Below are 57,541 nucleotides of genomic sequence, written 5' to 3'. Positions count from 1 at the left end.
ACCCGATTTCGTCGCCTGAACCGCCGCGGTGATTGCCGCTGAAGTGCCGCCGTAAATAATGACATCTGCATCAAATACGTCGTCCTTGCTACAGGAGAAAAATGGAAAAACAATAGTCAGTAAAAACAAAAGTGATTTTGGTGTTCGTATCATAACATCATTTTATATGGTGGCTTTATAAACTCATTCGTTGATTCCTATTTATCGATCTGAATCTCCAGTATCTGCCTATCTTTTAACAACGTGTTTCTCAATGCCGCGTAATCGACATCCTGCACGGCCACTCCTTCATCGATAGCCTGACAAGCTATGGTAGCCGCCGACTGTCCCAATACCATAAACACCGGTTCCATACGAATGGAGCCGAAAGCGATATGCGTAGCACTCACACAAACCGGAACAAGAAGATTTCCGCATTCTTTTTTCTTCGGAACGATTGACCGGTAGCTGATCGGGTAGGGACGATGACCGTGCGCTTCCACATTACCCTCGTTCTGCACGAATCCGTTCACATCCACGTATCTTTGTATGTGGTGCGAGTCCATCCCGTATGCTCCCATACCCACCGGGTCCTCAACGACATCTATTCGCTCACAATTTTTCTGCGTCATTACGTAATCGCTCATCATACGCCGTGCCTCGCGGATATAAAGCTGTTGCTGCCAGCCATCGCTTCCCAGCTCATACTCATCCTTACACGTACCCCACTTTGACACCGCGTCCCGCACTTTTTTAGGAATCCGGGGATGATAAGCCAGCGTCCACATCAACCCCTGTTGATAGTCCCTGTGCGCTTGAACAATTCGTTCCCGCTCTTCATACGACGCTTCGGGGTAGTCGTAATTCTGTCCGATGAAATCGGTGGAAAACCCCTTCTGGTTATTGGTATCGGTCTTCCGGTTGGGCATGGGTGAGTTGATCCAGGGCACCAACTTGTCGCCATAAGGATACATCTCTTCAATCGGTCCCGGTGCTGCTTCGTAGTTTCTGAACAGCAACTCGTAGTTCAACTCTTTATAATTTTCGGGCTTTTTGAAGGGAATCCGGTTATCCGGATGGTCGGTTAGTGTCATCCGGAAGCAGTAAGCCTGTATTTTACGGTCGCCGTCCCCATCCACGCCCGGGGGTTCTTCAGAGATATAGGGCAGCAGTCCACTTTCTGGATTTCCTTTAACGACGTACGGATCAACCCGGTCAATAAAATTGTGATTGTACGCGTTCCGGGAAACTGTCCAATTCAGTGTCCGGCCTATTCTGTTGGCTTGCACACCATTTAACGTTTCCCCATATTCGCGGTTAGACTCCCTTCCTACGGCGTAACTGACTCCGGCAGCGGCCATCAGGTCTCCCTCGTAGGTTGCGTCAATAAACATTTTCCCGGTATATCGTGAGCCGCTTTCCATTTCAATTGATGCAATTTGGCTGCCGTTTTTACGGACGCCGGTAGCCCTGTTCAATCGTTCGCCATAGATAACATCCACTTTCTCGTTTGAGAGCATTTGGTGATAGACCTTCAATGCAGCCGAAGGTTCGAATGTCCACATCGCATCCTCGCCCTTTTCAGTTCTCGTTTGTCCCTCATCCAGGTACTCACCCCGGTCTTGCCAACGCCAATTTTTCGGGTCGTCGTAATGTTTCCGGATATTTTGATAAAACTCGCGAGAAATTCCGCCAATCACAAATTTGTTTCCGATATCGGTTTGCCCTAATCCACCGGTTGTAAGTCCGCCAAGGCGATGAGTCGGTTCAATAATCACGACCGATTTCCCCATCCTCGATGCTTGGATGGCGGAAGCAATTCCGGCAGAAGTACCACCGTAGACAACCACATCATACTTTTTTTCCTTTCCGGATACCGTCGAATGATTCAGGATCAATAAGGCAACGCTTACACTAAATAACCAGATAATTCTTTTTGATCTCATAACTCCTATGTATTATTCCCAATTGGGGTTTTGTGTCAAACTCGGATTTGTTTTCCTTTCAATATACGGAATGGGCCAAAGATAATCCTTATTCGGATTGAAAACACGTTTATCAACCGTACGCATGGACGTATTGGGATCGTTCACATCGGAAGCGATCGGAATTCCGGCAGCCACGTAGTCGGGGGTACCCCACGCATCGATGACGGGTGCTTTGGTAGGATACGATTTCTGCATTCTGCCAAGCACAAAGCCGTTCATTACATCTTCCGCAATTTTCCAGCGACGGATATCCGAAAGCCGCTGGCCTTCGCCCGACAGTTCATGACGGCGTTCGCGGGCGATGGCATGAAACAATTCATCGGCATTCATCTCTTCAATTTTTGGCATTCCCACGCGGGCACGGACTTTGTTCAACGCGGCATACACGGAATCGTCGACTTCACCTGCTTTCACTTTAGCTTCTGCATAGATCAGCAGCACTTCTGCATAACGGATAACAATGATGTTATTATCGCAGTTATTGACGTCTCCATAATTTTTGTCATTCACATATTTACGCCAGTTGATCCCCGAGAAAGATGCATAGGCATTCAACGCATCCTGATTATCCACCCGGGAGGGGGTCGGCGTGTGATAGTTCCAGCATTTCACACTGTCTCGGTGCGTTTCGAATTGAAAGCCCTGGAAAATGCAGCCCGGTTCATTTTGCCAATCGGAATAACCCGAAGACGGCAGCGCCAATGTCCACGCCAAACGCGGATCCCGATTGTCCCAGGGTTTAGCCGGATTATACAAATCCGACTCGTCAATCGGAAGCCCATCTGTACATCCATACGAATCCACTAATTGATAGGAAGGAATTTTATTGGCATGGCCACCGCCGTTCCTGCCGCCAAAAAGCCTGAAAATCGGATGCACTTTAAAACCGAACAAATATTGGATCGAAAACAGAATTTCTTTGGAGTCTTGCCCTTCGTACGTAAACAGATTGGGAAAACTCGGATCGAGCATCACTTCGGACCCCTCCATTTTCATCACTTCCGAAGCGGCTGCAATGGCTACGTCCCACTTCTCGCTGTATAATGCAGTTCTCGCTTTCAGCGCCAAAGCGGCCTGCCGGGTGGGGCGTCCGGAAGTTGGCTTATTCGAAGTACCGAGCACTGCGGCAGCTTCGTCATAATCCTTGAATATCTGGTTCAGAACTTCTTCTTTGGGCGAACGGGGGATCTGCGCATTATCGAGTGTCAACGTTTCAAGAACCAGCGGCACATCGCCATATAAATCAACTAAATACGAATAATAGTACGCCCGTAAAAACTGAGCTTCGGCCTTTGCCTGAGACAATACGTCGGCACTTACCGTGCCTTCTACCTTAGCGAGGTTGTTGATCAGGTAATTGCATCGGCTGATTCCGCTATAACATTTTTCCCAAACCGATAAAACGAAAGAACTTTGGGCATCGTTGGCTCCCTGTGATAGCCGTTGTACGTCGTTCGTATTGCGGTCCCAGCCATTGTCCGACAATTCCTCGAAAGCCAGAAAGAAGGGCATTCCCTCCCAGTCGGTCCAAAGATCATTGTAACAGCCAACAACCGCCATCTCAATTTCCGTTTCGTTTGCCAGAAAGGTTTTATCCGATGGGGAATCCAAGGGGGTTTTATCCAAAAAGTCTCCGCATTGGGTAAATAACAATAGGCTTGCTATTGAATATATGAGCTTCTTCATAAAATCGATCGTTTAAAAGTTAAAACCGTACATCAAGTCCGACGGTCGTGGTGCGCATAAGGGGGTAAAAATTACTATACCCCGACAACACCGGTGCTTCGACATCAAAATACTTCCAGAAATCTGTGACGGTAAATACGTTATCAGTGCTCACATACACCCGTAAATTGGAAATACCGATTCTAGACGTGAGCGTTTGCGGAATGGTATATCCCAACTGAAGATTCTTCAGGCGCAGATAGGACGCATCCTTCACCCAGAAAGAGGAGTTTTGCTGGTTGTTACTATTGTTGAAAGCCAATCTTGGGAATTGGGCATTCCGGTTCTCAGGAGTCCAGTAGTCTTTGCCTATCTCAGGCATCGATCCGCCTTCAAAAAATGAGCCGATCGAGTGCCCCCACACATAGCCATCGGCCTTCCCCACACCCTGGAACAGGAGATTCAGGTCAAACCCTTTGTATTCGGCAAATAGATTCAGCCCAAACGTGTAGCGCGGGATGGTATTACCCATAATTACCCGGTCGGAGGTGTTGATTATGCCGTCGGCTGTGTCGAAGACCCCATCGCCGTCGGTATCAATTGTTAACTGATCTTTGTATTTAATATCGCCGGGACCGAAATTGCCGATCTGGGTTGCACCGTTATAGTTCCCGTCAGCATCATAATCTTCGGGAACAATATACCCCTCGGCCTCGTAACCGTAGAGTGAATACATAGGGTATCCTTCGCGGTTAACCGATAGACCGGTCTCGTTGATGCCCTTTAAATCAAGAATTTTATTCTTGACATCCGAAATGTTGAACATGGCGCTAAAATTGAAGTCACCAAAACGATCGTTATAGGTTGCGCCTACGTCCCAGCCCCTGTTTTCGAGTTTTCCTGCATTTTGGGCAGGAGGCAACTGTCCGATAATCCTCGGGATTTCGAGATCCAGAAGAATATCATCGGTTACTCGGTGATAGTAATCGGCTGTAAACTCCAGTTTTCTGAACAAACCGAATTCCAAGCCGATGTTGCTCATCGTGGTGGTTTCCCAGCTTATTATTGAATTCGCCATCGTGGTGAGGGCAGCTCCAGAAGTGATATTCTTGTCGAAGATATAATTGGTACTTAGATTGACGGTCGACTGAGCCGGATAGTATCCGTTCAGCGTGTTCTGATTCCCCAACTGCCCCCACGAACCTCTAATTTTCAGATTATTAGCCACCTCTCTTAGATTGTCCCAGAACGCTTCTTCGCTGACACGCCATCCTGCTGAAACCGAAGGGAAAAGTCCCCACCGGTAACCCGGCGCAAAGCGGGATGAACCGTCGTAACGCAAATTTGCTTCAAACAGGTATTTACCCTGGTAATCGTAATTAAGCCGCCCGAAAACCGCCTGCAAGGCATAATCCGACGCTGAGCCGTTTGATCGTTGGTTTTCCTGGCCGCCAGCACCCAAAACGGGATAATCGGGAAAGGGAAATACCTCCCGGTATCCTGAGTGCCATTTATTCCAAAACGTCTCCTGCTGATAACCGGCCATCAGCTTCAGGTTATGGCTATCTGCGAAAGTCTTGTTGTAAGTCGCTCGTCCCACCAACATGCTGCGCAGGCTGCGGTTTGTCGTTTCGGTAAGCATTGATTTCGCCTGAGTTTGCGGGTCGGGGGTACCATCGTTGAGGTATAGCTGAACACGTTTGTCCCAATTGGTGTTGTGCCCCTCCCAGTAGTTCAGTGCATATTGCCCCTGTATTTCGAGATCTTCTATCGGCGTGAACGTAGCGGTGAAATTCATGATGCCCGAAGGTGCTGTATTGGTAATAATTCCGCCGTCTTTGTAATAAGCGACGGGATTAACACCCTGCCATCCCGGGCCATAGCGCCCGTCTGCCAGATAAGCCGCCTGATTGGCGGGGATACGACCTACGAAGTTGTATCCGGTCCCTAGCTTAGAAGGTTCCTTGGCGTCGGAATAGACAAGCGCGACATCCGAGCGGAGCGCAAATTTAGGCGAGACCCTGTAGTCGGTATTCGACCGCAGTGTATAGCGCTTAAAATTCGTATTCTCGGTAATGCCGTTTTGTGACAGATAGCCTGCCTGGGTCAGGGACTTGAGCCGTTCCGTACCCAAACTTACCGTAACAAAGTGATTTTGCAGCAAGCCATTGTTTGTCGCCGTAGCTTCGAACCAATCTACATCGGGATAGTTCGGATCATTTCTGGCAATTCCTTCTTCATATTCTTTGATGAATTCCTCGGAATATTCAGGCGTCATGCCTACGGCGCGCTTTGCAATGGAGATGTACTTCATAAAATCAACCGCGCCCACATATTTGGGTACGTTCGTAGGGACGCCTTTGGAAACATAACTGTTGAATGACACATACGCCTTGCCATCTTCCGCCCGTTTTGTCGTAATCAGGATGACCCCGTTGGCTGCGCGATTACCATAAATGGCTGCCGAGGCCGCGTCTTTAAGTACCGAAATCGATTCAATACTTTTGGGATCAATGGAGTTGATATTCGCCTCAACCCCGTCAATCAGTACCAGCACGTCGTTGTTTCCGAGTGTGGTTTTACCGCGAACGCTGATTATGCCGGCATCCCCGCCAGGTTTTCCACTGCGTTGCGTTACGCTGATACCGGGTACCAATCCCTGCAGTGCCAATGATGTTTGTGCAACGGAACGCTTTTCCATCTGTGGCACGGAAACATTTGACACAGCTCCCGTAACATTCGCCCGCTTCTGCGTTCCATATCCAACTACCACGACTTCATCGATGCCACTCACGGAAATTTTCAGGACGGCGTTGACGACGCTTTGGCCTTCGACGGTCAATTCAAGCGTTTCATATCCCACGGCGGTGAATACCAATGCGTTTTGGCCTTCCTCAATATTTAGCCGATAATTGCCATTTTCATTGGTAGTGATGGCCGAGAAAGTTCCCTTGACGGTCACCGTAACCCCCGCCATTGGATTTCCCTCTTCATCCGTAACCCGGCCGGTGATCGTTCGCTGTTGCCTTTCTGACCGATGGATCAAATCTGAGGATTTGTTCGTATTCCCGTTTCGGAGCGCTGAAATAACAATCGTGTTTTCGGTAATATGATAGGTAAGTGCCAATGGCTTTAAAAGCGATTCCAACGCGTTGGTCAACGAAGTCTTTTCAACGTGTATGGAAACTTTCCGATCCGGATTTACGAAACGGTCGTTGTATACTACAGTCAGGTTTGTCTGCTTCTTTATGGTCCGAAGTACAAGGCTAAGTGGCTGGTTGCTGGCGTCCAGACTGACCGTCTGCGAACGTGTGGCGCCACTGAGATGCATGCAAAAAACAAGGAGCAGCAAAGAAGTCAACTTCATGATCCGAATGAATTGGCCGGTACCGCAAATCGGCACCTTTTTCCTCCCCAACGGGGAAAAATCATAATTTATCATTACGTTTGTACGTTTAGATAGTCTTAAAAACTGATTTAACTCTTGGTTATTTTGTACGGTCTGAACTTCGGGGAGAGTGTTCGCTGCACTTTCCCTGTTCATTTTTGACTTTAAGTTTTGGTTCTTTTCATAGTGATTCCTGTTACGTTAATAATTGGTTGGTTACTCCTCAAATATTCTGGTTAGTTACTCCTCAAATATTCCGTACGATCAATGTCCTTTCCTCCAACGTCACATTAATCGTAGAATGTTGCAAAATGTCAAGCAATCCGCGTAGTGAAACATCGCGCTTGATATCGCCGCTGAATGTCTCGTTAGGTATACCGCCTTCGTATACCACCTCTACATCATACCACCTCGCTGCCTGCCGCAAAATATCTTCAAGCGGTGTTTTCTTGAAATAGAAATACCCCGCCTTCCATGCCGTGTAAGGTTCCGTATCGACATTGACTTTGGTCAGGCTTTCGCGCTTAACGATTCCTTGTTCTCCGGAAACAAGCTCGATAAATTTGCCGTCTTGGAGAGCGGTCCCATTTAATTGCGTAGTTAATAAAAGACGAACCTTTCCTTCCACCAGCGTAGTTTTGTTTTCTGGGTCATCTGAGTAGGCCGAAACATTAAACTCCGTACCCAATACCTGGATTTCTTGCCCGGCATTGAAGACCTTAAATGGTCTTTTTTTGTCATTAGCGACCGAAAAGTAGGCTTCGCCGGTAAGTTCTACGATACGCTCGGCACCGGAAAAACGTGGTGGATACCTCAGCGTGGACGCCGCATTGAGCCACACCTTGGTGCCATCCGAAAGCGTGATTTGGTATGTGCCGCCATTGGGGGTACTCAATTCCAATAAAGCCGTCCCGTCCAGCCCTTTCTGGCTCCCTTCAGTTTCAGTAAGCGGATTCCCGTTATTGTAGGTAATCTCGCCGCTTTCGATGACGATGCCGTCCTGGGTTTCATCCAACGAGATCGTTCGGCCGTCAGCCAGCTTAAGCGTGGCACGATTTCCGCCGGCTGCGATATCGTGACGGTGCGACGATGCCTGCTCTGACAGTTGCCGCCCTTCGCGTATGGCGACATAGATTGTCACCGACACCGACAAAAAAAACACAACGCCTGCAACGGCGGTCATCCACAGCCGATAGCGAATGCGATTGTCTTTACCAATAGAGACGCGAAACCGCTGATAGCCTTCACTTGGGTCAAATTCGTCAAACTCCGCCAACCGTTCGTTAATGGACTGGCGCTTACAGATGGTCGTATAGATGTGCCGGTTGGTGCTGTCCTGTAGCCATTCGTCAAGCACCGCCTGTTCGGCCGGCGTAATGGTGTTGCTGATTGAGTGGGCAATGATCCGCCCAATGGTTATCGAAATATTCTCCCGGTTAAAATCCATCTATCGTATTCGTCGCTATATACTATACAACACCGAATCCGATTTGTACCAATGGGTCTTAAAAAAAATAACTACCGTTGAAAATAGTATATCATGAAGGCTCCCGCGACAAGCAGTTCGAAACTGTCTTTGTCAAGCCGACTGCGCAAAATTGCCAACGCCCGGCTTTTTTGATTGCGCAAGGTCTGCAGACTGATTCCCATTTCGGCCGCAACTTCCTGGTTGGATTTGCCTTCTAAATAGGTTTCGCGGATGATCCGTCCCGCTTTTTCAGGCAAATTTGAAATTGCTTCGTTCAGTTCATTGAACATCTCTATGCGTGTGATTTCCGCCAGGTAGAAAGTGTCTTCATCACCGAATTCAGCCTGATAGACAAAATCCCTTTTCATGGACCGGGTCACCGCTAGTTGATGGTTCAACGCCGTATGCTTAGTCACCAGGTAAAGGCTGGCCAGGACATGATCCATATGATGAAATTGCTTCGACGCCTTCCAGAATTTGATGAAAACTTCATTGACGATGTCCTTGCTTGCCTCCCTGTCATTTACATACCGGTCTGCAAAGACACATAGGCGGGTATAAAAACGCTCAAATACCGCTTTAAATGCCCCACTATCCCCTTCCTGCAATTGGGTTAGCAGACTGTTTCCGTCGATCTGAGAAAGTTGGGCCACGATGAGCAATTTAATTTCAGGTCTAATATCAAGAATTTTTCCGCTAAACCAAAAAACTGCGCAGCTCCAGAAGCAGGGAAAATATTCGTAAGCGTTTTCATTTTATTCCTATTTTCGGTGCGCACTTAACAATGTCGATTATGAACGTTCGCTACCTGCTCTTTTCGCTGGCTTTATTGGGCTTTTTTGTTTGCACAACGGTTATCGGCGCCGAAAAGCCCGTTTTTACGTTGTGGCAGCTGCCCGCACAATCGCATTCTCAGATGAACTCCTATGTGCTGCTTACCGACAATGGCAAGGTATGCGTAATGGACGGCGGTACCGCCGAAGATGCTTCCTATCTGCGCGGATTCCTGGCTGCGATCGGAAATGAGGTAGAAGCTTGGTTCATCACACATCCCCATAGCGACCACATCGGTGCATTGAATGAAATCCTGAAAGCACCGAGTGATCTGAAAATTCACGCCATTTATCATTCCGAATTATCGCCTTCGTTCGTGGGTCGGTACGAAAAGGAAAGCGAAGCGCTCACCAAACAGTTTTACGAAAACCTCCGAAAATTTGATGGGAAAGTCGTCAATATGACCGAACCGGGATTGCTTATCCAAATGGGCAATACGTTCTTCAAAATATTGGGCGTTAAAAATGAAGAAATCACCACCAATCCCTACAATAATCAAAGCGTGGTTATCAAAGTATGGGACACGAAGAAATCCGTATTATTTCTGGCTGATCTAGGCATTGAAAGTGGCGATAAATTGTGGAACGGACCGTATCGTGCAGACCTCACCTGCGACTATCTACAAATGGCGCACCATGGTCAGAACGGCGTAAGCAAAGATTTCTATCGCAACATCCGTTTTAGAGCCTGCTTGTGGCCAACTCCCCGTTGGCTGCACGACAACGATGCCGGAAAAGGATACAACACCCACAATTGGGAGACGATCGAAATCCGAAACCTGATGGATGAAATCGGAATCAAAGAACATTACTGGCAGTTTGAAGGTCTCCATAAAATCCATTGACGACAGACGCTGCGCGCATCCCTTTCGTAACCCATGGCATCCATTTATCAACACAACACCGACAAGGAACTGGTCGCCAAGCTACGGCAGGGCGACGAGGCCGCGCTATCCGAAATATATGAGCGGTACTGGGATAAACTGTTTGTGGTTGCTGCGAACCGCTTAGGCGATCAGCAGGAGGCCGAAGAATGCGTACAGGATGTCCTCTACAAGCTCTGGCGCCTCCGTGAAACGTTATTTATAGAAAATGTCAATCTATCCGCCTATCTTGCCGTCGGTGTCCGCAACCAGGTGTTTAATCGGCGACTGAAAAATCACCGGGAACGCCTTCGTGCCGCCAGATTTGAAATAACCGACACGGGGCACCCCTCTCCTGAACTGGAATTGATTGCCCGTGAACTGGAGGACCGCATTGACAGGGCCGTAAAAAACCTGCCCAGCCAATGCCGGATTGTATTCGAAATGAGCAGACACGAAGGTAAAACCATTAAACAAGTAGCCGAGCAATTGGCGATTTCTGAAAATACAGTAAAATATCACCTGAAAAAAGCCAACCGCGATATCCGAGGGAGCCTCGACGCGAGTATATGGTTGGTTTTAATTTATTACTTTTTTCAAAAGTGACCTACCCCCGCTTCTCTTTTTGGTGTCAATACTAGAAACCAACAATGGGAATGGAGCAGGATAACCCTATCGATCGTCTGATTGCCAAATTGAAAGCCGGGACACTCACTGATGAGGAGCTGGTGATCCTGACTGATTGGTATAACGGTTTTGATGATACCCTCGTGACGCTATCAACCGTCGATGGCGATCATGTGGACGCATTGAAGGCACGCATGCATCGGCGATTATTCGAAAAAATAAAGCCAGCCCGCAAAGTGAACCGGTCACTCCCCATTCGATGGTTACCTTATGCGGCAGCGATGTTGTTGGCCATACTAGGGGGTTGGTATGCCCTGCACACCGCACCCGACACCCCCGACACCGTGCCGTTCACGGCCGGACATGTGAATCCGGGCGGAAACCGGGCAAAGCTTACCCTGGCCGATGGCCAAACCATTTCATTGAGCGAAGCACAGTCCGGGATTCGTGTAGGGGATGGAATTATGTACTTCGATGGCTCTGCCGTATTGGGGAATGAAGAAGCGACAAACACGCCAAATTCTCAATTTTCATCCCATAACACCCTAACTACCCCAAAAGGAGGCACCTATCAAATAGCGCTCCCGGATGGCACCGTGGTATGGCTTAATTCGGCCTCTACACTAAAATATCCGAGCCGATTTGATGGCCCCGAGCGCGTGGTGGAACTGGAAGGTGAAGCATACTTTGATGTGCGTGAGCAACGGCTGGAACCGGGAGGTAATCACCGTTCGCAGCGAAAGAAACCCTTTAAAGTGATCAGCCGCGGTCAAGAGGTAGAAGTACTGGGTACGCAGTTCAATATCTCTGCTTATCCCGATGAACAAACGAAAACCACACTGGTAACAGGCCGCGTACAGGTCGCTCCTTCCGATGTATCGCCGATCGCCATAAGGCCCGGGCAGCAATCCATTGTAAATGGAAAGGACATTCGGATAACGGCCATAGACACGAGCCAATACATTGCATGGAAACACGGAATATTCCATTTCGAATCCACGCCGTTGGAAGAAATGCTGAAACAGATCGCGAGGTGGTACGATGTAAACGTCATTTATAAACAGGGGATTCCGACGGAAACGTTCACCGGAAAGTTTAGACGGGATGTTTCATTGAACGGCGTGGTCGATATTTTATGTCTTTCCCTGATCGATATCAGGCTGGAAGAGAGAACGCTGATTGTAAACTAAATTATCACCGATATATAACTTAAAAAACAACACTATGAGGTAAACATGTGACTTTATGCCATGAACAAAGGGAAGTGCTGCGAACACTCCCCTTGCCGTTCAGAAAAACCAGTAATAAGCGTATTAAAACCAGTTAGTTAACTTATCTAAACGAACAAACGTAATGATAAATTATGATTTTTCCCCAACAGGGAAGAAAAAGATACCTTGTGGTATCGGCCAATTACTCCGAATCATGAAATTGACCTCGCTATTGCTTTTGGCCGTTTGTCTTCATCTGAGTGCAGAAACGCGGTCGCAAACGGTTTCATTAAACATCAAAAAACAACCGATTGAAAAAGTGTTCCAGGCCATTGAAAAACAGACCGAACTGATGGTTATCTTCAACGACCGACTCGTAAATCGGTCTACTCCGGTTTCTATTCAGGTCAACGACATGCCTCTGACCCAGACTTTGGAGACTTTGCTAAGGCCAATATCCCTGACGTACCAAATTACTGAAAACACCATTGTGATTACCGGACCACCGGTACCCCCGAAAAATGAAGCCGGCCGCTCATTTACGGCAAAATTACAACAGCGGGTAATCAGCGGACGAATCACGGACAACCAGGGTAACTTGTTACAGGGGGTTACCGTGAGCGTCAACGGAACGACAACTGCCACGACCACTGACGAGGCCGGACAGTACCAACTCACGCTCCCCGAAACCGGGTCGACGTTGGTGTTCACCTTGGTGGGTTATCATCCTGTAGAGCACCTCATCATTGACGCAACAAATACGGTAAATATTTCGATGATTCCCGCAGTCAGCGATTTGGATGAAGTAGTGGTCGTGGCCTATGGAACACAGAAAAAAATGTCAGTGACCGGCGCGATCGCATCCATACAGACCAAAGAGATCAAACAAAGCCCAGCGGCGAATCTCGCCGTGACCTTGGCAGGAAGGTTACCCGGTCTAACGGCCCTGCAACGAAGTGGCGAGCCAGGCCGCGATCATACAGCCCTCTTTTTACGGGGCATGGGCACGCTGAACGCGACTGCACCCATAATTTTGGTCGACGGCGTAGAGCGTGAAATGACCTACATTGACCCAAATGAGGTAGAAAGCGTCTCCATATTGAAAGACGCATCTTCCACGGCTTTATTTGGAGTCCGGGGCGCAAATGGGGTTATCCTGGTAACCACCAAACGGGGAAATACGGGGCAGCCGTCTATCGGCCTGACCTACGAACAGGGTTTCCAAGGCTTTACCCGCGAGCCCTCGGTGTTAAGTTCCTATGATTGGGCGCGCCTGCGCAATCAGGCATGGGCCAATGACAACCCAAACGCCGACCCCAATGATCCGGTAAATCAACCCCCGTATTCGGAGTATGCGCTCGACAGGTTTCGGTATCAGGACTATCCCGAGGCTTATCCAAACACGAATTGGCAGGAACTGCTGTTTAACGACTGGGTAGGCCAGCAACGGTATAACCTCAACATCAGTGGAGGCGGTGACTATGTGCAATATTTTGTCAATGTGGGGTTTCTCGACCAAGGCGGGCAGTGGAAAATCAGTCCGGACGTTACCGAATACGATCCATCGGGTTTTCTGAAACGGTATAACTTCCGGTCCAATATCGATGCCAAGCTGAATAAATCGGGGACATTGAGCACCTTTTTAAATGCCGCGGGCTATTTCGAACAGGTGAACTCTCCGAATGCCAACACCGATGAGATTTTCAGGAGAACATACAGCTTCTTCCCGGTGGTACTGCCGGGACCGCTCAGTCCCGATGGCGAAGTACTCATCGGGCCGGGTAACTACAACGTGTCACCCTGGGCATTGATTAACCGGTCGGGATATCGCCGGGAAACACGGAACAACATAACCGCTTCTTGGGGACTGAAGCAGGATCTTGATCAGGTGACCGAAGGCCTTTCCACCAAATTTATGGCGTCTTTTGACACGCGGACCGTCTATTCGCTCACGGCGTCGAAGGAATACCAGCGGTGGATACAGGTGATTGATCCCAATACGTCAAACCATCTCGGTATGGACAGCATCGAATACCGGCGCATGTTTTTGGAACTGGAGAACACGCCGCTGAGTATCGGCAGTGGATCCAACTTCCAATCGTTTTTCAATTTTCAGCTATCCGCCGACTATCAGCGGACGTTTAACGACAAACACGCAGTCACGGGAATGTTGCTGGCGCAACAGGAAGTGAGGGTTATGCCCAATGACCGGTTGCCGTTTAACCTGAGAGGTATTTCGCTGCGTGCCATGTACGGGTATGACAACAAGTATTTTGCTGAGTTCAATGCGGGCTACAACGGATCCGAGCAGTTTGCCAAAGGGCGGCGGTATGGGTTTTTCCCGACCCTATCCGGAGGCTGGCTGATATCAAATGAAAACTTCCTGAAGGAAAACGCCTACATCACGATGCTTAAATTACGTGCTTCCTATGGCCGGGTGGGCAGTGACCGATTGGGAAGCAGGCGCTTCCTGTATCTTGACGACATCCAACGCCAAACGGGAGGCGGTTACAGCGGTTCGCTGGGCCGGGGAGGTAAGATCGGTGAAAACTACCTGGGCAACCCCTATATCCAATGGGAGGTGGCGGAAAAAACCAACGTGGGACTGGAGCTGGGGTTGTTGACCGACATCACCTTGATGGTTGATCTATTCAAGGAAAACCGGAACAATATCCTCATCAATAGGCAAACCATACCGATGGTATACGGCGTGGAGGCTTCCCGTATGAGCCCGGTGAATATGGGCGTCGTAGAGAACCACGGATATGAGATCGAACTCAACTATAACAAACGCATCAACAGCGACTGGTCCATCCTTTCCAAACTGAACTACAATTTTGCACGCAACAAGGTTGTGTTTTCCGACGAACTGCAATATCCCGCTGACTATGCCTATCGTTACCGTCAAACCGGCTACCGTATAGGCCAGGTGTTTGGCTATCCGCTGCGCGATGGATACTACCAGAGCTACGAGGAAATTGAAGCCGAAGGTCTCAATTACGTAGGTTATACGGTCAGGCCGGGCGATTTTAAATATCAGGACACCAACAACGACGGACTGATCGATGAACGCGACATGGTTCCCATGGGCTATTCGGGCGTACCCGAGTTCACCTTCGGAGGGGCGTTTAGCATCAACTACCGTGATTTCGATGTGTCGTTCCTGTTCCAGGGAATACGGAACGTGACGCAGCCACTTTCTGGGTATGGCACCATGGGCTTGTACGATTTCCGCGACCGTCACCGCTATGCATGGACCGCAGAGCGGGCCGCCGCAGGAGAAGAAATCCGGTACCCCCGATTGAGCTTGGGAAGTTCGGTTAGCGAACGGGATGCCAATGCATTCTTCATCGAAAACCGCAGCTTTATTCGCTTGAAAAATGCAGAAATCGGATACCGGCTCCCAACGAGGGTGAGCAACCGTATCGGCGCAAAAGAAGTCCGGTTTTATGTGAACGGACTGAACCTGATTACCTGGGACTGGATGCGTACGAAAGATTTCGATCCCGAAGTAAACAATTCATTGAGCTATCCGGTGTACCGGGTATTCAATGGGGGAGTGAATGTCACCTTTTAATAGTTTGAGATAAGAAACATGAAAAAGTTAATCTATATACCACTTGCTCTTCTGATATGGGTCGCAACGGGTTGCCAAAAAGATCCGCTGGATATCATGCCTGACGGGCGCCTAACCTTGGAACAAATCTTTGCCGATGAAATGATGGCCGCTGAGTATGTTAATACCATTTATGACAACATTAACCCCTATGGCACGGCCTACGATTATTTTACCCTGCTCGCGGGCTTCTCCGATGAGGCACATGACAATGACTTTCCACAGGATATGGCCCGCGCCCCTTCTCGGTGGTACAACGGTGAATTACGCCCTAATTGGAATCCGCTGGACATCCAGTTTTCAACCGGAACCGCCAATACGGAATCAAATGGCAACTACTATCGGAAAAACTGGGCCGGTATCCGGCAAGCCAATGTTTTTCTGGCGAACATCAGCGGCACACCGTTTGCCAACCCACAGGTAAAAGCCCGCCTGGTTGCAGAGGTCAAGGTTCTGCGGGCCTTTTTCTATCTGGAACTGATAAAAATGTATGGCGGCATGCCGGTCGTCGATCGGCCTTTTGGTGGGGATTTTCAGTTTGAATCGCTGCCGCGGCAATCTTTTCAGGAATGTGTTGCGTTTATCAAACAGAATTGCGACGAAGCCATCCTGGAACGCCACCTGCCGTATCGCATTACCGCCGAACCCGAACGCGGGCGGTTCACGAAGGCTGTCGCTCACGCGATACGGTCCCAAGCCTTATTGTTTGCGGCAAGCCCGCTTTGGAACGAGTCCGATGACCAGGCGCGATGGGTAGATGCCGCAGAAGCAGCCAAAAATTCGTTGGAGGAGTTGCTTGCCAACAACTACATCCTCCACCCGGACTATGAAGCATACTTCAATAGTCGCACGGACATCAGCGCCAATCCCGCCGATAAGGAAACTATTTTTGAAATCAAGCCGTACCGTGCTCATGAGTTCAGCCATCTGATGTTCCGCATGCACGCCATCCCCACACTTGGAGGAGATAAGGCCGGGGCGAGCCCATCCCAGGAACTGGTAGATGCCTACGACATGGCGAACGGTGAACCCGCCATTTTGGGTTACTACGACGAAGACCACCTCTACCCCATCATCAATACGGCGTCTGGATATGACGAGGCAAACCCCTATGAAGGCCGCGACCCGCGATTCTATGCAACCGTATGGTACAACAACGCCTACTACGGCGAGATCAATGGCCGGCCATATTACATCCAGTCGTACCTCGGTGGTGCCGATGGAATTTCCAACATCATGCAACGTACGGGCAACGGATATTACCTGCGAAAGTTTCGCGATCCCGCCCAATTGGACCCGAATACGGGAACGGCACGCTTCAAAAAATACCGGCTGGGTGAACTGTACTTAAACTATGCGGAGGCTGCAAATGAAGCGTATGGCCCCACCGAAGCGGTATACGATGCCATTGACGCCGTCCGGGACCGCGCCGGTATGCCAGGGCTTCCCAAGGGTCTAAACAAGGAACAGATGCGCGAACGGATCCGCCGCGAACGGCGCGTTGAGTTGGCGTTCGAAGAACATCGCTTCTGGGATGTCCGCCGCTGGGAAATACTAAGCAGCACCGATAAACTGACAACCGGTATGGAATGGACCAAAACCGGCGACCGTTTCACAGGAAAACGCATCGTAACCGGAAGGCGGAAATCGTGGACAGACAATCACTTGATCTTCCCCATTCCCTTAAGTGAACTGACGCTCATGCCCCTTTGGGAGCAAAACCCGGGATGGGAATAGCCTCATTGAATAGAAGACAACAACGGAAAAATTCATGAACAACTTATTTTCTAATGAAAACGCACGCTCTCAATCTATTTATAGGTGCTACAGCTTTGTTGCTGAGTGGTTGTAGCAAACAGGAATCTACGCCGGTGAACACGGCACCGATCCCACGTATCATCGCTTTGGAACCTGCCAATGCGGCAGAAGGCGATACGCTGTCGATCGTAGGCCTTAATTTCTCAAACGATGCCACGGAAAATGAAGTCAAATTCGGGCAGTCGGTCGTCGAAACCGTATCCGTTTCGGATACGTTAATCCGTGTTATTGTACCTGTATTGGAGGGAAATATCATCGGAGTATCGGTACGCAGCCGCGGTAAGATTTCAAACAAACGAAATCTTTCATTGGTGCGATCAAAAATATTTGAAGATAACTTTGACCGGCCCGACGTACCTGCGGTAAGTTCGGAAACGATACCTAACCCTATTGGCTCGAACTGGCAGATTATCAATGGCACATTTGCATTGGACGGAAACCGGCTTTTCAGCCAAGCGGGTGGGTTGGAGTCGTATATGCTCTACCGGGATGCTGAGCTGGACATGAAAGTAGGCGATGGCAGTTATTTTGAGCTGACGGCCGAGATGAGCAGCTCTCCTGAGTCGTTTGCCGGCATCATTTTCAACGCGCAGAACGATAACAAGCGCTTTTACCTGCTACGCACGACCAACAACATGCTGCAATTCCTAAAGACTGGAGGCAACGGGCTTGGCGACTGGGCAAACATCCTGGTGAATCAGACATTTGAGGGATTTGCACCGAACACGCCGTATCACGTGGCAATCACATCCTCGCAGGTTGGCATCTTCCGGATTAAAGTCACCAATGCAGATACAAACGGTATACTTTTCGAACAAACCGTCGAAGATCCCAATCCTTACCTTGGCGGAGCGCCGGGATTCTATTACTTTGGCCTAGCCAATCCCGTCGCCATTACATTTGATAATTTCCATTTAGAATTACTATAATTGATTAATCATGATTGAAATAAAGACGTTCATTGGTTGCCTGGCAATTGCGGGCGCTTGTTTAACTTCGTCGTGTGCCGCGAGCGGCGACGTAGAGAAGCCTACGGAACAGACAAACGAATACGACACCTTATCCATTCTGGAAGACCGGTTATTTGAACGAGGGTTGATCCGCAAACGGGCCGAAGCTCCAGCACCGGGAAGTATTTACCCTTTTGGAACTTCAACCGACGCATCAATATGGGAAATGGCCGAATGGGGGACCAAATATGAACTTGAAGAAGCAGATAAAGAAACGGCGAGCGATGGCAGGGTCACATATACCAACGACGGAAAAGCCATCGCTTTTAAAAAGGATGGCGCGAACATAGAGGTAGCAATGGATGTCTATGCCTCGGCCGAGTACGAAGCGCCCCGGCAGCAAAACCAGGCGTGGCCGCATTTACTCATCGAGCAATCTTTTACAGAGAAACCTTACGTCAAAGATCTGGAAGGCCTGTTGCTGAAATTTAAAGGCCGACTAACCAAAGCGGAAATGAAGATGGACGAAAACGACTATAATACCGGATTGCATACCGCCCAATTTCAACTATTTATCACGGTGCAGGACCTGAACCCCAATTCGGCCTATTATGGCGACTACCTGTGGTTCGGAATCCCTTTCTACGACTATCGCTATGAGCACATCCCGGTATATGCCGCCCAAGATGTCGGGAAGGGCGATGCTACCGGGAAATTCATTTACAGTGCGGGAAGCACCGATTTCATGGAGGGGTCTTTTCAGTCGGGAGATTGGATCACCATTGAAAAAGACATCTATCCGCTCATTGTCGACGCCTTGAAACTGGCAAAAGAACGGGGATACCTAACCGGGTCTTTTTTCGAGGATTTCCGCATCTCGGGAATGAACCTGGGCTGGGAGGTGCCCGGCACGTTTGATGTCGGCTTCGAGTTTAACGGATTTGACTTATTGGCGGTTACTAAAAAGAACTAACAAATGTTGGCAAAACAACTCATTGTAAACGGGGTATTGGCCCTGACGCTGTGTGGCGGAAACCGGCAGGCATTGGCGCAAACCATCGATACGCTGGATAAGCATTGGCCTGCCTATATCAATCTCGACCAGTATATGCAACCGTTCTTAACGGCCGATACGATTTACAATGAGTTGTTGATGCCCATAAAAGACGGACATGCCGCACCGAACGGAGGCCTCTTGTTTCCGGTGAAGTCTGTATTGTCCGTCCGCGATACCTATCTGGGCACCGAATATGAACAGGGAAAGGATTGGATATGGGAAGGCCAACGGATTGTGCTTACCGACTCGTCGCGCATACCGTATTTCAGCAGCCATGAACTTGTTTACGGCGAGGCACGGGAAGGAATTTCGCAGCCTGGTTCTGCGCCCGGCACTTATGTGCTCTTCAGTGAGGGCGAGCTTTTGCGCTCGAAACAACTTGCCGTCACGTACATACCGGATCGGCGCAGTGGCAAACCGGCAAAGCACCTGTCTGCAACGCGTCGGCTGCCCCTTACGGCCGGCAAACTTGCCAAACACCAAAAACTGCATGTTGTTTTTTTGGGGAACAGTATTGAAACCGGAGCAAACAGCAGCGGGTTCCAACATGTTCCGCCATTTATGCCGAATTGGGGAGAACTTTTTGTCTGGCAGCTCCGGCGGTATTTTGACGCGCCTGTATCGTACAAAAATTTGTCGGTAGGTGGAAAAACGGCATCGTGGGGACTAACGCAGATGGACCTTGTCATGTCGGAACACCCGGATTTGGTCGTAATCGGCTTTGGCATGAACGACGGCACGTTTGGTGTCGCCGCCGAAGAGTTTGCCAAACAGATCCAGACGATGATCGAGGCGGTACGGAACCAGCGGTCAACCTGTGAGTTTATCGTAGTTACACCCATGCTGGCCAACCCAAAGGCTATTCATAACAACCTGCAGGAAGCGTATCGGCCGGCCTTGCGGGGATTGGAGTGCAACGGAGTGGCCATCGCGGACATGACGTACTGGCATAAATGGCTACTAACCCACAAATCGTATCAAGACATGACGGGCAATAACATCAATCATCCGAATGATTATCTATCGCGTTGGTATGCACACGTCCTGGCGGCCCTGCTCATTGAAAATAGCCCCTAACGCTTGCTATAGGCAACGGCCTTGAGATAAAACCAGCATCCGCTCGGCTAATCGTTACGAAACAATAAAGAAGAACGGAAACCGATTGCTGCTCAACCGGGTTTCCGCTCCTCCAATGCAAAGAATCCATCTACCAAAAAGGGTTTTGAACAACCAACGGGCTTACGTTAATCGTATTTTGATCGATTGGCCACAAATAATGCTTCTTCTCAAAAACCCGCGATTTCTGGTAAGTACGCTGATAAAACCCGTCGTCTTTCAATGAGTTTCCAACGTGGATATTCATTCCATATAAATCAATCTTATTGGTTTCTTCCGCGATTAACCACCGACGCGTGTCAAAATAACGATGGGTCTCAAAAGAAAGCTCGATGCGGCGCTCATGGCGTATTTTCGCCCGCATTTCATCTTTAGATAAACCCGATGGGAGGCCTGGCAATCCCGACCGGTCCCGAACCGCGTTTACATGGGCGTACACGGCCTCAACGGGGCCTTGTGCCTCATTAAGTGCCTCCGCATAGTTAAGGTATTGCTCGGCGAGCCTAAAATACACCCATGTTTTTAATACGAAGCGACCTTCGCGGATGTTGACATTATTCTCATCCATAAACTTCCTGAGCAGGTACCCCGTTACCGAGTACAACTCGGTCCCTCCCTTAGACTTCCCTTCCGCACCAGAATTCCAAAACTCCAATTGCCTGCCCCGCCACATGGCGCCGTTGTAGTTTACGGTAGCATAAAACCGGGGTTCCCGGTTGACATACATGTTCCGTACTCCCGCAGGGTAATATCCGGCTGGATGTGCCTCGGCAGCATAACCGGTTTCCTGATAGCCTGAAGATGTATTGATTAGGGGTTGACCATTAGCTTCGTAACCGGTTATCGGGGTTGTCCCATCGGCCATTTCGTACGCATCAACCAACCGCTGCAGCGGACACAAACCGCTCCATCCACCTTCGCTATTGGGTGCTCCCCCCATCTCCTGCCAACTGTGGACGCCCAGATTGCGGGCAAAGAGAATCTCTTGGTTGTGCCGCTCGGTGAAAACCTGCTGGTAATTTTGGACGGGATCGTTGGTGGACGACCGGTAAAGCCGGTAACCGGCCGCTTCGGAGCGCTCAATGCTTTCCTTTGCGGCGTCGGCGGCCCGTTGCCAAAGTTGCCCATCGTAAGAGGAAAACAGCTTGACGCCTTCGGAATCCACAAAGTCCGCGTAGTCCGGGTTGCCATTGAACAATGGGCTTGCTGCGTAAAGCAATACCCGCGATTTCAGAGCCAAGGCGGCTGCACCGGTAACCCTGCCCTTGCTTGCCGCGGGCACCGTCATGGGGAGAAGCGACGCGGCATCGTCACATCTGCTCACGATATAATTGATGCACTCGGGCAGCGTATTTCGCTTTAATAGAGAGAAATCATCATTGGGTTGGAATGAATGGTCAACAATCGGCACAGGTCCATAGAGCCTGACTAACAGGAAATGAAAAAAACCTTTCAAAAACTCCGCCTCGCCGATCCAAGTTCGTTTTACCTGTTCATCCATCGGGGTGCGCGTGATGTTCTCGGTGAAGAGGTTCAGTCGCCTAAGTGCTTGATAAGGTATCGACCAATGCTCATTGCCGGGTACATCGTTTGGCCCCCACGTGCCCCCGTTCATCCGGTGTGAAAACCGGTTCAGCCACGACATCTCCATATCATCAGACGCTCCCACAAACGGATTTCTGCCGGGTATCTCCGCAAAATCAATCTCGGTAGGGAGATAGTTATACGTAGCGGTTAAAAAGCGCTCCGCGTATTGCCGCTCTGCAAACACATCGTCTATCGTCAAGTCTTCGTCGGGTGCTTTATCTAAAAAACCCTTTTCGCACGAGGCTGCTATCGTGGATATCAAAAGGGTTAAAACCACCCACTTTATAGATTTTCTTTCCATGATTTGTCCCTAATTAAAATTTACGTGAATACCAAAATTTATGCTCCGCTGCAGTGGGTAGCTCCCGATTCCATTATTTGACTCGGGATCGATCACCTTTACGTCGTCCCACGTGATCAGGTTCATCCCATTGACGAATAGCCGAAGCTGCTCAATGCCGATGCGGTGACTGAATGATGTGGGAAACGTATACCCGATTTCCGCATTACGTAATCGGATATAACTTGCGTCCCGCTGATAGGTAGTGCTAAACCGGTAGTTGTTCGGATTGATATCATCCGTTGCCGCCGGATACTTTGCGTTATCCATACGATCCGGCGTCCAACGGTGATCATAAAATTCCCGAAGAATGTTATATGAACCTTGCCCTTTCATAAACGGCATAATGCTGGGGCCGTTTAGATAAAGACTGGTGCGCGCGGCTCCATTGAAAAACAAACTTACATCCACGCTTTTATAGGCAACGGTTCCTCCAAATCCATACATGACTTCCGGAGTACGGGAGTAACCGATCGCCACGGCATCAAAATTATCAATGACGCCGTCCTCATTAACGTCTTTATATTTGATATCACCAGGCCTTACCACGTCCTGAAACATTTGCTTAGGGCTATGTGCAATTTCTTCCTCACTTTCAAAAAATCCAAGGGCGATTAACCCGAAGGGCTGATCAATGGGATGGCCTTTTGCCGATTGATAAGCCCATCGCTGAACGGGCTCGTCATTTTCCTCAACCCGGCTCCTGGCAAACGTGAAATTGCCCATGAATGAATAGTAAAGGCCATTGTTATTGACACGCTTCAGTTCCAGCATCCCCTCAATCCCCTTGTTGGTAGCGATGCCGATGTTTCCATAAGGAATGGATCCGGGGTTAAAACCGGCCATATTCGGGATCGTACGACGCTGGATGAGAATACCTTCCCGCCGTTCGTGAAACGCATCGACTTGCAGGGTTATCATACTGTTCAGGAAGCTCACATCAAAGCCAACGTTTGACTTGGTGGAAACTTCCCAGGTGACGTTGTTGGTGCCAATTTGCATTTCGTCGATCCCCGGCCAAAGGGTCTGCTGATCCCCAAAGAGATAGCCTTGTGCCGTACGTGCATTCATCGAAGTAAGGTAAAGGAACCGGCGACCGCCGATCTGGTCGTTGCCGACCTGCCCATACGAGCCCCGGATTTTCATCGAATTCACAAAATCGACGTTTTCCATGAACGACTCATTTGAAAGTAACCAACCGCCGGAAATCGACGGAAAGAAGCCAAACCGTTGCCCCTTTGGAAAGTTTTCCGACCCGTTGTAGCCCATATTAAACTCAGCGAAATACGTGTTTCGGTATCCATAGGTCGCCCGCGCAGCAATGCCTTGCCGCCGGAAAGGAAGCCCATCGATGGACGATCCAGCCGTGATGTTGATGTAATCCCGCTGGTTGTAAAGAACCATTCCGGACAAATTATGTTGTCCCAATGCCTTTTCGTAGTTGACAATAGCCTCTGAATAAATGGCCCGGTTTGAATTGTTCCAAAGCCAATAGTTCATGGGCTGTTCTTCCCGCAAGACGGTATATCGCGGTTCTCCGGTTTCCTCGTCTTCCCCCGTGTAATATTTCACTTCAAAAGACTTATGCCGGTTGATCCCCCCTGAGTAATGATGGTCGTACGAAAACCGTCCGCTGACCGAAAGTCCGGGAGTTACCAAAGAAGACATATCCCATTTGGCAGACAAGGTTCCCTGTACGTTGCTGTGCATATGTACGGAATAGCCTGACTGCGTGGCTAGCCCCCACGGATTATTTCCGATGAGCGTAGGTGTACCGCCCGGACTTCCGTCGGGATTCCTAGCGCTGTAAGCAATCGGCGGCGTCACCCGGATTGCGTCCAGCAAGGCGTCGGATCCTGTAGCCGGAAAATCGCCTTGTTGGATAATGCCGGCAATGCCTAATTCCAATACAAGATCTTTACTTACATTGACATCTACATTGGATCGAAGATTGTACCGCCGCATGCGCACATTTGTTTTGTAAGCATTCGCCGGATCGTTCTTCCAAATACCATTTTGATCCGTATAGCCTGCATTAGCATAGTACCTGACGATTTCGCCTCCCCCATTTACATTGAGGTTGTTAATGGTTTGATAAGTATGCTTGCGCATGATCTCTTCAGTCCAATTCACATCGGGATATAGATAAGGAGCGCTACCGTTACCGAACCGCTCGATCTGTTCGTCCGTCCACCTCGGCCGCTGCCCCACATGTTCCAGTCCTTCGTTCATTAAACTTGCGTACTCCACGGCATTGATGTAATCCGGTAGCCGGATGGGTTGAAGAAGGGCCGACTCAGAACGAAAAGAAACCTTCGGCCGCCCCATAACACCTTTCTTTGTGGTGATGACGATGACTCCGTTCGCTCCCCGGACTCCATAGACGGCGGTCGCCGAAGCATCCTTTAAAACTGAAAAAGTTTCGATTTCCTGCACATTGACATTGTCTAGACTACGCTCCACACCATCGATTAATACCATGGGTGCCCGATTTCCCCACGTACCCATCCCCCGGATATATATTTGTGCTTGATCTGATCCAGGTTCAGCGCTCGATTGCCTCGTCATGATGCCGGGTAACCTACCGCCTAACGCATTCGAGAGCGACGGTGTGCTCGTTTTCGCCAGCTCCCGCACGGCGACCGTTGAAATTGCCCCGGTTACTGATATTTTCTTTTGCGTACCAAAACCCACCACCGTTACCTCGTCCAGTTTCGCCTGTTCTTCATCGATGATCATGGAAAATTTCCGCTCACGGTCCGTCCCGGCTAAAACCTCTAGTGGATAATAGCCGACATAGCTGATCAATAACGTATCTGTGGGGCGGGCAATTTCCAATACGAATTTGCCATCGACATCGGTTAATATACTGCGATCGCTTCCCTTTATGACCACACTGGCATTAGCCAAAGGTTCGCCGTTCCCATCAACCACCAATCCGGTCAGTACATGCTGCGCATGCGCAGCTGTCGAAAGCGATAAAACAAGCAATAACAGCAGCCACATCCGACCTAACCGACGGGGCTTAGCGCTAAATTTGAATTTCTTGGTTTTCATCATTTCATAATTATTTTTGGTTTTTATTAACTAATTGGTTGCTCGCGTATTCCTCAGAACGTAAAGACGGGAGGTCAACGATTGGAGTCCTCTCGCATGCATACTAAAGTCAACGTTCACTATTTCACAGTGACGGATACAATGCTCCTACGTTCACGAAGATATTTAGGGAGTGTTCCGGCGGTCAGTACGTCGCTAGTGCACGCTTATTTCCGATTTCAGCCAGGATTTTCTTCAGCCCATTCATCTCATCGCTCAGCCCCTGTTTGGCATCTTCATTCGCATCGTGATTGATGATCCCGATTGTTCCACGGTATTTACTCTTCCAAACCTGACGAATCATCTCTTGCTCAACGTCACCCTGTCCGGTTCTAAAAAACCGGTCGGTAACACCGGTCTTTAACCCCGCGATGTTAAGCGCAAACAGGTGTGGCAATATTTTGGGGAAAAATTCAGAAAAACGTGCGTGGTGTAACCGGGCATGATGGAAGTTATAAACCATGCCAACATTCTCAAGATCCACTTCTTTAATAATCTCAAGTTGGTTTTCCGGCTCACCAAACCAACCGCCGTGGTTATACAATGCCACCTGGCACCCAAGCTCGGCGGCCCGTGCCGCTATATAGGCTATGGGCTTGCGCATGGCCGACACTTTATCCTGCTGGCTGAGTTCACCAAAACCATCCCATTCGCCCATCAACAGCCAAATCTGGGGGGTGACTCGATTACGTGCTATGAAATCGAAAATCTGCCGGATATAGGGATCACTTTCTGGATCGTTGCCTGACATCATCCAAAATGCTTCCAATTTAATTCCATACTTATTGAGCGCACGTAGCTCGTCATCAAACGTTGGGATATGTTCTTCGCGCCAATCGTACGCCAGCTTCGTTATGCCAAGGTCTGCCAACATTTTTGCCCGTTCTTCCGGCCCCCGGTGCTTGGCGTCAAAGGGCACGATGCACCATGCGGCAAGATTCTGTTTTGCAAATACATTTTTTTTAACCGGATGGTCGTTTGGCACCTTAAATCCGGCCAGTGAGGTCGTGGCCAAGACAGCCAAAATAAAAAACCAGGTTGTTTGCGGTTTACCCTTTCTTTTTGGTTTCATAATTGTTCTTATATGTTAGTTAGTTTATTTGATAAGCAATGCATATGTGCTTCGTAATTCATCTTCCTTTTCCACGATTGCCCGGAAGATGGCTTAACGCCCTAAGTATCTTATGCAATCCCTTCCGTTCGGAAATTAACGCTTCCTCGGCGTCTCTGTCCGATCGGTGATTCTGGATACTCATCGGACCGTCGTACCCGCTGTTGACAATTTGTTGCAGCAGCCTATATTCCATATCACCCGTACCCAACGGGACAACTTTTACCTCGTCGCCGCTGGCGAGCCCCACCACATTTATACAAGAAAGATAGGGTTTCATCTTCGGATAAAATTCTGAAAACCGCGCTAGGTGATGCCTTCCATGCTGAAAGTTATACACCATTCCCACGTTGTCCAGTCCCAAATGTTGGATAACCGCGATTTGATTTTCCGGCTCGCCAAACCACCCTCCGTGATTATACAATCCGACGCTACAACCCAATTTCCTGGCTCGCTCCGCTACGTAACGAATAGGTTCCGAAATTGTGGCGATTTGCTCCTGTCTCGACATTTCTGAAAAACCTTCAACCAGGTTCTCATACCCCGCAAACCAGCCCGGCAGATACCAAAGTTGGGTTTTAATATGATTCCGCTCCAAAAAAGCGAACACTTGCTGAATATGTGGTTCGTTGGCAGGATCGACATTCGACGGCAGCCAAAACGCAAAAAGATCAATTCCGTGCTGTTGAAGCGCTTCCCATTCTTCGTCAAAGGTTGGGATATACTCGTCACGCCAATCGTATGCCAATTTGGTTATACCGAGGTTTGCCAACATCGCTGCTCGGTCTTTCGGAGTGCGTTGTTTGGCGTCGAAGGGAACAATGCACCAAGCTACCAAGTGCTCCCGGGAAAACGCTTTGTTGTTGGGCGCCTGGCCATCTACCCTTCCAACAACCAGCATCAGCACCGTTCCGATTAGTAATCCATACCTGGTGAAAATTATTGCATTCATCTTCGTAAAATATCGCATCACCGCAGTTATCTTGTTAACAAACTATCCGATAGGGCAAAAGCCACATACGCATCGCCGGTGGCCGTACCCAGCTTGCCGCCGCCGGTTGCCGGGATAATCACGTATTGCTTACCACCTGCACGATACGTACTCGGTACTGCATAGCCACCGAATGGCAGTTTTGTTTCCCACAGGATTTCCCCCGTGTCCTTATCAAATGCCCGGAAGCGCTCATCGCGGGTAGCCCCCACAAACACCAACCCACCAGCGGTAACCATACTACCGCCGAAGTTCTCGGTACCGGTGATGGGAATACCCTTGGCCGTCAACTCTGGATACTCACCCAGGGGAACTTTCCATTTTATCTTACCGGATCCTAGGTCAATAGCATTTAAGGTACCCCAAGGCGGGGCAGTTGCCGGATATCCTTCCTCATCCAGAAATTTCGTATAATCTATGGCGCGATAATACGGCTTACGGGCCGACTCATTTTCACCCTTACTCGCCGTTTCGATATCCAGCAGATAGGAGGCGATCAGTTGCACGTCGTCTTCGGGCAGGTGCGCAAACGGTGGCATGGCGCCCTTGCCTTTTTTTATGATGTCGACAATGTCCTGCTTCGTATACGTTTCCGAAAGATCTTCCAACTTAGGTATCCCACCCCGTCCTTTACGGTCGGCTGCATGACAGTTGACACATCCGCTGACGAGGTAGACATTGCGGCCAGCATGTTCTTGTCGGTCTTTCGAGGACGCCAATGGGTCCGTCGCGTTAATATCCCGCATAGTGATGTGCCAAGCTAGTTCATTGGAATTAACGTACATCACATTGTCGACGGGATCATAGGATCCGCCGCCCCATTCCGCTCCGCCATGTATGCCGTAATAGATCACGCCCTTGGTGGAAGGAGGAATAAACCAACCCACATCCGCACTCTTAAACCGCTCCAACGCGTAAGCATGCGCCTTTTCACTGATACGGGTTAAGTCGTCGGCAACGACGACCTGTTTAGAAAACGGTTCCGGCCATTTGACAAAGGGCTGCGTAGGATAGGCGTACTGTCCGGGCAAGGTACTCGGAGGAACAGGACGTTCCTCCACTTCCGATAGCAACTCGCCGGTTACCCTATTGAACATTAACAGGTTTCCGGTCTTGGTCAGCTGCACGACACCGGGAATTTCCCTTCCGTTTTTCCTGAGCGTAGTCAGAATGGGAGCACAGGGCAGATCCAAATCCCATAGATCGTGATGTATCGCCTGATAGTGCCATCGCCTTTCACCTGTTTTCGCATCAAGCGCGACAATCGAATTACCAAACAAGTGCTCGCCTTCGTTATTGGGCCGGTAAAAATCATCTTTGGGTTGGCCGGTCGCGAAATAAACCAGCCCATTTTCCGGATCTACACTTAAGCCGCCCCAAACGTTTACCCCTGCGCCTGTCTTCCAAAAATCCGCATTCCCCCAGCTTTCATATCCGTATTCGCCGGGCTGCGGAATGGTGTGGAAAATCCATACGCGCTCACCCGTATACACGTTGAAAGCACTTACGTTCGCCGGGGAAGCCCACGTCATGGCGCCTACAATCACGAGGTCGCCAACCGTCACCGGGGCCCCGGGAGCGGTAATTCCCATTTTTTCAGGTGGTTTCACCAAACCATCGTTCAACGAAATTCGGCCCCGATCGCCAAATTCAAGCACGGGTGATCCGTCTTGTGCGTATATAGCATTGAGAAAACCTCCACTCGTAAAAAAGATACGCTCACGCTCATTTTTCTTACGCCAAAAGGAAATTCCGCGGTTGATTCCCCCGAATTGTTCGCCTTCCCTTGCGGGATTGAATCGCCAAATTTGCTCTCCTGTGGCACCGTCAATGGCTATAACTTCCTGAAGTGGGGTAGTAACATAGACGTTGCCATCCACGATCAGTGGATTCATCTGAACATTTCCGGAAGTTACTCCGGAATTAAATACCCATGCCACCTCCAGATCGGCAACATTGGACCTGTTGATTTGTCCCAATGACGAATATTTGGTCTGACCCGCGCTGCCACCGGGATAGGCCCAATCAGATTCCGAAAAGGTATCGGGCGGTTGGCAACCCCATACCCCCAATGCCGAAATACCAACGAATAGGATGAATCGCATGTGATCGAAAAATCAATTGTGTATCGGTTTATGCGGGAAATTGTAATCCCATCTCCACGTGTCAGCCATATGGGGATACTTTTTTCTGCAGGCCAGGTATTCTTTAATCATGCGTTGCATGGTAGGGCTAAGGGTTTCGATATAATAGGGCGTAAGCAACTGTTCATTCAATAGGTAAAAATGCCAGGTAGGCGGGTAAGCCGCGCTGTGGTAGCCCATGTGCAGCGTCCGCCGCGGGACTTTCATGGTTTCCGTATACCCTCGATGAATTAAGTTATTATTGTAGAGAACTGCTTGTCCTGCTTTGAGAGAAACCGGAATTCCTCCCGGCATTTCTGCACCGATCGGGGCGTAATGTTTTGAGCCTGCAAACGCCTCGTTTTCCTCGGGTGTATTGGGACGATTATGGCTCCTCGGCACTACCCATAACGAGTTCTCTTCGACCAGCGGTAAGTTTATTTGCACGCTGTTATGGAAGCGTTCTTTCGAGAACAACCAATCGGCTATTTCATCCTCGGGGATCTGTATCACATCGCGGTGCCATCCCAGCGAATAGGAGGTTCCTTCGTTAGCGGCCAATATCGACGCATTGTTGATGATGAGATCAGGGCCGATGATTTCCTCAACCGCTTTCAAGATAACCGGATGGTGAAACGCGTGAAGAATGGGTGCAGTACCTTCTTTGGTTAGCAGGTGAAAATAGTATTGCCGTGCCTCCCGACCGAATTCTGCCAGGTCATCGCCCAGGTGCTGAAACGATGCGCTGTGCTTCTTCGTGTCCGCTGCTTTCACTTCAGGGTTTAACAACTGGTCCATAAGAACCCTAAACTGGTTGATTTCCAAATCGGTAAGCACGTCGATAATAACATATCCTTCGGAAAGGAATTGGTCTTTAAGTGATGTTTTCATATATCTTTTTCCTTTGATTGTCTTAACTAATATTCGATGGTTACGGTCTTTTGTTCGGTTGCGGATTTCAGACCGGCTTCCAGTACTTTGAGGATCGCAACGCCATCCGAAAAATCAGGCTTAATTGCTGTACCCTGTCCCAACGCAGTAACGAAATCAGCGACCGCATGGATAAAGGTGTGTTCATAACCGATAATATGTCCGGCGGGCCACCAGTTTTTTATATACGGATGGCTTTCATCAGTTGTCAGCAGTGTACGGAATCCGCTCAATCCATCTGGATCTCGGTTTGAAAAATACCGCAACTCATTCAGCCGTTCCAGATCGAACGTGACGGCACCATCGCTTCCGTAAATTTCGAAAGACAGCTTGTTCTTACGACCATTGGCAAACCGGGTGGCTTCAAACGATCCGACGGCCCCATTTTTGAAATTGACGAGCATGAGCGCTGCATCTTCTACAGTGACCTGCCCCATGCCCGTGCGCGAGGCTTCGGCTTTTAGATTTCCCATGGCACCTTCCATAGCCAACGGTCGCTGGTCAATGAACCGCCGTGTTAAGGCCGTCACATCGGTGATCTGCCCAACGAGGTGATGCGCCAAATCCACGCAATGTGAGTTGAGGTCCCATTGCGGGCCGGCTTGTGCCAATTCGCGCTGCAACTGCCAGGTAAGGGGAAAGTTTGGGTCGGTGATCCAGTCTTGTTGGTATGCGGCCCGCCAATGATAGACAGTTCCTATCAACCCGTCATCAATCATTCGTTTAGCCAGTGCAATTGCTGGTACACGCCGATAATTGTGGTTCAGGTAATGCGTTACCCCACTGGCCTGACATGCCCGCAACATCTCCTCGGCCTGTGCACTGGTCATTGCCAACGGCTTTTCGCAGAACAGATGTTTTCCAGCCTTTGCAGCCGCCAAAGCAATTTCTGCATGCAGGTGTTGCGGTGTTGCAATGTCAATAACATCGATATCATCCCGTTCAATAAGGCGCCGCCAATCCGTTTCCGTTTCTTCCCATCCCCATTTGTCGGCAAATTCCGTTAAGCCGTCCAGATGCCGTCCGCAAGCCACTTTGAGAACCGGTTGAAACGGGATATCAAAGAAAAGTGACGCCTTTTTCCAAGCATTGCTATGGGCTCGCCCCATAAATTTATACCCAATGATTCCGACGTTTAATTGTCTCATAGTTGTATGCTTAAAGTTGTATGCTTAAAAGGTTGTGATTTTTCGCAGTTCCGCGATACTTTGGCGTACCACTTGCTCCTCCTGATTGCGGTAGTCCGGATGAAGAAAATCGATCTCGACCGCCAAAAATCCTTCGTAGCCCTGTGCATGGAGAATTTCAGCTATTTTCCGGTTATCAATCATTCCCTGATTGGTTGGCACGCATGAGAAAAAATACCATTCATTCGCCGGCACTCCTTTGACGGGAAGCAAATCCTTGATGTGGGTGGCGTACACATAGGGCGCCAGCTTTTCCATGGCTTGGATCGGATCGTCCAGGACCCTTAAGAAATTACCCGTGTCAAAGTTCACACCGAAATAAGGTGAATTTACGTGGCGCACCAGCTGCAAAATTTCGTCGGCATTATAGTCGATATGATTTTCTACCGCCAGTTTTACCTCATATCGCTCAGCTATTTTAGTTGCCTCTGCAAACTGTTGTCCCAATTTTTCGAGTTGGGGCCCATGCGGCTCAAACCGGAAAAGAAGACTGCTACCTACCACCCGCATTACTTTTGCACCGATCTGACTGGCATATTCAATATGAGCCAACATTTCGTCGTAGGCCCCGGGGTTTTGGCCTCGTTCTAATCCATCGGGATGGCCCCAGGCGTATACCCGATCCATGCCGGCGCTGTCAAGTATCCCTTTGACAGCCTGCAAATAATGCGCGTCAAATTTTGGGAAAAAACACGATTCCAGCGAAAGTCCGTCTATGGGCAATTCGATTGCTTTTTCCAGAAATTCGTCAAAGGATAGTAAGCTTCCAGGCTGATCTTGTTGCGGATATACCTCCCCAAACAGTCTATGATAACAATAGCTATCGATACCGATCTTCATAATTTAAATTGTAAAAAAGGTTAGCAATCACGTAAATCAAAAAATAGTGAACGTTAACTATTTGGTTTTAAAAAAAGAGGCTGTTAGCCTTAAAAATAGTGAACGTTCACCTTATGCCGCGAATATAACTATATTTTTTTTAAAACCTAAATTTTTACCCATTTTTTATGTATAATTGATTAATTTACTTGTATTTTTGTCGTATCTAACCGCCTTGTCTTTGTACCGGTTAGCCAATAATGATCATTTGCAATGAAAAAAAATCCCGTTGGCATTAAAGATATTGCCCTACACGCTGGCGTTTCCACCGGCCCTGTTGACAAAGTACTCAATAACCGGGGAGGGGTTTCAAAAAAGACAGAAGAGCGGATTTTAAAAGCCATAGAAGAGTTAGGCTATACGCCGAACATTCTGGCGAGCCGCCTGAAATCGGCGAAGCAATATTCGATTGCCGCGCTGCTTCCGGAAGCCACGCCGGACATTCCTTATTGGAAGGAGCACGAACGTGGCTTTGCCGACGCTATTAACGAACTTAAACCATACGGTTTCCAGATCGAGGTCCACCGGTTTCATCAAAATGACAAACAGGCATTCGTGACACAAACAGCATCGATCTTGGAAAACAACTACGACGGTGTATTCATGGTTCCCATTTTTGCGGCCGAAACCCTAAAATTTGTGCAGCGCCTTAAACGAGCCGGTACGCCGGTCATATTCTTTGATACGCAATTGCCCGAACTTCCTAATATCCCGTTTATCGGCCAGCATTCTTTCGACAGTGGCTTCCTCGCCGGCGAATTACTACACAAATCCGTATCTCCTTCGTCAACGCTCCTGATCATCTCGCTTACACAAGAACAGGATAATCACTTACATTTTACCAGTCGGGAAAACGGTTTCAGGGAGTTTTTCAAATCAAAACAGCGATCCATTATAAAATATGAAAGTACGTTGGCCAATGAACACATTGAAACCGAACTCTCGGGATTAATCGCTGCCAGCCCCTTTGTCGAAGGAATATTCGTTACCAACGGTATCCATCGCGTTGCCAGCGTATTCTCACCCGAAAAAAAGCACATTTTAATCGGTTATGACCTGATTGAGGAAAACGTCAAATATTTAACAAATGAGGTAATCGATTTCCTTATTTCGCAACAGCCCTACACGCAAGCTTATGCGGGCATCCACTTGTTTTATGATCTGCTGATTTTAAAAAGAACCATCAATAAGAAGACGTATCTTCCGATCGACATCGTGATGAAGTCTAACCTGAAGTATTATAACCATATCGGTCACGGTGCCTGACAGCTCACGCGTTAACCAGCGGAAATACCCGCATCAACGTATCCAGCCTTTTTAATATACCACCACTTCATCGGTAAGCAACAATTCATGCTGTACGTTGGTCGCGACGATGCGTAGGTAGCGGGCCGTCTGCGGAACTTCGAAATTGAATTCAAAAGTTTTGGTTACAGGAAACCGCTCTTCCGGAGATACGGCGTTGGCCACAACACCCGCTTCACGGAAATTTTTGCCGTTATCAGACAGCAATACCTTTACCTCCCCGGGGAGATATGCATTCACAGCTCGATCCTGCAGGAACCCGATGGCTACGCTGTGCAACTCCTCGCGTCGCTCAAAATCGATGGTCACATCTACGTGGTTTCGGAATCCTTGCCATTGACCGTCGTCGGCCTGGCGCCCGCCCTTACTGCCATTTACCAACGTGCGGGCTTCCTCCGCCGCATAAGTATCCCAAGGCGTCTGATAGGAAACCGTTTTGCCGATGGCTTTATGAACATCAGCCTTGGCCGTCGTCACCGATCCGACGCGACCCGAATCGACGAAGTATGCCGCCTTGACCGTAGCCGGTATAGATAGCTCGATGGGCTCGGCATACAAGGCTGATTTTGCATCCGGGTCCGTACCATCGGTCGTATAGCGGATACCGGGTCCGTATTGTTCGGTAGACATGGAAACCGTGTTGGTTAGGGTATCCGGATTGAACCGAACCGCGATATCCACCCGATATGAGGGGCGGTAGTAATTAACATGAAATTTTTGCAACAACGTATAATGTTGTTGCAATCGTTCGTAGAAATCGTTCCAATCCCGTTGCCCCGGATTGGACCACACCACTTCGGCCAAAGCCAGTGCGCGGGGAAACGCCATGTATTCCACCTGTTCCGACGTTGGCATGTACTCGGTCCAGATATTACCCTGTGCTCCTAAAATATGTGCTACCTTATCTGCCGCAACCCCTTTGGGAATGGGTTCATATTCGTACACCTTACGTACCGGGATATAGCCCCCGATCGCCTCGGGCTGCGTTCGCGGATCACTTTGGTAATAATCGAAATAAAGATGGGAATTGGGGGTCATAATCACATTGTGGCCTGCATTGGCCGCTTGGACTCCGCCTTCTTCTCCGCGCCAACTCATCACCGTCGCACCCGCCGGGGCGCCTCCCTCCAAGATTTCATCCCAGCCGATCAATTTCTTTCCCTTTGACTGCAGAAATGATCCGATACGCTTTACCGCATAACTCTGCAACTCATCCACTGTCTTAAGGCCCTCTCTTTCCATCAACGCCTGGCACTTCGGACAGGCCTTCCAGGATTCCTTGCTTACCTCATCTCCACCGATGTGGACATATTCCGACGGAAAAACAGCGATTACTTCACTCAGCATGTTGGTCAGAAACGTAAAGGTCTCCTCACTACCGACACAAAATTCGGCGTGCTGATAAGGGCTTCCCGAACACGATAATTCCGGATACACAGCCAGTACTTCCTCGGAATGGCCCGGCATCTCAATCTCCGGAATGATGGTAATGCCTTTTTTTGCGGCATACGCAACCAATTCCCGCGCTTCATCCTGCGTATAGTACCCACCGCTTGCATTGGGCTCCCCTTCATTCAAATACCTGCGCCCATTTTGCCACCAATCTTTCCACGGGACGTGTGTTCGCCAAGCCGCCCTTTGGGTAAGCTCGGGATAACGCTTGATTTCCAATCGCCAGCCCGCGCCATCCGTAAGGTGCCAATGAAGCGTATTGAATTTATAGAGCGCCATCAGATCGATGAACTTCTTGAGAAAAGATAACGGATAGAAATGCCTCGAAACATCCAAAAGGAGCCCACGATACGCAAAACGTGGCTTGTCCTCAATCATCATCGCCGGCAATATCCGGCCATTGGGCTGGGTATATGCCAATTGCAGCAATGTCAATATCCCGTTAATAACCGCGGCCGGCTGATGCGCGGTGATCATGATGCCTCCGGTGTCTACCGTCAACCGGTATGCGTCGGCCGGAAGATGATCCTCTGCGCGGGCCCGGATGAGCCGTATGCCACCCTCCGGTATCCGTTTATGGGATTTGATACGTTCAGCCGGCGTAAAGTTCGCATAAGGATGTTCGGCGAGCAACGAAGCGACATCTGAAAATTCATCAAATGCATACACCGGTGTAACCGAAGGAAATACAAACTCGCCTTCGTGAATTTCTAGGGTATTGGGCCGGGGAATGAGAGCTATCTGATTTTGACCAAGGGCAGGTATCACCGCCGTAGACGACAACACCAACAAACCCAATATCAATCTGCGTGCATATTGAGTCATGCGATCTGTTTGTTTTAGTGTATCTGAGACAAACTTACTCAAAATGCTTATATTATCCAATTATCGTAGTGCGCCATAATTAGAAACACCCCAATCAACCCCGGTTCGGCACTTCCTTAATACGCGGAGAACCCTTGAATGCGGACATGCAGTGAATAAATTATGGAAAAATATATATTATTGTAGCAAAATACCTTCGTTATGAATCTTCCTTACTTGGCGCTATTACTAGTAGTTTGTGTTAACCAGCGGAATCGGCCGGACATACCATCGCCTTTATTTCCCGGACCAGAGGAATATACGTTTGCATCCACCCCCTCCTGGGCAGATGAGTTTAACTACGATGGTCTACCCGACGAAACGAAATGGGGGTATGACATCGGGGCAGATGGCTGGGGTAACAATGAACAACAGTACTATACCGAAAAACGCCTGGAAAATGTGCATGTCGGTGGCGGCCTGCTTACCGTCACCGCGATCCGCGAACCCTACAAGGGGTCGGCCTACACGTCGGCAAGGTTGGTAAGCCGGGGAAAAGCCGACTTCCGTTACGGAAGATTTGAAGTAAAAGCCAAATTGCCATCTGGCGTAGGTACCTGGCCCGCAATATGGCTGCTGCCTACCGACTGGGCGTATGGCGGGTGGCCGGCTTCAGGTGAAATCGACATTTTAGAGCATGTGGGCCATGACCCCGATGTCGTTCACATCAGTGTGCACACCGACGCATATAATCACGTCAACGGAACACAGAAAACCGCAAAAAAAAGAATCGAAAATGCGACAGCCGACTTTCACGTTTACCGGGTGGATTGGACCCCCACTTACATCCGCGGGTACGTGGACGACGTACAAATCTTCACTTTTGCTAATGAAGGGACCGGATTCCGCGCCTGGCCTTTCGACAAGAATTTCCATTGGCTGATCAATATCGCAGTGGGTGGCAATTGGGGAGGTTTACAGGGGGTCGATGAAATGGCCTTTCCGGCCCAATTGGAAGTGGACTACGTCCGGGTATATGACTTGATTGAAAACTAACGTGTACTTGACACAGCTTCGCAAGACTCTGTTAAAAAATGTAAAAATTGTTAAAAACGTTAAATACCTATATGTCTGCTGATTAGACGATTATTTTTGCATCAACTTAATCAGTAAACCATGGAAAATAACACGTTACTCGTATGGCTGCTGTTACTACCTGTACTCGGTGTCGCTCAACTCAACCGGCCAGCTACTTATCATACGACAATCCGCGAATACTACTCCACTGCGGTTGGAGACACATTTACCGTTGCCATGCAATTGCCCGAAGATTATCATTCGGATAGCGACCAACGCTACCCAATCGTGCTGTTGGTAGATGGCGACTTCTATTTTCCATCCATGGCTCCGCTTGTCAAGCAGCATGAAATGACCGGACTGTTGCCCCCGGTAATTCTGGTGGGCATCGGCTATGGCGATTTTAAAAAAATGGATTCACTGCGTGTGAGAGACTTCCTCTATCCCCAGTCCTTGGAATCGGATGAAATAAAAGCTTCAGGTGGAGGATTGAACTTTTTCAAATTTATAAGTACCGAATTGCTACCCCAATTGGAGGGGGAATTACGGGTAGATACCGCACAGCGTACATTAATGGGGCATTCATTCGGCGGTTATTTTGCGTTAACGGCCATGCTTCAACAGGCACAGGAGGGAAAAACGATATTCTCGAATATCGTCGCGGCGAGTCCTTCCCTTTGGTACCATGATTTTTATCTCAATCAGTTGCCAGAGAAACTGGCGTCCCTCAAGCCGGATACCCGTCTGAATATCGTGTTAACCGCGGGCAGCTTGGAAAATAGCGAGTGGACCGTTGACCCGATCTACAACTTGACCATGGCCTTTAAAAATCAAAACATCGACAGTTTATACCTGGATACCTTTATCTACAATTTCCTCGATCACATGGACACCGGCCAATTAAGTTTTATCAAGGGACTGCAACGTTTTTACAGTCCCTTGATTACTCAATGATTACCGCAGTGCCGCTGGCAGTAACCATCAGCATGCTTCCCCCACTGCCTACGGTTTCATAGTCAAGATCGACGCCTACCACCGCATTTGCGCCCATAGAAGCTGCATACTGCTGCATTTCGTAAACGGCGGTCTCTTTGGCTTCCCGCAATATTTTTTCGTAGGATCCCGAGCGGCCACCGACAATATCCCGTATTCCAGCGAAGATGTCACGGAAGAAATTTGCTCCGATAATCGTCTCCCCGCTTACCAAACCTATATACTTGGTGATTTTTTTTCCTTCTACCTGATGAGTTGTTGTAACAAGCATAGCAATCAATTTTTACTATTGGATACCCGCCCGTGGCAATTGTTACAACATCAGGGAGTGATCGGGGAGCTTCGCACGGATCACTGACTAATCAATCCGTTGGAAGTTGCCCTCCTTGTCAAATTGCAACTCCATACCGTTAGACAGCTTGATCTCCTGGCCCCGGTCATCCTTTTCCCAGTCCCGTATAAAATGATCTGGATAATGCGCGTGGACATAAGCCAATAACTTGGGCGGAACAACGCTATCCGGCAGTCTGTTCGGGCTTTCTATGCCAAGAATGTTTCCATGTTTATCAAAATCCAGGTTGTATCCCTCGCTCAGATAGACATCATAAGAAGTCCTCAAATCGTCACGTTCTTTTACCACTTGGAGGATTTCATGTTCCGGGAAATGCTGTGTGATAAACGATTGAGCCGGCCCCGGAAGCCGATCGGTAGAAACCACCTTTTCTTTTTCACAACTAACAACCAGCATCGCTGCAACACTCACCAAAACCACTAAATAGTTTACTTTTTTCATGATTAAATATTTTGTTATGCCTGATTTTATACCAAGACAACGCAAAGGCAGTTTACCCTTACTGCTTTCATGAAAAAAACTATTTAACCACTTTTTCAAGTATGTCAATGTATAACCGGATGCCTTCATCGATTTCATTTATATGAATGAATTCATCGGCCATATGCGAGCGGGCCGAATCGCCCGGCCCGAGTTTAAGCGAGGGAATATCGAGTAAAGCTTGATCGCTGGTGGTGGGTGATCCGTAGGTGGTACGCCCAAGCGCAAGGCCCGCCTGCACAACCGGATGGTCCTTGGGAATGGATGAAGGCTTAAGCCTAACCGAACGGGGCTGAACCTCGCAATGTACATGGTCGCGGATAATTTCGAGCACTTCTTCATTGCGATATACATCCGTTACCCGGACATCTACCACGAACTCGCATGTGGCAGGTACCACATTGTGTTGAGATCCCGCGTGAATAACGGTAACACTCATTTTGATCGGCCCGAATTCTTCCGATTCTTTCGGAAACCGGTAGGTAATGAACCATTCGATATCTTTGAGTGCTTTGTAGATGGCATTGTCTCCCTCATCGCGCGCAGCATGGCCGGCCTTGCCATGCGCTACACAATCCAGTACCATCAGGCCGCGTTCCGCAACGGCCAACTGCATCAGCGTAGGCTCACCTACAATGGCAAAGTCCAACGATCCTAAATCGGGAATGACCGATTCAAGTCCGTTGATACCGGAGATTTCCTCCTCGGCCGTAGCAGCCAGGCAAAAATTATATTGGAGTCCTTCTTGTGGGTAAAAATAAAGAAAAGCCGCTATCAATGAAACAAGGCATCCCCCTGCGTCATTGCTTCCAAGTCCGTATAAAATGCCGCCCTCGACATCCGGTGAAAAGGGGTTGCGTGTATACCCCGTGTTGGGTTTTACCGTGTCGTGGTGAGAGTTAAGTAAGATCGTCGGTTTGGCCGGATCGAAAAATCTGTTATAGGCCCAAACGTTGTTCATCTTTCGGTAAGTTCGCACGCCCCGTTGCTGCAAAAACCGCTCTATCGCATCACCTGTCTGGTTTTCTTCTTTACTAAACGACGGAATGCGGATGAGATCTCGCAGGAGGGAAATGCTTTCCTGTACCAGCTTGTCAATCATTGTAGAGCCCTCCCGCCTTCAATGCGGACAATTTGATACCCTTGATAAAAGCAGAACTGAACCCATTGTGTTCCATTTCATTCAATCCAGCTATTGTACAGCCTTTGGGTGAAGTGACTTTGTCAATTTCTCCTTCCGGATGGCTTTGTGTTTGCAGTAGTAAGTCTGCCGCTCCTTTTGCCGTTTGAACCGCCATTTTTAACGCATCGTGCGCGTGAAAGCCAATTTCGACGCCTCCCTGTGAGGCCGCCCGGATCGCACGGAGGAAGAAGGCAATGCCACAGGCACACAACGCTGTCGCCGAGGTCATCAGGTCTTCGTTGATTGTAACCACTGAACCAACCGTTTCAAACATCTTCGTCACCCGCTCCAACTGTTCGTCGGAAGCATTGTCCGAAGCAATACAGGTCATGGATTGACCAATCGCTATCGCTGTGTTCGGCATAGCTCGGATCACCTGGATGTTGTTCCCCAACTTATCTCGCACATCGGCACACGTAACACCCGAAATCACTGACACCACGATCTGCTTTTCAGGTACGACAGCGGGAGCAATTTCTTCCAGGACTTTCTTCAATTGCTGCGGCAACACCGCGAGTACAATAACATCGGCGTCATAGATCGCTACTTTATTGTTGTCACTCACCTTAAAACCTTTCGCAGCCTCCTCGCCCAACGATCTGAGGTTCCTCCGGGTCAAGGTGATATCTTCAGCCTGGCAGTAAGCCCTGTTTACCAAGCCCTTGGCTAACGAAAGGCCAATATTTCCGCTTCCTACAATCGTTATCTTATTCATTTTTCACATTATATATCGTATACCAGCTAATCCGGTATACCAGATTTTCATCCGATGTCTACAGCCGTCCCTAACGCACTAACCTCGTTCCGAAGTGCTGCTCTCGCAGCAGATGGAGGTCGTCTGCGTGGCCAATGCATACTTCACTTACCCCTTTGCCAATAGCTTCGAATGCGTTATGTAGTTTAGGTACCATCCCATCCGCGATGACTCCTGATGTTTTTAACTGCTCAAACTCACCGGCCCGGATTTCGGGAATCGCGGAGTTTTCATCGTTGATATCGCGAAGTACCCCTCGTTTCTCAAAGCAATAAACCAAGGAAGTTGCATACCGATCGGATAGGGCTATGGCCAATGCCGAGGCAATCGTATCAGCATTGGTATTAAGCAGCTGCCCATGTCCATCATGGGTGATGGCCGAGAACACCGGAACAAAGCCCGCATTCACGAAAGTTGCAATCGTATCGGTATCCACCGAATCAGGTAAGATATCTCCTACAAAACCATAATCGACTGCACCTACGGGGCGCTTTATCGCTCGGATGGAATTGCCGTCAGCGCCGCTTAATCCCACGGCATTGCAGCCACGAGCCTGCAAATCAGCTACCAGCTGCTTGTTGGTCAACCCGGCATACACCATGGTTACTATGCGCAACATCGCCTCATCGGTGATGCGCCGGCCATCGACCATTTTCGCTTCGATACCCAAATCCGCCGCCATCCGGGTTGCGATCTTTCCTCCGCCGTGAACTAAAATTTTGTAACCACGCAGGCTTCCAAAACGCTCCAAAAAGCGTGTCAATCCTTCAGAATCGTCGATGACGTTACCTCCGATTTTGATAATCCACAATTTTTCCCGCATACCTCTTTTAGTTATCCGACGGCTAGTTGTTCGAGCATGCGTTTTAGCACGGCTTGTGCCGCCCACACACGATTACCCGCTTCTTGGATTACCAATGCGTTGGGGCCGTCTAACACTTCGCTGGCTAATTCCACATCGCGACGTACAGGTAGGCAGTGCATGACTTTGGCGTCGTTCGTCAAGGTCAACTTATTTTGGTCGATCATCCATCGATCATCAACCGAATGGATTTTACCGTAATCCTCGTAAGCCGACCAATTTTTCACATAGACAAAGTCGGCATCTGCTATTCCCTCCTCCAAGGAATGGGTAACGGCGGCGCCGCGTGTAAATTCCTCCGCAAGCGCATACCCCTGTGGGTGTGCAATCACAAAATCTACCATTCCCTCAACCTGTGCCCTGCACATCCACTCCGAAAACGAATTCGGGACTGCCTGCGGTAGTGCCTTGACGTGGGGAGCCCAAGCCAATACCACCTTGGGCGGTCTGGTTATTTCCGACCAGCACTCGCGTATGGTAATTAAGTCCGTAAGGCTCTGCAAGGGATGGCGGGTTGCACTTTCCAAGCTAATCACCGGCACCTTGCAAAAGCGAATAAATTTCTGAAACAAATCTTCGCTGTAATCTTCCTCCCGATCCTGCAATTTGGGAAATGACCGCAACCCCAGGATATCACAATACTGTCCCATTACCGCCGCAGCCTCCCGGATATGTTCCACGGTACTCCCGTTCATGACAACCCCGTCTTTGGTTTCCAGTGCCCACCCTTCTTTATCCATGTTTATGACCATGACATCCATACCTAAATGGATGGCAGCCTTTTGGGTGCTCAGTCGCGTACGTAAACTGGGATTAAGAAAGACCAAGCCCAATGTCTTCCGCTTACCCAGGTATTCCGAGGCAAAGGGATTGTTCTTGAGCTGCAAAGCTTCGTCTACCAATTGAGGTAAATTATCTACATCTGCTACAGAAAAAAAATGTTTCATCCGAAATACGTATTGATCTATGATCTAAAATTCCTTTAACCGCTCATCCAGTGCCTCCAAAAACCGATCCGCGTCGCCTTTCGTCATTGTCAGCGCCGGCAGCAACCGGATTACGTTTGGTTTGGCTTCGCCCGTGAAGATACGGTTTTTGGCTAACAAATCTCGCCTGATTGTGCCGAGCTCCTCCGGAAGGTCGATGCCGATCATCAGTCCCCTGCCCCGTACTTCCCTGATGGCAGTAATCGTTTTCAATTCGCCGATGAGGTAGTTACCTACCTCGGTTGCACGTTGCATCAACGCTTCTTCCTGAATAACTTCCAACACGGCCAACCCGGCCGCACAAGCTAAGTGGTTCCCACCAAAGGTGGTGCCCAACATGCCGAACCAAGGTTTAATGCGGGGTGAAATAGCGATGGCACCAATGGGGAAACCATTCCCCATACCTTTGGCCATGCTGTAGATATCCGCTTCCACTCCCGCATGATCATGTGAATAAAACCTTCCCGTGCGCCCGTATCCGCATTGCACGGAATCGGCGATAAACACCGCACCGTATTGGGTAGTTAATGCCCGGATCTTCTGTAGAAATTCGCTAGAAGCCACCTGTATTCCCCCGACTCCCTGTATGCCTTCTATAATTACCGAAGATACCTCACTCCCATAGGTGGAGAAAGCCTGTTCCAATGCTTCCACATCATTGAAAGGCAAAAAAACAACATGATCGGTCTGGTTCACGGGTGCAACGATTTTCGGGTTATCGGTAGCAGCCACCGCCAAGGAAGTGCGTCCATGGAATGCGCCTTTAAAAGCAATTACCTTTTTCCGCCCGTTATGAAAAGAAGCCAATTTCAACGCATTTTCATTTGCCTCGGCACCCGAGTTACATAAGAATAATTGGTAATCGGACTTACCCGATACTTTTCCAAGCAAATCGGCCAATTGACGTTGCAATGGCATTTCCACGGAATTCGAATAAAATCCGATTTGCGCTAATTGCTCCGTGATGCGTTTCAGGTAATGGGGATGGGTATGGCCAATGGAAATCACCGCGTGGCCACCGTACAAATCAAGGTACTCATTTCCCTGGGCATCCCAAACGGCGGTGCCTTTCGCTTTCGTTATCGTTACCGGGTTAATCGGATATACATCAAATAGGTTCATGTTCAATCGTTATAAATATGAGAAAATATACTGAGCTATTAATCCAGCGGGGGCAATCGAGCCACCATACAAAAAAACCCGTTTTTCGAAATCAAAAAACGGGTTCCACTCATTCCTGAACTAATTCGCTTAGTCTTCCTTCTTATCTTCTTTTGGAGTTTCTTCCGTTTCGGGGGCGGCCTCTTCCGCATCAGCAGCCTCCTGTTCGCCGGCAGCCTCTTCTGCAACCGGTTCTTCCTGAGTTTCCGCCTTCGGTTCCTCGGCTACCTCTTCAACGACGGTAGCTGCGGCAGCGTCTGCTCCGGATTTTTTCTTTCCACCGCGTCGTCGCGTAGATTTCCGTTCGGTAGCTACGCCATCCTTCTTATATACCTCGTTATAATCGACCAATTCGATAAACGCCATCTCTGCGTTGTCACCCAAACGGTTTTCAAGTTTAATGATACGCGTATATCCGCCCGGACGGCTGGCAACCTTCTCGGAAACCTCCCGGAAAAGAATCGTTACCGCCTCTTTATCCTGCAAGTAGCTGAATACCGTCCGGCGTGAATGGGTAGTGTCATTCTTTGACTTCGTAATTAACGGCTCCACATACTGGCGTAGCGCTTTGGCTTTTGCCAATGTGGTCGTAATGCGCTTGTGTTTGATCAGCGAAGTTGCCATATTAGCCAACATCGCCTTGCGATGACTTGCTGTGCGGCCTAAATGGTTGATTTTCTTTCCGTGTCTCATTTTAATCTAAAAATTTGTGCATACCGTTCTTTCGAAATTAAAAGTCAAAAGTTAAAAGTCAAAAAAGTGCACTTCGCCCAATTTTTTACTTTTTCTTTCTTACTTTTTCCTTTGCCAAGAGGAATTATGCAGCAGGTCGCTAATTATTGTTTTTATTCTTCGTCAAGTTTATATTTGGCCAAGTTCATGCCAAATGATAAACCTTTTGATTTCACCAATTCCTGGATTTCACTCAGGGATTTTTTACCGAAATTCCTGAATTTAAGCATGTCCGCTACGTCATAGGTCACCAGCTCAGCGAGTGTACGGATATCCGCTGCTTTCAAACAGTTAAGCGCCCGTACTGACAGATCCAGGTCGACCAACTCGGTCTTGAGAATTTTGCGCATGTGCAAAATCTCTTCGTCCACCACCTTGGTTTCCTCTTTCGCCTGAGATTCGAGCAACATATTCTCATCAGAGAAAAGCATAAAATGCTGGATCAGAATCTTGGCGGCTTCCTTCAAGGCATCCTCTGGATGAATAGATCCGTCGGTCGAAATATCCAACAACAATTTCTCGTAGTCGGTCTTTTGCTCTACCCGATAATTTTCGATCGTATACTTCACGTTCTTTATCGGAGTGAAAATCGAATCCACGGCAATTAGCCCAACGGGGCCATCGGCTACCTTATTTTCCTCGGCATTCACGTAACCGCGCCCCTTTGCAACGTTGAGTTCCAATTCAAGTGTCACGGAACTTTCCATGTTGCAAATGACCAAGTCAGGATTTAGTACAGTAAAATTGTTGGAAAAATTAGTGATATCCCCGGCCTGCAATTGGTCCTGCCCGTTGACAACCATGAAGATCTTCTCGGATTCGCCCATTTCACCTGTTTTCTTGAAACGAACTTGTTTCAGGTTCAGGATAATTTCCGTCACATCCTCCACAACACCTTTTATCGTGGAAAATTCGTGCGATACCCCCGAGAAACGAACCGACGTAATTGCATATCCTTCCAGTGAGGACAGTAGAATACGGCGTAAAGCATTACCAATGGTCACACCGAAACCCGGTTCCAATGGACGAAATTCAAACGTGCCATCGAAATCTGTCGATTTCTGCATGATAACTTTATCAGGTCTTTGAAATGCTAAGATTGCCATGTATTTATTCTTATGTTTGTTTACAAAAATTGCTAAACAACAGAAGAGCATATACCAACCGGATATGCTTTTCTGTAGCGTTATTTATTTGGAGTACAACTCGACAATTAAGTTCTCCTTAATATTTTCGGGAATTTCTGACCGCTCTGGGTAATTAAGGAATTTCCCCGTCAAGTTACTTGCATCCCATTCCAGCCAGCTGAACTTGTTGATCTTATGACCGGCAACCGTGTTCGTTATCGCTTCCAGTGATTTTGACCGTTCGCGCACGGCAATCACGTCACCGGGGCGAAGGCTATAGGAAGGTATGTTTACCACCTCACCGTTTACCGTAATATGTTTGTGTCCCACCAGTTGACGGGCGGCCGAACGTGTTGGGGCGATTCCCAATCGATAGACCGTATTATCCAGGCGGGCTTCCAACAGTTTCAGAAATACCTCACCGGTAATCCCGTGTTTGGAAGAAGCTCTCGCAAACAGGTTTGCGAATTGACGCTCCAATACACCATATGTGTATTTCGCTTTTTGCTTCTCAAGCAATTGTACCGCGTACTCGGATTGCTTTCCTCTCCGCTTTGAAACTCCGTGCTGTCCCGGAGGATAATTCTTGCGCTCTAATGCTTTGTCAGGCCCGAAAATTGGTTCTCTGAACTTACGGGCTATTTTGGACTTAGGTCCTGTATATCTCGCCATATATGTGTGGTTTTAAAGTATCGTTCAGCCTGTAGCTGAAGAATCTTAGCTTTAAAAAATTTGTTTTATACTCTTCTGCGTTTGGGGGGGCGGCAGCCGTTATGAGGCAGTGGTGTGATGTCTCGGATAGCCATCACTTCGATTCCTGAGTTCTGTAACGTACGGATCGCCGACTCACGGCCTGCACCAGGGCCTTTCACGTAAACTTCTACTTTGCGCAGTCCCAGATCGTGGGCTACCTTGCCGCAATCAGCAGCTGCTTGAGAAGCTGCATAAGGCGTGTTCTTCTTTGATCCCTTAAAGCCCATTTTACCGGCACTTGACCACGAAATTGTCTGCCCTTGATTGTTGGTAAGCGTAACGATGATATTGTTAAACGTAGCGTTGATGTGAGCCTGACCTACCGGCTCAATAACAACAATACGCTTCTTGCTTACTTTTTTACTCTTAGCCATTGTTTCTTCTCAATTATTATTTAGTAGCCTTTTTCTTGTTTGCAACCGTCTTGCGTTTTCCCTTCCTCGTACGCGAATTATTCTTAGTACGTTGACCGCGAACAGGTAAATGCTTACGGTGACGCAGCCCCCGGTAACAACCGATATCCATCAAGCGCTTGATATTCAACTGAACCTCCGAGCGGAGCGCACCTTCAACTTTGATCTCGTCATTAATGACCGTACGGATGGCAGATAGCTGCTCATCGTCCCACTCTTGTACCTTCACGTCATAACCGATGCCAGCTTTATCCAAAATACGCTGTGCTGTTGACCGACCGATTCCGTAAATGTATGTGAGGCCAATCTCGCCTCGTTTGTTTTTCGGTAAATCTATACCTGCAATCCTTGCCATATTTATTTAGTAATTTTATCCCTGACGTTGCTTGAATTTAGGGTTCTTTTTGTTGATTACAAATACCTTCCCTTTGCGACGGATGATCTTGCAATCCGCACTGCGTTTCTTGATGGATGCTCTGACTTTCATGATCTTAATATGATATTAGCGCTTTTTTTTCGCCTTCAAATTTCAAACTTATCACTTATACCTATACGTTATTCTACCCTTTGTCAAATCGTACGGCGACATTTCTAGTTTTACACGGTCCCCCGGCAAAATTTTGATGTAATGCATACGCATCTTCCCCGAAATATGAGCGATAATTTCGTGCCCATTCTCCAATTCCACGCGAAACATGGCGTTGGAAAGTGCTTCTTTAATGACTCCGTCTTGCTCAATTGAGGCTTGTTTCGCCATATAGTCTTGATTATTATCTAATTATACCCCCACACAAACAGGGATGCAAAGATAAGCAAAAAAAATTGAATGTCAATTCTTTTTATCCAAAACTTCTTCAATATACGAAAAAGTAGTCAACACATCGGGCACGCCTTTGCGGATCGCAACCATATGTTCATAATGTGCCGATGGTTTGCCGTCCACGGTACTTACCGTCCATCCGTCCTCCCAAAACTTCACTCCTGCTTTTCCCATGTTAATCATAGGTTCGATGCAGATAACCAGGCCCGTTTCCAGTTTCGTTCCCGACCCGCGCTTGCCGTAATTGGGTACCTCGGGCTTTTCATGCAGTTTAAATCCCACACCGTGCCCAACCAACTCCCGGACAATGCCGTAGCCGTATTGGGTCACATGCTCCTGTACAGCATAGGCGATATCCCCCACACGTTTGCCCGATACCGCTTGCTCAATTCCCAATTCGAGCGATTCCTTCGTCACCCGAAGAAGTTGTTTGACGTCATCACTGACCTCACCGACCGCAAACGTATAAGCCGAATCGCTAATGTATGAATTTAATTCAACCCCGCCGTCTACCGATACAATATCTCCTTCGCGCAGCTCATAGTTTCCCGGAATCCCGTGCACCACTTGATCATTCACTGAAATACACAGCGAATTGGGAAATCCGTTATAATTCAAAAATGCAGGCCGCCCACCGTGATCGTGGATATACTCGTAAGCTAGCTGGTCCAAGGACAAAGTGGTTACGCCTGGCTTAATCTGTTTAGCTATTTCACCAAGCAACTGCGAAAGTACCGTTGCCGACTTTCGCAGTTGAATAATGTCTTCTTCTGACTTGTAATATACTTTAGACATGCTAAAGATTATATGACCGATTGGGTAGGTCCAGAAGCTACCGGCGTCCGTCCCCGGATACGGCCGGTCTTCATCAATCCGTCGTAATGACGCATCAATAAATGGCTTTCAATCTGCTGGAGCGTATCCAATACTACCCCCACGAGAATCAGCAAGGAAGTACCTCCATAGAAATGCGCAAATTGATTGTTCACGCCAAATAGGCTGGCAATAGCTGGTAAAATCGCAATGATCGCTAAGAACACCGCGCCGGGAAGCGTGATTTTCGAAATGACACTATCGATATAGAAATTAGTAGCCTGCCCGGGTTTCACACCCGGAATAAAGCCACCATTCTTTTTCATGTCCTCTGACATTTGCTGAGGATTCACCATAATAGCCGTATAGAAAAATGTGAACGCGATGATCAATATCCCGAACGTTACATTGTAGGCAACCGAGGTATAGTTACTTAACGATGTCAGAAAAGACGACTGCAAGTCGGGGAAAAACTGACCAAGGCTCATCGGCACGAACATAATCGCCTGTGCAAAGATGATAGGCATTACGCCGGCCGCATTCACCTTCAACGGTATGTACTGCCTCACTCCTCCGTATTGCTTATTCCCCACGATCTTCTTTGCATATTGCACGGGTATCTTGCGTACGCCCTGCACAATAAGAATGGTGAAAATCACAACAAAGAACAGCGCAACAAACTCCAGAAGCAAAGGAATGGGTCCACCGCCGCCTGTGCTCATCCGTGAGAACCATTCAGCCGTGATACCACTTGGTAACTGCGCAATGATACCCACCATGATAATTAGTGAAATACCATTCCCGATCCCCTTATCGGTGATCTTTTCCCCGAGCCACATCACAAAGAGTGTTCCGGCCGTCAAAACAAAGGCCGATAAGATGGTAAACATCGGATCGGCAATCATCTTCGCGCCACCGTCTATTTGCGTACGTACGTAAGCGATAGACTGTACCAGCGTGATAGCCAACGTAAGATAACGGGTAATCTGGTTCATTTTCTTGCGCCCGCTCTCTCCCTCTTTCTGCATTTTTTGGAAATAGGGAACCGCGATTCCTAACAGCTGGACAACAATGGAGGCTGATATATAAGGCATCACGCCCAACGCGAAGATCGCCGAACGAGAAAACGACCCACCGGCAAACATATCGAGTAGGCCCAGTAATCCCTCTTTGGCTTCGTGCTGAAGTGCAGCGGGGTTTACCCCCGGCAATACAATATGGCACCCAACGCGGTAGATCAAAAGAAATAAAAGCGTATTCAGAATACGCGTTCTCAGATCGTCGATCTTCCAAATGTTGGTCAAGGTTGTGACTAGCTTCTTCATGTATTAAAGTTTTACAATCGAGCCCCCTGCTGCTTCAATCGCCTTCTGAGCCGTGGCTGAAAATGCATGTGCTTTTACCTCAATTTTGGATGTCAGTTCTCCTCTACCCAAAATTTTCACAAGGTCTTTCTTTGAGACCAATCCATGAGATTTCAGCACATCAAAATCGATAGCGGAAAGATTGTACTTCTCTACCAGCCCTTGTAGCACATCCAGGTTGATCCCTACGTATTCAACCCGATTCAGGTTTTTGAAACCATATTTTGGAACCCGCCGTTGCAGCGGCATTTGTCCGCCTTCGAAACCGATCTTCGTACTGTGTCCTGAACGTGATTGTGCGCCCTTATGTCCACGTGTTGAAGTACCGCCACGACCGGATCCTGTACCACGGCCTATACGTTTCTTGCTCTTTACCGATCCTTCTGCTGGTTTTAGATTACTTAAATTCATCTCAAATTAGTTGTTGTGTTGCACCTTCGCTTTCACTAAACAGGTACAACGATTAAACGTATATTATACTTGCTCTATTGCCACCAGGTGGCTTACTTTGCGCACCATACCGATAACGGAAGGTGTTGCCTCCACCTCGATGGTATGATTAATCTTCCGCAATCCCAATGCTTGAATGGTACGCTTCTGACGTTCGCTTCGATCAATGGTACTCTTAATCTGGGTGATTCTAATCTTTGCCATAATCGTTATCCGTTAAATACTTTATTTAAATCGACACCACGTTGCTGGGCAACGGTGTAGGCGTCGCGCATTTTCAGAAGTGCGTCAATGGTTGCTTTTACCACATTATGCGGGTTTGACGACCCTAAAGATTTAGCCAATACATCCGTAACACCGGCACTTTCCAGAACCGCGCGCATGGCGCCGCCAGCTAGCACACCCGTACCGTGAACGGCAGGCTTTATCAGGACATTTCCTCCTGAATACTTACCGATCTGCTCATGAGGTACCGTTCCTTTGATGATGGGCACCTTAATGAGATTCTTTTTTGCGTCGTCAATTCCCTTGGTAATTGCTTCCGTTACTTCTTTGGCTTTACCCAAACCGTAACCTACCACACCGTTTTCATCTCCCACTACGACGATGGCCGAGAAGCTGAACGTACGACCACCCTTGGTTACCTTCGCTACGCGCTGAATACTTACCAAGCGGTCCTTCAGTTCAATTTCGCTTGATTTTACTCTCTTTATGTTGCTTAATGACATGTTTTCAATGATTAAAAATCCAAACCTGCTTCCCGGGCACCCTCGGCAAGCGATTTCACCCGTCCATGGTACAAATATCCATTACGGTCAAAAACCACTTTACTAATTCCTGCTGCCAGCGCCTTTTCAGCGATCAACTTCCCCACCGCTTTGGACTGCTCTACTTTGGTCCCTGATGCGGAAAAATCCTTAGCTAAAGACGACGCTGAAACCAACGTTACCCCGGCTTGGTCATCAATCACCTGTGCATAGATGCCTTTGTTGCTCCTGTATACAGACAAACGTGGGCGCTCCGAAGAACCGGACAGGCGCTTCCTGATCCCTCTTTTTATGCGATCCCTACGCGATACTTTTGTTCCTGCCATGATGAATCTTATTTTTTAGCTGCTGATTTACCTGCTTTCCGGCGCAATTGCTCACCAGCAAATTTAATACCTTTTCCTTTATACGGTTCCGGTGCGCGCAATGAACGGATCTTTGCCGCCACCTGTCCCAACAACTGCTTGTCAATGGACTCCAATGTAATGGTCGGGTTTTTTCCCTTTTCCGCAGTTGTAGTCACTTTTACCTCCTTTGGGAGGATCAATACGACTTGGTGAGAAAAACCAAGTGTCAAATCCAGGGTGCTTCCCTGTGCATTTGCACGGTATCCCACACCTACCAGTTCCTGCGTGGTCTTATACCCCTCAGTCACACCCACAACCATATTGTTTAGCAGCGAACGATACAAGCCATGCAAGGCTTTGTGCCGTTTCTGATCCGTCGGGCGTTTTACTAATAGCTGTCCGTCTTCTTGCGCTACGGTAATATCTTTATCTACCTGTTGAGCCAATTCCCCTTTGGGGCCCTTAATGGTGACCAGATTTTTATCCGACACCGTGATCGTCACTCCTGCCGGTATGGCGATCGGCGCCTTTCCAATTCTTGACATGTCGACTGTTCCTCCTGATTAATATACGTAACACAATACTTCGCCGCCGACATTTTGAAGACGAGCTTCTTTATCGGTCATGATGCCTTTCGAAGTAGAAAGGATGGCGATTCCCAAACCATTCAACACACGTGGCATGTTATCCACTCCCGCATATTTCCTCAGGCCCGGTTTACTGATCCGCTTTAACGTCCGGATAGCCGAAACTTTGCTGACAGGATGATATTTCAAGGCAATCTTGATAGTGCCCTGAACGGTGTCAGCATCAAATTTGTAATTGGAAATGTACCCCTTGTCGAAAAGTACTTTTGTAATTTCCTTCTTGAGGTTCGATGCAGGAATCTCTACAACCCTGTGGTTGGCCTTAATGGCATTCCTTACTCGGGTAAGGTAATCCGCTATTGGATCTGTATTCATCTAAGCTATTCATTTATGATAACGGTTTCCTTCGGCCACCGCGGCTTCCAGACCTGCTATCGGTTTAATTTACGTAATTTACGATATTCTTACCAAGAGGCCTTCTTTACCCCTGGGATTTTGCCGGCTACCGCCATTTCGCGGAAAGTTACCCGTGATATACCAAATTGGCGCATATACCCTCTCGGGCGCCCTGTCAATTTGCAACGGTTGTGCAAACGAACAGGTGAAGCATTCTTTGGCAGCTTGTCAAGTGCTGCATAATCTCCGGCCGCCTTTAATGCTGCACGTTTCTCAGCATATTTTGCCACCAATTTAGCACGCTTGATTTCCCGTGCTTTAATTCCCTCTTTAGCCATTTACTGTCGTATTTTGATTTTTGAATGGTAACCCAAACTGTTTTAACAGCTCCAATGCCTCCACGTCCGTCTTCGCGCTGGTTACAAAGGTAATATCCATTCCTTGAATTTTATTGATTTTGTCAATATCAATCTCCGGAAAAATAATCTGTTCGGTGATTCCCAACGTGTAATTGCCTTTCCCGTCAAAGCCTTTGTCGTTGATACCGCGGAAATCCCGGATACGAGGCAATGCAACCGCTACCAACCGGTCCAGAAACTCATACATTTTACTGTCACGGAGGGTTACGCGCACGCCAATTGGCATTCCTTTACGGAGTTTGAAATTGGACACGTCCTTTTTCGAGCGTGTTGCTACCGCTTTCTGACCCGTGATTAATGTCATCTCGTTAATGGCGTTATCGATCAGTTTTTTGTCCGAAGTAGCAGCACCGATACCTTGGCTTACCGCTATTTTCTCCAGCTTCGGAACCTGCATAACGCTCTTGTACTGAAATTTATCTTTCAGCGCCGTACGGATCTCCTCCTTGTACTTAGCCTTTAATCTTGGTATATATGTCATTAGTCAATCACCTCCCCTGATTTTTTCGCAACGCGAACAATTTTCTTCTTACCATTTACTTCAATCACCTTCCGTCCTACGCGCGTGGGCTTGCCTCCTTTGGGATCTATCAAAGCCAGGTTAGAAATATGGATAGGAGCTTCCTTTTCCACGATACCACCGTTAGGGTTAGCCGCACTGGGTTTCGTGTGTTTTTTTACGATATTAACCCCTTCCACGACCGCTCTGTTTTCAGCTTTGATGATCTCCAAAACCTTGCCTTGAGCACCCTTGGAATTACCCGAAAGAACTTTTACCAAGTCCCCCGTACGGATCTTAATCTTATGTGTCGATGTATTTGTCTGTCCCATGATTATAATACCTCCGGCGCTAATGATACAATTTTCATGAACTGTTTCTCACGCAATTCCCGCGCTACCGGACCGAAGATACGTGTACCACGGGGTTCATCCTGATTATTCAACAATACAGCAGCATTGTCATCGAAACGGATATAGGAACCATCCTTACGGCGGATTTCCTTTTTCGTCCGTACGACCACTGCTTTGGAAACGGTACCTTTCTTCACGTTTCCAGCGGGCAAAGCACTTTTCACGGTGACAACGATTTTGTCTCCGATCGATGCATAGCGCTTGCCGGTGCCGCCTAACACGCGAATCACTAATACTTCCTTAGCTCCGCTATTGTCGGCCACATTGAGTCTTGATTCCTGCTGTACCATGTTACTTAGCCCTTTCTAAAATTTCTACTAAACGCCAGTTCTTGGTTTTGCTCAGCGGACGCGTTTCCATGATCAACACCGTATCGCCGATACCGCAGGTGTTCTCTTCGTCATGAGCCTTGAATTTGGTAGTTTTCTTCACAAACTTACCATAGATAGGGTGCTTAACCTTACGTTCAACAGCCACTACAATGGACTTGTCCATTTTGTTGCTCACTACCAAGCCGATTCTTGTTTTTCTTAACTTTCTTTCCATTTCGACTTCGATTTTATGCCTCAGCGGCTGTTTCGTTCGCTTCGTTAGCTACCTTCTCGGCATGCTTACGCTTGGTCAATTCAGTCAATAGACGCGCGATTGTTTTACGCGTATACTTAATCCGATTCGGATTCTCAATTGCTGAAACAGCATGTGCAAACTTCAATTTCGTGAGGGCGGCCTTCTCTTCAGCGATCTTGGCTACTAAATCCTCCGTTGACAATTCTACAATTTCTGAATTTTTCATTTATATTACTATTATACTGGATGCCCATCTTCAGCGTACTTCCACGGTTTGATCCCCATGGCGGCTTGCCGGTAACGGCGGCAAGACCAAGATCGGCAGCGCCAGCTGCGTTTATGCTTGTTCGTAATCTCTACGAATCACAAACTTCGTTTGTACCGGCAGTTTTTGAGCGGCAAGACGCAAGGCCTCCTTGGCTACTTCCAAAGGCACCCCTTCAGCTTCAAACAGCATGCGTCCCGGGCGTACTACGGCCACCCAATATTCAGGCGCACCTTTACCTTTACCCATCCGCACTTCAGCAGGCTTCTTGGTTACCGGCTTATCCGGAAACACGCGAATCCATACTTGCCCCTCACGTTTCATATAGCGCGTCACTGCGATCCGGGCCGCCTCAATCTGGCGACTGGTAATCCATGCCGGCTCCATAGACTTGATACCGAACGAACCGAAAGCCAACTCTGCCCCACGGGTAGCGTTGCCTTTCATCCGGCCCTTCTGCATCTTTCTGAACTTTGTTCTTTTTGGCTGTAACATGTTCGTATCTTATAAAAATTCCAAACTGGAACTGATTGTTAAACTACCTATTTCCTCCACGATTGCCACCGCGGTTTTGCCCGTGACCACCGCCACGATTTTGCCCATGGCCACCGCCACGACGCTGGTCACCGCCACGGCGTTCACCGCCTCTGCGATCATTTGGACCACCACGACGGCCTTCGCCACGGAAATCTGCAGGCGCTCCTTCGCTACGTGACTTCAAACCAGATGTTTGCCCCACGTTAGGCGACAAATCGCGTTTGCCATACACTTCCCCTTTGCAGATCCATACCTTTACACCGATTTTTCCGTAAGTGGTCAACGCTTCGACCAACGCATAATCGATGTCTGCACGGAATGTGTGCAACGGAATCCGGCCTTCTTTGTATTGCTCGGTGCGGGCCATTTCGGCGCCACCCAAACGGCCGGAGCACATGATTTTGATGCCTTCTGCTCCCATGCGCATGGTTGAGGCTATCGCCGTCTTCATGGCACGGCGGAATGAGATCCGGGCTTCGAGTTGCTTAGCAACACCTTCCGCAACTAAATGCGCTTCGAGTTCCGGACGCTTGATCTCGAATATGTTGATCTGAACATCTTTCTTGGTCAGCTTCTTCAACTCTTCTTTGATCTTGTCCACTTCCTGACCACCTTTGCCGATAACGATACCGGGGCGGGCTGTATGGATGGTTACGGTGATGCGCTTCAACGTGCGCTCAATAACCACCTTGGCCACACCGCCCTTAGCGATACGAACCGACAGGTATTTCCGGATCTTCTCGTCCTCTACTAATTTATCGGAATAGTTCTTGCCTCCGAACCAATTGGAATCCCAACCTTTGATGATTCCTAATCTGTTACCTATTGGATTTGCTTTTTGTCCCATTACTGATAAATTAGTTTTGTGCTACGTTGCTTTTGCTATCAACCACCAACGTTACGTGGTTTGAGCGCTTCCGGATGCGGTATCCGCGTCCTTGGGGAGCTGGACGCAATCGCTTTAATTGACGGCCACCATCCACAAATACTTCCTTGACAAACAATCCGCTTTCTTCCACAGACTTGTCCTCATTTTTTGCTTCCCAGTTCTTGATCGCCGACAACAATAATTTCTCAACGCGTATTGCAGCTTCCTTGTTGCTATGCTTCAAAATAAACAGGGCATTTTCAACCTTTTCACCACGGATCAGGTCAACCACCAGTCTCATCTTGCGCGGTGAGGTCGGGCAGTTTACTAATTTGGCAGTAGAAGCTCCTCCTACCTGAGCCTTTTCCTGCTCCTTGCGCTGTTTAATGATAACAGACTTCTTTAGTTTTCGTGTTGCTTCCATTGCCTACCTATTTTTTCTTTTCTGCGTGGCCCCTGAATGTACGCGTGGGCGCAAATTCACCAAGCTTGTGACCAACCATGTTTTCCGTTACATATACCGGAATAAACTTGTTTCCGTTGTGCACTGCGAAGGTATGGCCAACAAAATCAGGAGAAATCATTGACCGGCGTGACCAGGTCTTGATAACTGATTTTTTGTTGGTTTCATTCATAGAAAGAACCTTTCTTTCTAAGTTGTGGTCGATATAAGGACCTTTTTTAATTGAACGAGCCATTATTTCTTCCTTCTCTCAATAATGTAACGATTCGATGCTTTCTTCAGACTACGGGTTTTGTAACCTTTCGCCAACAATCCTTTACGTGAACGGGGGTGTCCGCCGGATGCACGGCCTTCACCACCACCCATGGGGTGATCAACCGGGTTCATTGCCACACCACGTACGCGCGGACGACGTCCCAACCAGCGCTTCCGCCCAGCCTTGCCCAGTACTTCGTTTGCTTTCTCGGCATTGGATACTGAACCAATGGTAGCCAAACAAGTAGCCAATATCATGCGGCTCTCGCCTGATGGCAATTTGATGATGGCGTACTTACCATCACGAGCCGAAAGTTGTGCATACGTACCTGCACTCCGTGCAATGGAACCGCCCTGTCCCGGATTCAATTCGATGTTGTGGATGATCGAACCCAATGGGATGTTTTGCAAAGGCAGGGTATTGCCAATCTCGGGCGCTACCGTATTGCCTGAT

Annotated in this window: 59 protein-coding genes (2 of these 59 only partly in view); 11 read left to right on the top strand and 48 right to left on the bottom strand. The window is 48.5% G+C overall.

All coding sequences use genetic code 11. The annotated features are described in order from the left end of the window. The 6 genes from ACFQRK_RS12965 to ACFQRK_RS12940 form a co-directional block, all read right to left on the bottom strand. Positions 1-153 carry the beginning of an FAD-dependent oxidoreductase gene (locus ACFQRK_RS12965; protein ID WP_379007295.1) on the bottom strand. Its footprint begins 1,512 nt before the window's first position, so 153 of the gene's 1,665 nt are visible here — the first part of the coding sequence; its start codon is at positions 151-153; its stop codon lies beyond the left edge, outside the window. 44 nt (positions 154-197) lie between these two features. Then, positions 198-1,925, bottom strand: coding sequence for an FAD-dependent oxidoreductase (locus ACFQRK_RS12960; RefSeq protein WP_379007293.1), 1,728 nt, complete (start codon positions 1,923-1,925; stop codon positions 198-200). A 12-nt stretch (positions 1,926-1,937) separates the two neighbouring features. Continuing rightward, on the bottom strand, positions 1,938-3,653 hold the full coding sequence (locus ACFQRK_RS12955; RefSeq protein WP_379007291.1) for a RagB/SusD family nutrient uptake outer membrane protein: 1,716 nt from the start codon (positions 3,651-3,653) through the stop codon (positions 1,938-1,940). Between the two features lie 19 nt (positions 3,654-3,672). Next, positions 3,673-6,999: a TonB-dependent receptor gene (locus tag ACFQRK_RS12950; protein WP_379007288.1), complete on the bottom strand. Its 3,327-nt coding sequence runs from the start codon at positions 6,997-6,999 to the stop codon at positions 3,673-3,675. A 268-nt stretch (positions 7,000-7,267) separates the two neighbouring features. Next, a complete protein-coding gene (locus tag ACFQRK_RS12945) occupies positions 7,268-8,467 on the bottom strand; it encodes a FecR family protein (protein WP_379007285.1) in 1,200 nt (399 codons plus the stop codon). Between the two features lie 71 nt (positions 8,468-8,538). Further along, positions 8,539-9,141: an RNA polymerase sigma factor gene (locus ACFQRK_RS12940; protein ID WP_379007283.1), complete on the bottom strand. Its 603-nt coding sequence runs from the start codon at positions 9,139-9,141 to the stop codon at positions 8,539-8,541. A 140-nt stretch (positions 9,142-9,281) separates the two neighbouring features. On the opposite strand from ACFQRK_RS12940, the gene ACFQRK_RS12935 reads away from it, so the two are divergent. The 8 genes from ACFQRK_RS12935 (at position 9,282) to ACFQRK_RS12900 (ending at position 20,540) form a co-directional block, all read left to right on the top strand. Beyond that, on the top strand, positions 9,282-10,166 hold the full coding sequence (locus ACFQRK_RS12935; protein ID WP_379007281.1) for a ComEC/Rec2 family competence protein: 885 nt from the start codon (positions 9,282-9,284) through the stop codon (positions 10,164-10,166). A gap of 33 nt (positions 10,167-10,199) precedes the next feature. Further along, positions 10,200-10,790, top strand: coding sequence for an RNA polymerase sigma factor (locus tag ACFQRK_RS12930; protein WP_379007278.1), 591 nt, complete (start codon positions 10,200-10,202; stop codon positions 10,788-10,790). A 50-nt stretch (positions 10,791-10,840) separates the two neighbouring features. Further along, complete coding sequence (locus tag ACFQRK_RS12925) at positions 10,841-12,001, top strand: FecR family protein (RefSeq protein ID WP_379007276.1); 1,161 nt, start codon at positions 10,841-10,843, stop codon at positions 11,999-12,001. A gap of 235 nt (positions 12,002-12,236) precedes the next feature. Then, complete coding sequence (locus tag ACFQRK_RS12920; protein ID WP_379007274.1) at positions 12,237-15,599, top strand: TonB-dependent receptor; 3,363 nt, start codon at positions 12,237-12,239, stop codon at positions 15,597-15,599. Positions 15,600-15,617: 18 nt separating this feature from the next. Then, a complete protein-coding gene (locus ACFQRK_RS12915) occupies positions 15,618-17,375 on the top strand; it encodes a RagB/SusD family nutrient uptake outer membrane protein (protein WP_379007271.1) in 1,758 nt (585 codons plus the stop codon). Positions 17,376-17,428: 53 nt separating this feature from the next. After that, a complete protein-coding gene (locus tag ACFQRK_RS12910) occupies positions 17,429-18,385 on the top strand; it encodes an IPT/TIG domain-containing protein (RefSeq protein WP_379007269.1) in 957 nt (318 codons plus the stop codon). A 10-nt stretch (positions 18,386-18,395) separates the two neighbouring features. Continuing rightward, the gene (locus ACFQRK_RS12905; protein WP_379007267.1) at positions 18,396-19,379 is read left to right on the top strand and encodes a hypothetical protein; all 984 of its coding nucleotides are present in this window, start codon (positions 18,396-18,398) and stop codon (positions 19,377-19,379) included. 3 nt (positions 19,380-19,382) lie between these two features. Beyond that, a complete protein-coding gene (locus ACFQRK_RS12900; RefSeq protein WP_379007265.1) occupies positions 19,383-20,540 on the top strand; it encodes an SGNH/GDSL hydrolase family protein in 1,158 nt (385 codons plus the stop codon). A gap of 130 nt (positions 20,541-20,670) precedes the next feature. Here ACFQRK_RS12900 and ACFQRK_RS12895 read toward each other — a convergent pair whose 3' ends face one another. The 8 genes from ACFQRK_RS12895 to ACFQRK_RS12860 form a co-directional block, all read right to left on the bottom strand. After that, entirely contained in the window at positions 20,671-22,467 is a 1,797-nt protein-coding gene (locus ACFQRK_RS12895; RefSeq protein ID WP_379007263.1) for a RagB/SusD family nutrient uptake outer membrane protein, read from the bottom strand. A gap of 9 nt (positions 22,468-22,476) precedes the next feature. Then, positions 22,477-25,566 (bottom strand): SusC/RagA family TonB-linked outer membrane protein, encoded by a 3,090-nt coding sequence (locus ACFQRK_RS12890; protein ID WP_379007260.1) that lies wholly within the window; start codon positions 25,564-25,566, stop codon positions 22,477-22,479. A 181-nt stretch (positions 25,567-25,747) separates the two neighbouring features. After that, complete coding sequence (locus tag ACFQRK_RS12885) at positions 25,748-26,674, bottom strand: sugar phosphate isomerase/epimerase family protein (protein ID WP_379007257.1); 927 nt, start codon at positions 26,672-26,674, stop codon at positions 25,748-25,750. A 58-nt stretch (positions 26,675-26,732) separates the two neighbouring features. Next, on the bottom strand, positions 26,733-27,665 hold the full coding sequence (locus ACFQRK_RS12880) for a sugar phosphate isomerase/epimerase family protein (protein WP_379007254.1): 933 nt from the start codon (positions 27,663-27,665) through the stop codon (positions 26,733-26,735). 26 nt (positions 27,666-27,691) lie between these two features. Continuing rightward, the gene (locus ACFQRK_RS12875) at positions 27,692-29,809 is read right to left on the bottom strand and encodes a PQQ-binding-like beta-propeller repeat protein (protein ID WP_379007252.1); all 2,118 of its coding nucleotides are present in this window, start codon (positions 29,807-29,809) and stop codon (positions 27,692-27,694) included. Between the two features lie 12 nt (positions 29,810-29,821). Next, complete coding sequence (locus ACFQRK_RS12870; RefSeq protein ID WP_379007250.1) at positions 29,822-30,718, bottom strand: phytanoyl-CoA dioxygenase family protein; 897 nt, start codon at positions 30,716-30,718, stop codon at positions 29,822-29,824. A 26-nt stretch (positions 30,719-30,744) separates the two neighbouring features. Next, the gene (locus ACFQRK_RS12865) at positions 30,745-31,905 is read right to left on the bottom strand and encodes a Gfo/Idh/MocA family protein (RefSeq protein WP_379007248.1); all 1,161 of its coding nucleotides are present in this window, start codon (positions 31,903-31,905) and stop codon (positions 30,745-30,747) included. A 24-nt stretch (positions 31,906-31,929) separates the two neighbouring features. After that, complete coding sequence (locus ACFQRK_RS12860) at positions 31,930-32,784, bottom strand: sugar phosphate isomerase/epimerase family protein (RefSeq protein WP_379007245.1); 855 nt, start codon at positions 32,782-32,784, stop codon at positions 31,930-31,932. A gap of 252 nt (positions 32,785-33,036) precedes the next feature. On the opposite strand from ACFQRK_RS12860, the gene ACFQRK_RS12855 reads away from it, so the two are divergent. Next, complete coding sequence (locus tag ACFQRK_RS12855) at positions 33,037-34,089, top strand: substrate-binding domain-containing protein (RefSeq protein WP_379007244.1); 1,053 nt, start codon at positions 33,037-33,039, stop codon at positions 34,087-34,089. Between the two features lie 51 nt (positions 34,090-34,140). Here the strand turns inward: ACFQRK_RS12855 and ACFQRK_RS12850 are convergent, their stop codons facing one another. Beyond that, positions 34,141-36,405 carry a family 20 glycosylhydrolase gene (locus tag ACFQRK_RS12850; protein WP_379007242.1) on the bottom strand — a complete coding sequence of 755 codons (2,265 nt, stop codon included), beginning with the start codon at positions 36,403-36,405 and terminating at the stop codon, positions 34,141-34,143. Positions 36,406-36,606: 201 nt separating this feature from the next. On the opposite strand from ACFQRK_RS12850, the gene ACFQRK_RS12845 reads away from it, so the two are divergent. Next, the gene (locus ACFQRK_RS12845; RefSeq protein WP_379007239.1) at positions 36,607-37,440 is read left to right on the top strand and encodes a family 16 glycosylhydrolase; all 834 of its coding nucleotides are present in this window, start codon (positions 36,607-36,609) and stop codon (positions 37,438-37,440) included. A 120-nt stretch (positions 37,441-37,560) separates the two neighbouring features. Then, a complete protein-coding gene (locus ACFQRK_RS12840) occupies positions 37,561-38,415 on the top strand; it encodes an alpha/beta hydrolase (protein ID WP_379007236.1) in 855 nt (284 codons plus the stop codon). Here ACFQRK_RS12840 and ACFQRK_RS12835 read toward each other — a convergent pair. The 33 genes from ACFQRK_RS12835 to rplB form a co-directional block, all read right to left on the bottom strand. Continuing rightward, positions 38,405-38,725, bottom strand: a complete 321-nt coding sequence (locus tag ACFQRK_RS12835) for a heavy metal-binding domain-containing protein (protein WP_379007235.1) — start codon at positions 38,723-38,725, stop codon at positions 38,405-38,407. The genes ACFQRK_RS12840 and ACFQRK_RS12835 overlap by 11 nt on opposite strands. A gap of 87 nt (positions 38,726-38,812) precedes the next feature. Next, positions 38,813-39,247: a PepSY-like domain-containing protein gene (locus ACFQRK_RS12830; RefSeq protein WP_379007232.1), complete on the bottom strand. Its 435-nt coding sequence runs from the start codon at positions 39,245-39,247 to the stop codon at positions 38,813-38,815. Positions 39,248-39,326: 79 nt separating this feature from the next. Then, positions 39,327-40,388: a M20 family metallo-hydrolase gene (locus tag ACFQRK_RS12825; protein WP_379007229.1), complete on the bottom strand. Its 1,062-nt coding sequence runs from the start codon at positions 40,386-40,388 to the stop codon at positions 39,327-39,329. Further along, on the bottom strand, positions 40,381-41,184 hold the full coding sequence (gene proC, locus ACFQRK_RS12820) for a pyrroline-5-carboxylate reductase (protein WP_379007227.1): 804 nt from the start codon (positions 41,182-41,184) through the stop codon (positions 40,381-40,383). The genes ACFQRK_RS12825 and proC overlap by 8 nt, the downstream gene beginning before the upstream one ends. A 70-nt stretch (positions 41,185-41,254) precedes the next feature. Next, positions 41,255-42,046, bottom strand: a complete 792-nt coding sequence (gene argB / locus ACFQRK_RS12815; protein WP_379007225.1) for an acetylglutamate kinase — start codon at positions 42,044-42,046, stop codon at positions 41,255-41,257. An 11-nt stretch (positions 42,047-42,057) separates the two neighbouring features. Continuing rightward, a complete protein-coding gene (locus tag ACFQRK_RS12810; protein WP_379007224.1) occupies positions 42,058-43,032 on the bottom strand; it encodes an acetylornithine carbamoyltransferase in 975 nt (324 codons plus the stop codon). A gap of 24 nt (positions 43,033-43,056) precedes the next feature. Further along, on the bottom strand, positions 43,057-44,193 hold the full coding sequence (locus ACFQRK_RS12805; RefSeq protein ID WP_379007221.1) for an aspartate aminotransferase family protein: 1,137 nt from the start codon (positions 44,191-44,193) through the stop codon (positions 43,057-43,059). Positions 44,194-44,322: 129 nt separating this feature from the next. Continuing rightward, the gene (gene rplQ / locus ACFQRK_RS12800) at positions 44,323-44,925 is read right to left on the bottom strand and encodes a 50S ribosomal protein L17 (protein WP_379007219.1); all 603 of its coding nucleotides are present in this window, start codon (positions 44,923-44,925) and stop codon (positions 44,323-44,325) included. 152 nt (positions 44,926-45,077) lie between these two features. Further along, complete coding sequence (locus ACFQRK_RS12795; RefSeq protein WP_379007217.1) at positions 45,078-46,070, bottom strand: DNA-directed RNA polymerase subunit alpha; 993 nt, start codon at positions 46,068-46,070, stop codon at positions 45,078-45,080. Positions 46,071-46,154: 84 nt separating this feature from the next. Continuing rightward, positions 46,155-46,763, bottom strand: a complete 609-nt coding sequence (rpsD, locus tag ACFQRK_RS12790) for a 30S ribosomal protein S4 (RefSeq protein WP_379007215.1) — start codon at positions 46,761-46,763, stop codon at positions 46,155-46,157. 65 nt (positions 46,764-46,828) lie between these two features. Continuing rightward, on the bottom strand, positions 46,829-47,218 hold the full coding sequence (gene rpsK, locus ACFQRK_RS12785) for a 30S ribosomal protein S11 (RefSeq protein ID WP_379007212.1): 390 nt from the start codon (positions 47,216-47,218) through the stop codon (positions 46,829-46,831). 16 nt (positions 47,219-47,234) lie between these two features. Beyond that, the gene (gene rpsM / locus ACFQRK_RS12780) at positions 47,235-47,612 is read right to left on the bottom strand and encodes a 30S ribosomal protein S13 (RefSeq protein ID WP_379007210.1); all 378 of its coding nucleotides are present in this window, start codon (positions 47,610-47,612) and stop codon (positions 47,235-47,237) included. Positions 47,613-47,627: 15 nt separating this feature from the next. Beyond that, positions 47,628-47,744, bottom strand: coding sequence for a type B 50S ribosomal protein L36 (gene ykgO, locus ACFQRK_RS12775; RefSeq protein ID WP_013665024.1), 117 nt, complete (start codon positions 47,742-47,744; stop codon positions 47,628-47,630). A 51-nt stretch (positions 47,745-47,795) separates the two neighbouring features. Beyond that, positions 47,796-48,014 (bottom strand): translation initiation factor IF-1, encoded by a 219-nt coding sequence (gene infA / locus ACFQRK_RS12770; protein WP_013665023.1) that lies wholly within the window; start codon positions 48,012-48,014, stop codon positions 47,796-47,798. 72 nt (positions 48,015-48,086) lie between these two features. Next, a complete protein-coding gene (gene map / locus ACFQRK_RS12765) occupies positions 48,087-48,872 on the bottom strand; it encodes a type I methionyl aminopeptidase (RefSeq protein WP_379007207.1) in 786 nt (261 codons plus the stop codon). A gap of 8 nt (positions 48,873-48,880) precedes the next feature. Next, positions 48,881-50,215: a preprotein translocase subunit SecY gene (secY, locus tag ACFQRK_RS12760; RefSeq protein WP_379007205.1), complete on the bottom strand. Its 1,335-nt coding sequence runs from the start codon at positions 50,213-50,215 to the stop codon at positions 48,881-48,883. Between the two features lie 3 nt (positions 50,216-50,218). Then, positions 50,219-50,665 carry a 50S ribosomal protein L15 gene (rplO, locus tag ACFQRK_RS12755; RefSeq protein ID WP_379007203.1) on the bottom strand — a complete coding sequence of 149 codons (447 nt, stop codon included), beginning with the start codon at positions 50,663-50,665 and terminating at the stop codon, positions 50,219-50,221. 63 nt (positions 50,666-50,728) lie between these two features. Continuing rightward, positions 50,729-50,908, bottom strand: coding sequence for a 50S ribosomal protein L30 (rpmD, locus tag ACFQRK_RS12750; RefSeq protein ID WP_353197798.1), 180 nt, complete (start codon positions 50,906-50,908; stop codon positions 50,729-50,731). A gap of 5 nt (positions 50,909-50,913) precedes the next feature. After that, on the bottom strand, positions 50,914-51,432 hold the full coding sequence (rpsE, locus tag ACFQRK_RS12745; protein WP_090628716.1) for a 30S ribosomal protein S5: 519 nt from the start codon (positions 51,430-51,432) through the stop codon (positions 50,914-50,916). Positions 51,433-51,443: 11 nt separating this feature from the next. After that, complete coding sequence (gene rplR / locus ACFQRK_RS12740) at positions 51,444-51,797, bottom strand: 50S ribosomal protein L18 (protein ID WP_379007201.1); 354 nt, start codon at positions 51,795-51,797, stop codon at positions 51,444-51,446. 8 nt (positions 51,798-51,805) lie between these two features. Further along, on the bottom strand, positions 51,806-52,363 hold the full coding sequence (gene rplF / locus ACFQRK_RS12735; RefSeq protein WP_379007199.1) for a 50S ribosomal protein L6: 558 nt from the start codon (positions 52,361-52,363) through the stop codon (positions 51,806-51,808). Between the two features lie 18 nt (positions 52,364-52,381). After that, positions 52,382-52,780, bottom strand: a complete 399-nt coding sequence (gene rpsH, locus ACFQRK_RS12730) for a 30S ribosomal protein S8 (RefSeq protein ID WP_379007196.1) — start codon at positions 52,778-52,780, stop codon at positions 52,382-52,384. A gap of 89 nt (positions 52,781-52,869) precedes the next feature. Next, on the bottom strand, positions 52,870-53,139 hold the full coding sequence (gene rpsN / locus ACFQRK_RS12725) for a 30S ribosomal protein S14 (protein ID WP_079714796.1): 270 nt from the start codon (positions 53,137-53,139) through the stop codon (positions 52,870-52,872). Beyond that, positions 53,132-53,701, bottom strand: a complete 570-nt coding sequence (rplE, locus tag ACFQRK_RS12720) for a 50S ribosomal protein L5 (RefSeq protein WP_379007195.1) — start codon at positions 53,699-53,701, stop codon at positions 53,132-53,134. Before rplE ends, rpsN begins: the two co-directional genes overlap by 8 nt. Then, entirely contained in the window at positions 53,701-54,021 is a 321-nt protein-coding gene (rplX, locus tag ACFQRK_RS12715; RefSeq protein ID WP_379008033.1) for a 50S ribosomal protein L24, read from the bottom strand. The genes rplE and rplX overlap by 1 nt, the downstream gene beginning before the upstream one ends. 32 nt (positions 54,022-54,053) lie before the next feature. Then, a complete protein-coding gene (gene rplN / locus ACFQRK_RS12710) occupies positions 54,054-54,422 on the bottom strand; it encodes a 50S ribosomal protein L14 (RefSeq protein ID WP_188751159.1) in 369 nt (122 codons plus the stop codon). A gap of 1 nt (position 54,423) precedes the next feature. Continuing rightward, the gene (gene rpsQ / locus ACFQRK_RS12705; RefSeq protein WP_002997486.1) at positions 54,424-54,678 is read right to left on the bottom strand and encodes a 30S ribosomal protein S17; all 255 of its coding nucleotides are present in this window, start codon (positions 54,676-54,678) and stop codon (positions 54,424-54,426) included. Positions 54,679-54,691: 13 nt separating this feature from the next. Next, entirely contained in the window at positions 54,692-54,925 is a 234-nt protein-coding gene (gene rpmC / locus ACFQRK_RS12700; protein ID WP_379007193.1) for a 50S ribosomal protein L29, read from the bottom strand. A 111-nt stretch (positions 54,926-55,036) separates the two neighbouring features. Continuing rightward, entirely contained in the window at positions 55,037-55,459 is a 423-nt protein-coding gene (gene rplP / locus ACFQRK_RS12695; protein ID WP_090628731.1) for a 50S ribosomal protein L16, read from the bottom strand. A 43-nt stretch (positions 55,460-55,502) separates the two neighbouring features. Next, positions 55,503-56,348: a 30S ribosomal protein S3 gene (gene rpsC, locus ACFQRK_RS12690; protein WP_379007192.1), complete on the bottom strand. Its 846-nt coding sequence runs from the start codon at positions 56,346-56,348 to the stop codon at positions 55,503-55,505. Positions 56,349-56,358: 10 nt separating this feature from the next. Beyond that, the gene (gene rplV, locus ACFQRK_RS12685; RefSeq protein WP_379007190.1) at positions 56,359-56,793 is read right to left on the bottom strand and encodes a 50S ribosomal protein L22; all 435 of its coding nucleotides are present in this window, start codon (positions 56,791-56,793) and stop codon (positions 56,359-56,361) included. Positions 56,794-56,800: 7 nt separating this feature from the next. Next, entirely contained in the window at positions 56,801-57,067 is a 267-nt protein-coding gene (gene rpsS / locus ACFQRK_RS12680; protein ID WP_002997495.1) for a 30S ribosomal protein S19, read from the bottom strand. Next, a protein-coding gene (gene rplB / locus ACFQRK_RS12675) for a 50S ribosomal protein L2 (RefSeq protein ID WP_379007188.1) crosses the window boundary here: on the bottom strand, positions 57,067-57,541 show its 3' portion. It continues 350 nt past the right edge of the window; 475 of the gene's 825 nt are visible here — the last part of the coding sequence; its start codon lies off the right edge, out of view; its stop codon occupies positions 57,067-57,069. The genes rpsS and rplB overlap by 1 nt, the downstream gene beginning before the upstream one ends.

The organism is Parapedobacter sp. GCM10030251, from assembly GCF_042666505.1.
In the GTDB taxonomy this organism is placed as follows: Bacteria; Bacteroidota; Bacteroidia; order Sphingobacteriales; family Sphingobacteriaceae; genus Parapedobacter.
The sequence above is the reverse complement of the archived record's forward strand: the minus strand, read 5'-3'. Positions and strand labels throughout refer to the sequence as shown.

Excerpts from the sequence above, each read along its gene's own strand:
- ACFQRK_RS12960 (WP_379007293.1), bottom strand. The coding sequence starts at position 1,925 with ATGAGATCAAAAAGAATTATCTGGTTATTTAGTGTAAGCGTTGCCTTA.
- ACFQRK_RS12955 (WP_379007291.1), bottom strand. The coding sequence starts at position 3,653 with ATGAAGAAGCTCATATATTCAATAGCAAGCCTATTGTTATTTACCCAA.
- ACFQRK_RS12950 (WP_379007288.1), bottom strand. The coding sequence starts at position 6,999 with ATGAAGTTGACTTCTTTGCTGCTCCTTGTTTTTTGCATGCATCTCAGT.
- ACFQRK_RS12945 (WP_379007285.1), bottom strand. The coding sequence starts at position 8,467 with ATGGATTTTAACCGGGAGAATATTTCGATAACCATTGGGCGGATCATT.
- ACFQRK_RS12935 (WP_379007281.1), top strand. The coding sequence starts at position 9,282 with ATGAACGTTCGCTACCTGCTCTTTTCGCTGGCTTTATTGGGCTTTTTT.
- ACFQRK_RS12930 (WP_379007278.1), top strand. The coding sequence starts at position 10,200 with ATGGCATCCATTTATCAACACAACACCGACAAGGAACTGGTCGCCAAG.
- ACFQRK_RS12925 (WP_379007276.1), top strand. The coding sequence starts at position 10,841 with ATGGAGCAGGATAACCCTATCGATCGTCTGATTGCCAAATTGAAAGCC.
- ACFQRK_RS12920 (WP_379007274.1), top strand. The coding sequence starts at position 12,237 with ATGAAATTGACCTCGCTATTGCTTTTGGCCGTTTGTCTTCATCTGAGT.
- ACFQRK_RS12915 (WP_379007271.1), top strand. The coding sequence starts at position 15,618 with ATGAAAAAGTTAATCTATATACCACTTGCTCTTCTGATATGGGTCGCA.
- ACFQRK_RS12910 (WP_379007269.1), top strand. The coding sequence starts at position 17,429 with ATGAAAACGCACGCTCTCAATCTATTTATAGGTGCTACAGCTTTGTTG.
- ACFQRK_RS12905 (WP_379007267.1), top strand. The coding sequence starts at position 18,396 with ATGATTGAAATAAAGACGTTCATTGGTTGCCTGGCAATTGCGGGCGCT.
- ACFQRK_RS12900 (WP_379007265.1), top strand. The coding sequence starts at position 19,383 with ATGTTGGCAAAACAACTCATTGTAAACGGGGTATTGGCCCTGACGCTG.
- ACFQRK_RS12895 (WP_379007263.1), bottom strand. The coding sequence starts at position 22,467 with ATGGAAAGAAAATCTATAAAGTGGGTGGTTTTAACCCTTTTGATATCC.
- ACFQRK_RS12890 (WP_379007260.1), bottom strand. The coding sequence starts at position 25,566 with ATGATGAAAACCAAGAAATTCAAATTTAGCGCTAAGCCCCGTCGGTTA.
- ACFQRK_RS12885 (WP_379007257.1), bottom strand. The coding sequence starts at position 26,674 with ATGAAACCAAAAAGAAAGGGTAAACCGCAAACAACCTGGTTTTTTATT.
- ACFQRK_RS12880 (WP_379007254.1), bottom strand. The coding sequence starts at position 27,665 with ATGAATGCAATAATTTTCACCAGGTATGGATTACTAATCGGAACGGTG.
- ACFQRK_RS12875 (WP_379007252.1), bottom strand. The coding sequence starts at position 29,809 with ATGCGATTCATCCTATTCGTTGGTATTTCGGCATTGGGGGTATGGGGT.
- ACFQRK_RS12870 (WP_379007250.1), bottom strand. The coding sequence starts at position 30,718 with ATGAAAACATCACTTAAAGACCAATTCCTTTCCGAAGGATATGTTATT.
- ACFQRK_RS12865 (WP_379007248.1), bottom strand. The coding sequence starts at position 31,905 with ATGAGACAATTAAACGTCGGAATCATTGGGTATAAATTTATGGGGCGA.
- ACFQRK_RS12860 (WP_379007245.1), bottom strand. The coding sequence starts at position 32,784 with ATGAAGATCGGTATCGATAGCTATTGTTATCATAGACTGTTTGGGGAG.
- ACFQRK_RS12855 (WP_379007244.1), top strand. The coding sequence starts at position 33,037 with ATGAAAAAAAATCCCGTTGGCATTAAAGATATTGCCCTACACGCTGGC.
- ACFQRK_RS12850 (WP_379007242.1), bottom strand. The coding sequence starts at position 36,405 with ATGACTCAATATGCACGCAGATTGATATTGGGTTTGTTGGTGTTGTCG.
- ACFQRK_RS12845 (WP_379007239.1), top strand. The coding sequence starts at position 36,607 with ATGAATCTTCCTTACTTGGCGCTATTACTAGTAGTTTGTGTTAACCAG.
- ACFQRK_RS12840 (WP_379007236.1), top strand. The coding sequence starts at position 37,561 with ATGGAAAATAACACGTTACTCGTATGGCTGCTGTTACTACCTGTACTC.
- ACFQRK_RS12835 (WP_379007235.1), bottom strand. The coding sequence starts at position 38,725 with ATGCTTGTTACAACAACTCATCAGGTAGAAGGAAAAAAAATCACCAAG.
- ACFQRK_RS12830 (WP_379007232.1), bottom strand. The coding sequence starts at position 39,247 with ATGAAAAAAGTAAACTATTTAGTGGTTTTGGTGAGTGTTGCAGCGATG.
- ACFQRK_RS12825 (WP_379007229.1), bottom strand. The coding sequence starts at position 40,388 with ATGATTGACAAGCTGGTACAGGAAAGCATTTCCCTCCTGCGAGATCTC.
- proC (WP_379007227.1), bottom strand. The coding sequence starts at position 41,184 with ATGAATAAGATAACGATTGTAGGAAGCGGAAATATTGGCCTTTCGTTA.
- argB (WP_379007225.1), bottom strand. The coding sequence starts at position 42,046 with ATGCGGGAAAAATTGTGGATTATCAAAATCGGAGGTAACGTCATCGAC.
- ACFQRK_RS12810 (WP_379007224.1), bottom strand. The coding sequence starts at position 43,032 with ATGAAACATTTTTTTTCTGTAGCAGATGTAGATAATTTACCTCAATTG.
- ACFQRK_RS12805 (WP_379007221.1), bottom strand. The coding sequence starts at position 44,193 with ATGAACCTATTTGATGTATATCCGATTAACCCGGTAACGATAACGAAA.
- rplQ (WP_379007219.1), bottom strand. The coding sequence starts at position 44,925 with ATGAGACACGGAAAGAAAATCAACCATTTAGGCCGCACAGCAAGTCAT.
- ACFQRK_RS12795 (WP_379007217.1), bottom strand. The coding sequence starts at position 46,070 with ATGGCAATCTTAGCATTTCAAAGACCTGATAAAGTTATCATGCAGAAA.
- rpsD (WP_379007215.1), bottom strand. The coding sequence starts at position 46,763 with ATGGCGAGATATACAGGACCTAAGTCCAAAATAGCCCGTAAGTTCAGA.
- rpsK (WP_379007212.1), bottom strand. The coding sequence starts at position 47,218 with ATGGCTAAGAGTAAAAAAGTAAGCAAGAAGCGTATTGTTGTTATTGAG.
- rpsM (WP_379007210.1), bottom strand. The coding sequence starts at position 47,612 with ATGGCAAGGATTGCAGGTATAGATTTACCGAAAAACAAACGAGGCGAG.
- ykgO (WP_013665024.1), bottom strand. The coding sequence starts at position 47,744 with ATGAAAGTCAGAGCATCCATCAAGAAACGCAGTGCGGATTGCAAGATC.
- infA (WP_013665023.1), bottom strand. The coding sequence starts at position 48,014 with ATGGCGAAACAAGCCTCAATTGAGCAAGACGGAGTCATTAAAGAAGCA.
- map (WP_379007207.1), bottom strand. The coding sequence starts at position 48,872 with ATGTCTAAAGTATATTACAAGTCAGAAGAAGACATTATTCAACTGCGA.
- secY (WP_379007205.1), bottom strand. The coding sequence starts at position 50,215 with ATGAAGAAGCTAGTCACAACCTTGACCAACATTTGGAAGATCGACGAT.
- rplO (WP_379007203.1), bottom strand. The coding sequence starts at position 50,665 with ATGAATTTAAGTAATCTAAAACCAGCAGAAGGATCGGTAAAGAGCAAG.
- rpmD (WP_353197798.1), bottom strand. The coding sequence starts at position 50,908 with ATGGCAAAGATTAGAATCACCCAGATTAAGAGTACCATTGATCGAAGC.
- rpsE (WP_090628716.1), bottom strand. The coding sequence starts at position 51,432 with ATGTCATTAAGCAACATAAAGAGAGTAAAATCAAGCGAAATTGAACTG.
- rplR (WP_379007201.1), bottom strand. The coding sequence starts at position 51,797 with ATGGCAGGAACAAAAGTATCGCGTAGGGATCGCATAAAAAGAGGGATC.
- rplF (WP_379007199.1), bottom strand. The coding sequence starts at position 52,363 with ATGTCAAGAATTGGAAAGGCGCCGATCGCCATACCGGCAGGAGTGACG.
- rpsH (WP_379007196.1), bottom strand. The coding sequence starts at position 52,780 with ATGAATACAGATCCAATAGCGGATTACCTTACCCGAGTAAGGAATGCC.
- rpsN (WP_079714796.1), bottom strand. The coding sequence starts at position 53,139 with ATGGCTAAAGAGGGAATTAAAGCACGGGAAATCAAGCGTGCTAAATTG.
- rplE (WP_379007195.1), bottom strand. The coding sequence starts at position 53,701 with ATGACATATATACCAAGATTAAAGGCTAAGTACAAGGAGGAGATCCGT.
- rplN (WP_188751159.1), bottom strand. The coding sequence starts at position 54,422 with ATGGTACAGCAGGAATCAAGACTCAATGTGGCCGACAATAGCGGAGCT.
- rpsQ (WP_002997486.1), bottom strand. The coding sequence starts at position 54,678 with ATGGAAAGAAAGTTAAGAAAAACAAGAATCGGCTTGGTAGTGAGCAAC.
- rpmC (WP_379007193.1), bottom strand. The coding sequence starts at position 54,925 with ATGAAAAATTCAGAAATTGTAGAATTGTCAACGGAGGATTTAGTAGCC.
- rplP (WP_090628731.1), bottom strand. The coding sequence starts at position 55,459 with ATGTTACAGCCAAAAAGAACAAAGTTCAGAAAGATGCAGAAGGGCCGG.
- rpsC (WP_379007192.1), bottom strand. The coding sequence starts at position 56,348 with ATGGGACAAAAAGCAAATCCAATAGGTAACAGATTAGGAATCATCAAA.
- rplV (WP_379007190.1), bottom strand. The coding sequence starts at position 56,793 with ATGGAAGCAACACGAAAACTAAAGAAGTCTGTTATCATTAAACAGCGC.
- rpsS (WP_002997495.1), bottom strand. The coding sequence starts at position 57,067 with ATGGCTCGTTCAATTAAAAAAGGTCCTTATATCGACCACAACTTAGAA.